This window comes from Paraburkholderia sp. J10-1 (assembly GCF_905220165.1).
Lineage (GTDB): Bacteria > Pseudomonadota > Gammaproteobacteria > Burkholderiales > Burkholderiaceae > Paraburkholderia.
In genome coordinates this window covers 1,483,939-1,541,609 of record NZ_CAJMYW010000001.1, presented here as the reverse complement: position 1 = coordinate 1,541,609, position 57,671 = coordinate 1,483,939, and the positions used below count along the sequence as shown (strand labels likewise).

At 61.9% G+C, this 57,671-nt stretch carries 51 protein-coding genes and 1 pseudogene (1 of these 52 running past the window's edge); 22 read left to right on the top strand and 30 right to left on the bottom strand.

Features of this window, described 5'->3' with window-relative positions; all coding sequences use genetic code 11:
- Positions 1–704 carry the beginning of a multicopper oxidase domain-containing protein gene (locus U5A65_RS06775; RefSeq protein WP_415764273.1) on the bottom strand. 913 nt of this gene lie to the left of the window's left edge, so the window shows 704 of its 1,617 coding nt (coding positions 1–704); it begins with the start codon at positions 702–704; the stop codon falls past the left edge of the window.
- 84 nt (positions 705–788) lie between these two features.
- Entirely contained in the window at positions 789–2,357 is a 1,569-nt protein-coding gene (locus U5A65_RS06770; protein WP_321910896.1) for a multicopper oxidase family protein, read from the bottom strand.
- A gap of 575 nt (positions 2,358–2,932) precedes the next feature.
- On the opposite strand from U5A65_RS06770, the gene U5A65_RS06765 reads away from it, so the two are divergent.
- From U5A65_RS06765 to U5A65_RS40940, 3 genes are all read left to right on the top strand, one after another.
- A complete protein-coding gene (locus U5A65_RS06765; protein ID WP_321910898.1) occupies positions 2,933–3,784 on the top strand; it encodes a hypothetical protein in 852 nt (283 codons plus the stop codon).
- A 99-nt stretch (positions 3,785–3,883) separates the two neighbouring features.
- Positions 3,884–4,234 (top strand): helix-turn-helix transcriptional regulator, encoded by a 351-nt coding sequence (locus U5A65_RS06760; protein ID WP_321945895.1) that lies wholly within the window; start codon positions 3,884–3,886, stop codon positions 4,232–4,234.
- Between the two features lie 74 nt (positions 4,235–4,308).
- Entirely contained in the window at positions 4,309–4,590 is a 282-nt protein-coding gene (locus U5A65_RS40940) for a SymE family type I addiction module toxin (RefSeq protein ID WP_415764270.1), read from the top strand.
- 445 nt (positions 4,591–5,035) lie between these two features.
- Here U5A65_RS40940 and U5A65_RS06750 read toward each other — a convergent pair whose 3' ends face one another.
- Both U5A65_RS06750 and U5A65_RS06745 read right to left on the bottom strand, forming a co-directional pair.
- Entirely contained in the window at positions 5,036–5,605 is a 570-nt protein-coding gene (locus U5A65_RS06750) for a hypothetical protein (RefSeq protein ID WP_321945855.1), read from the bottom strand.
- 40 nt (positions 5,606–5,645) lie between these two features.
- The gene (locus U5A65_RS06745) at positions 5,646–6,047 is read right to left on the bottom strand and encodes a hypothetical protein (RefSeq protein WP_321945854.1); all 402 of its coding nucleotides are present in this window, start codon (positions 6,045–6,047) and stop codon (positions 5,646–5,648) included.
- 953 nt (positions 6,048–7,000) lie between these two features.
- On the opposite strand from U5A65_RS06745, the gene U5A65_RS06740 reads away from it, so the two are divergent.
- Positions 7,001–7,201: a hypothetical protein gene (locus tag U5A65_RS06740; protein ID WP_321945853.1), complete on the top strand. Its 201-nt coding sequence runs from the start codon at positions 7,001–7,003 to the stop codon at positions 7,199–7,201.
- A gap of 257 nt (positions 7,202–7,458) precedes the next feature.
- Here U5A65_RS06740 and U5A65_RS06735 read toward each other — a convergent pair.
- Positions 7,459–7,917, bottom strand: a pseudogene (locus U5A65_RS06735) (tyrosine-type recombinase/integrase); the annotation flags it as partial.
- A 1-nt stretch (position 7,918) separates the two neighbouring features.
- A complete protein-coding gene (locus U5A65_RS40935) occupies positions 7,919–8,032 on the bottom strand; it encodes a CHC2 zinc finger domain-containing protein (protein WP_415764320.1) in 114 nt (37 codons plus the stop codon).
- On the opposite strand from U5A65_RS40935, the gene U5A65_RS06730 reads away from it, so the two are divergent.
- Positions 7,988–8,230 carry a SymE family type I addiction module toxin gene (locus tag U5A65_RS06730; RefSeq protein ID WP_415764268.1) on the top strand — a complete coding sequence of 81 codons (243 nt, stop codon included), beginning with the start codon at positions 7,988–7,990 and terminating at the stop codon, positions 8,228–8,230. The two genes, U5A65_RS40935 and U5A65_RS06730, sit on opposite strands and share 45 nt — an antisense overlap.
- 33 nt (positions 8,231–8,263) lie before the next feature.
- On the opposite strand, the gene U5A65_RS06725 is transcribed toward U5A65_RS06730, so the two are convergent.
- The 20 genes from U5A65_RS06725 to U5A65_RS06630 all read right to left on the bottom strand — a co-directional run bounded on the left by U5A65_RS06725 (position 8,264) and on the right by U5A65_RS06630 (position 40,729).
- Positions 8,264–8,566, bottom strand: coding sequence for a contact-dependent growth inhibition system immunity protein (locus U5A65_RS06725; protein ID WP_321945851.1), 303 nt, complete (start codon positions 8,564–8,566; stop codon positions 8,264–8,266).
- Positions 8,563–11,787 (bottom strand): RNase A-like domain-containing protein, encoded by a 3,225-nt coding sequence (locus U5A65_RS06720; RefSeq protein ID WP_321945850.1) that lies wholly within the window; start codon positions 11,785–11,787, stop codon positions 8,563–8,565. Before U5A65_RS06720 ends, U5A65_RS06725 begins: the two co-directional genes overlap by 4 nt.
- 87 nt (positions 11,788–11,874) lie before the next feature.
- Positions 11,875–12,318: a tetratricopeptide repeat protein gene (locus U5A65_RS06715; protein WP_321945849.1), complete on the bottom strand. Its 444-nt coding sequence runs from the start codon at positions 12,316–12,318 to the stop codon at positions 11,875–11,877.
- Between the two features lie 3 nt (positions 12,319–12,321).
- On the bottom strand, positions 12,322–14,607 hold the full coding sequence (locus U5A65_RS06710) for a LysM peptidoglycan-binding domain-containing protein (RefSeq protein WP_321945848.1): 2,286 nt from the start codon (positions 14,605–14,607) through the stop codon (positions 12,322–12,324).
- A gap of 345 nt (positions 14,608–14,952) precedes the next feature.
- Entirely contained in the window at positions 14,953–15,171 is a 219-nt protein-coding gene (locus U5A65_RS06705) for a zinc-ribbon domain-containing protein (protein WP_321945847.1), read from the bottom strand.
- A gap of 1,383 nt (positions 15,172–16,554) precedes the next feature.
- The gene (locus tag U5A65_RS06700; protein ID WP_321945846.1) at positions 16,555–18,060 is read right to left on the bottom strand and encodes a TolC family protein; all 1,506 of its coding nucleotides are present in this window, start codon (positions 18,058–18,060) and stop codon (positions 16,555–16,557) included.
- Positions 18,050–19,393, bottom strand: a complete 1,344-nt coding sequence (locus tag U5A65_RS06695) for an HlyD family type I secretion periplasmic adaptor subunit (RefSeq protein WP_321945845.1) — start codon at positions 19,391–19,393, stop codon at positions 18,050–18,052. The genes U5A65_RS06700 and U5A65_RS06695 overlap by 11 nt, the downstream gene beginning before the upstream one ends.
- A complete protein-coding gene (locus U5A65_RS06690; RefSeq protein ID WP_321945844.1) occupies positions 19,390–21,546 on the bottom strand; it encodes a type I secretion system permease/ATPase in 2,157 nt (718 codons plus the stop codon). Before U5A65_RS06690 ends, U5A65_RS06695 begins: the two co-directional genes overlap by 4 nt.
- Before the next feature lie 139 nt (positions 21,547–21,685).
- Positions 21,686–30,823 (bottom strand): putative Ig domain-containing protein, encoded by a 9,138-nt coding sequence (locus U5A65_RS06685; protein WP_321945843.1) that lies wholly within the window; start codon positions 30,821–30,823, stop codon positions 21,686–21,688.
- Between the two features lie 259 nt (positions 30,824–31,082).
- The gene (locus U5A65_RS06680) at positions 31,083–31,553 is read right to left on the bottom strand and encodes a hypothetical protein (protein ID WP_321945842.1); all 471 of its coding nucleotides are present in this window, start codon (positions 31,551–31,553) and stop codon (positions 31,083–31,085) included.
- A gap of 319 nt (positions 31,554–31,872) precedes the next feature.
- Entirely contained in the window at positions 31,873–32,136 is a 264-nt protein-coding gene (locus tag U5A65_RS06675) for a hypothetical protein (protein ID WP_321945841.1), read from the bottom strand.
- A 196-nt stretch (positions 32,137–32,332) separates the two neighbouring features.
- Positions 32,333–33,583, bottom strand: a complete 1,251-nt coding sequence (locus U5A65_RS06670; protein WP_321945840.1) for a phage head spike fiber domain-containing protein — start codon at positions 33,581–33,583, stop codon at positions 32,333–32,335.
- Positions 33,584–33,642: 59 nt separating this feature from the next.
- The gene (locus tag U5A65_RS06665; protein ID WP_321945839.1) at positions 33,643–33,771 is read right to left on the bottom strand and encodes a hypothetical protein; all 129 of its coding nucleotides are present in this window, start codon (positions 33,769–33,771) and stop codon (positions 33,643–33,645) included.
- A gap of 17 nt (positions 33,772–33,788) precedes the next feature.
- The gene (locus U5A65_RS06660; RefSeq protein ID WP_321945838.1) at positions 33,789–35,345 is read right to left on the bottom strand and encodes a LamG-like jellyroll fold domain-containing protein; all 1,557 of its coding nucleotides are present in this window, start codon (positions 35,343–35,345) and stop codon (positions 33,789–33,791) included.
- Position 35,346: 1 nt separating this feature from the next.
- Complete coding sequence (locus U5A65_RS06655; protein WP_321945837.1) at positions 35,347–36,666, bottom strand: hypothetical protein; 1,320 nt, start codon at positions 36,664–36,666, stop codon at positions 35,347–35,349.
- A gap of 12 nt (positions 36,667–36,678) precedes the next feature.
- A complete protein-coding gene (locus U5A65_RS06650; RefSeq protein ID WP_321945836.1) occupies positions 36,679–37,236 on the bottom strand; it encodes a hypothetical protein in 558 nt (185 codons plus the stop codon).
- A gap of 25 nt (positions 37,237–37,261) precedes the next feature.
- Positions 37,262–38,362: a gp53-like domain-containing protein gene (locus U5A65_RS06645; RefSeq protein WP_321945835.1), complete on the bottom strand. Its 1,101-nt coding sequence runs from the start codon at positions 38,360–38,362 to the stop codon at positions 37,262–37,264.
- The gene (locus tag U5A65_RS06640) at positions 38,352–39,029 is read right to left on the bottom strand and encodes a DUF2612 domain-containing protein (protein ID WP_321945834.1); all 678 of its coding nucleotides are present in this window, start codon (positions 39,027–39,029) and stop codon (positions 38,352–38,354) included. Before U5A65_RS06640 ends, U5A65_RS06645 begins: the two co-directional genes overlap by 11 nt.
- 21 nt (positions 39,030–39,050) lie before the next feature.
- Positions 39,051–40,274 (bottom strand): baseplate J/gp47 family protein, encoded by a 1,224-nt coding sequence (locus U5A65_RS06635; RefSeq protein WP_321945833.1) that lies wholly within the window; start codon positions 40,272–40,274, stop codon positions 39,051–39,053.
- Positions 40,275–40,324: 50 nt separating this feature from the next.
- Positions 40,325–40,729 (bottom strand): hypothetical protein, encoded by a 405-nt coding sequence (locus U5A65_RS06630; protein ID WP_321945832.1) that lies wholly within the window; start codon positions 40,727–40,729, stop codon positions 40,325–40,327.
- A gap of 131 nt (positions 40,730–40,860) precedes the next feature.
- On the opposite strand from U5A65_RS06630, the gene U5A65_RS06625 reads away from it, so the two are divergent.
- Positions 40,861–41,430, top strand: a complete 570-nt coding sequence (locus tag U5A65_RS06625; RefSeq protein ID WP_321945831.1) for a hypothetical protein — start codon at positions 40,861–40,863, stop codon at positions 41,428–41,430.
- A 41-nt stretch (positions 41,431–41,471) separates the two neighbouring features.
- Here U5A65_RS06625 and U5A65_RS06620 read toward each other — a convergent pair whose 3' ends face one another.
- From U5A65_RS06620 to U5A65_RS06605, 4 genes are read right to left on the bottom strand one after another with little or no spacing between them, the layout of a single operon-like run.
- Complete coding sequence (locus U5A65_RS06620; protein WP_321945830.1) at positions 41,472–42,260, bottom strand: Gp138 family membrane-puncturing spike protein; 789 nt, start codon at positions 42,258–42,260, stop codon at positions 41,472–41,474.
- A complete protein-coding gene (locus tag U5A65_RS06615; RefSeq protein WP_321945829.1) occupies positions 42,244–43,119 on the bottom strand; it encodes a baseplate hub protein in 876 nt (291 codons plus the stop codon). The genes U5A65_RS06620 and U5A65_RS06615 overlap by 17 nt, the downstream gene beginning before the upstream one ends.
- A 9-nt stretch (positions 43,120–43,128) precedes the next feature.
- Positions 43,129–43,437, bottom strand: coding sequence for a phage baseplate plug family protein (locus U5A65_RS06610; RefSeq protein ID WP_321945828.1), 309 nt, complete (start codon positions 43,435–43,437; stop codon positions 43,129–43,131).
- A gap of 16 nt (positions 43,438–43,453) precedes the next feature.
- On the bottom strand, positions 43,454–44,233 hold the full coding sequence (locus tag U5A65_RS06605; RefSeq protein ID WP_321945827.1) for a phage baseplate protein: 780 nt from the start codon (positions 44,231–44,233) through the stop codon (positions 43,454–43,456).
- 310 nt (positions 44,234–44,543) lie between these two features.
- Between U5A65_RS06605 and U5A65_RS06600 the strand changes: the two genes are divergently transcribed.
- The 16 genes from U5A65_RS06600 (at position 44,544) to U5A65_RS06525 (ending at position 56,944) form a co-directional block, all read left to right on the top strand.
- A complete protein-coding gene (locus U5A65_RS06600; RefSeq protein ID WP_321945826.1) occupies positions 44,544–45,182 on the top strand; it encodes a flagellar M-ring protein FliF C-terminal domain-containing protein in 639 nt (212 codons plus the stop codon).
- A 545-nt stretch (positions 45,183–45,727) separates the two neighbouring features.
- Complete coding sequence (locus tag U5A65_RS06595) at positions 45,728–46,474, top strand: hypothetical protein (RefSeq protein ID WP_321945825.1); 747 nt, start codon at positions 45,728–45,730, stop codon at positions 46,472–46,474.
- Positions 46,471–47,802 (top strand): FliI/YscN family ATPase, encoded by a 1,332-nt coding sequence (locus U5A65_RS06590; RefSeq protein WP_321945824.1) that lies wholly within the window; start codon positions 46,471–46,473, stop codon positions 47,800–47,802. Before U5A65_RS06595 ends, U5A65_RS06590 begins: the two co-directional genes overlap by 4 nt.
- On the top strand, positions 47,799–48,251 hold the full coding sequence (locus U5A65_RS06585) for a hypothetical protein (RefSeq protein ID WP_321945823.1): 453 nt from the start codon (positions 47,799–47,801) through the stop codon (positions 48,249–48,251). Before U5A65_RS06590 ends, U5A65_RS06585 begins: the two co-directional genes overlap by 4 nt.
- Positions 48,248–48,988, top strand: a complete 741-nt coding sequence (locus U5A65_RS06580; protein ID WP_321945822.1) for a hypothetical protein — start codon at positions 48,248–48,250, stop codon at positions 48,986–48,988. The genes U5A65_RS06585 and U5A65_RS06580 overlap by 4 nt, the downstream gene beginning before the upstream one ends.
- On the top strand, positions 48,978–49,403 hold the full coding sequence (locus tag U5A65_RS06575; RefSeq protein WP_321945821.1) for a flagellar hook assembly protein FlgD: 426 nt from the start codon (positions 48,978–48,980) through the stop codon (positions 49,401–49,403). Before U5A65_RS06580 ends, U5A65_RS06575 begins: the two co-directional genes overlap by 11 nt.
- A gap of 43 nt (positions 49,404–49,446) precedes the next feature.
- Positions 49,447–50,637 carry a flagellar hook-basal body complex protein gene (locus U5A65_RS06570; protein ID WP_321945820.1) on the top strand — a complete coding sequence of 397 codons (1,191 nt, stop codon included), beginning with the start codon at positions 49,447–49,449 and terminating at the stop codon, positions 50,635–50,637.
- On the top strand, positions 50,637–51,485 hold the full coding sequence (locus U5A65_RS06565) for a FliM/FliN family flagellar motor C-terminal domain-containing protein (protein ID WP_321945819.1): 849 nt from the start codon (positions 50,637–50,639) through the stop codon (positions 51,483–51,485). Before U5A65_RS06570 ends, U5A65_RS06565 begins: the two co-directional genes overlap by 1 nt.
- Complete coding sequence (locus U5A65_RS06560) at positions 51,482–51,868, top strand: FliM/FliN family flagellar motor switch protein (protein ID WP_321945818.1); 387 nt, start codon at positions 51,482–51,484, stop codon at positions 51,866–51,868. The genes U5A65_RS06565 and U5A65_RS06560 overlap by 4 nt, the downstream gene beginning before the upstream one ends.
- The gene (locus tag U5A65_RS06555; protein ID WP_321945817.1) at positions 51,855–52,229 is read left to right on the top strand and encodes a flagellar biosynthetic protein FliO; all 375 of its coding nucleotides are present in this window, start codon (positions 51,855–51,857) and stop codon (positions 52,227–52,229) included. Before U5A65_RS06560 ends, U5A65_RS06555 begins: the two co-directional genes overlap by 14 nt.
- On the top strand, positions 52,226–53,017 hold the full coding sequence (fliP, locus tag U5A65_RS06550; RefSeq protein ID WP_321945816.1) for a flagellar type III secretion system pore protein FliP: 792 nt from the start codon (positions 52,226–52,228) through the stop codon (positions 53,015–53,017). The genes U5A65_RS06555 and fliP overlap by 4 nt, the downstream gene beginning before the upstream one ends.
- A complete protein-coding gene (locus U5A65_RS06545; protein WP_321945815.1) occupies positions 53,017–53,799 on the top strand; it encodes a sigma-70 family RNA polymerase sigma factor in 783 nt (260 codons plus the stop codon). Before fliP ends, U5A65_RS06545 begins: the two co-directional genes overlap by 1 nt.
- A gap of 7 nt (positions 53,800–53,806) precedes the next feature.
- Positions 53,807–54,385 carry a hypothetical protein gene (locus tag U5A65_RS06540; protein ID WP_321945814.1) on the top strand — a complete coding sequence of 193 codons (579 nt, stop codon included), beginning with the start codon at positions 53,807–53,809 and terminating at the stop codon, positions 54,383–54,385.
- 11 nt (positions 54,386–54,396) lie between these two features.
- On the top strand, positions 54,397–54,777 hold the full coding sequence (locus U5A65_RS06535; protein WP_321945813.1) for a hypothetical protein: 381 nt from the start codon (positions 54,397–54,399) through the stop codon (positions 54,775–54,777).
- A gap of 140 nt (positions 54,778–54,917) precedes the next feature.
- Positions 54,918–56,093: a tetratricopeptide repeat protein gene (locus U5A65_RS06530; RefSeq protein ID WP_321945812.1), complete on the top strand. Its 1,176-nt coding sequence runs from the start codon at positions 54,918–54,920 to the stop codon at positions 56,091–56,093.
- A gap of 488 nt (positions 56,094–56,581) precedes the next feature.
- Positions 56,582–56,944, top strand: coding sequence for a hypothetical protein (locus tag U5A65_RS06525; protein ID WP_321945811.1), 363 nt, complete (start codon positions 56,582–56,584; stop codon positions 56,942–56,944).
- Positions 56,945–57,671 lie beyond the last annotated feature (727 nt).

Genomic DNA, 57,671 nt, shown 5'->3' with positions numbered 1-57,671 from the left:
TAGGCCGCGGCGGCATTGCGGAAATCGGGCTGGCCGTCGAGCAGCTTGCGCGCGCCCTGGATCGGGTTGCAGCCAGTCGGTACGGCGAGCGTGCCGGGCGACGAAGTCGGCAGCACGATGACCGCGCCATACAGGCCCATCTCGATCTGCAGATCGCCCTGCGTGCCGCTGTAGTAGGCATGCGTGCCGGGTGTGGCGGCAACGAAGCTATAGGTGACCGTGACGGTATGGGACGCCTCGCGCGTGAGCAGCCCCTGCACGCCGGTTGGCGTGCCGGAGCAGACCTTCGTCGTCGGATCGATGGTGCCCAGGCATACGTCAAAGCCGGGAAAGAGAATCGACGTGTTGCCCGCCGCCGCCGGCAGATTGTTGGTGAGCGTCACGGTGACGATGTCGCCCTGGTTGACGATCAGCGTCGGGCCGGGAATCTGCATGCTGGGACAGTTCGCACCGGCAATGTTGGGCGGCGAAAAGCCGGCCGGCGCGGTGTTGCAGCCATAGCCCCACGAATAGACGCTATTGCCGTCCGGCTGGGTGATGCGGTTCGCCTCGGCGCGCAGGTCGAAATGCGTGCCCGTGATGCCGGGCGCGGCCGCATGCACCGGCATGTAGAAGAGCGCAGCGAGCGCCGCCACGCCGAACCGTGCAAGCCGTCCGAGGCGCGCGAGGGTCGCGGTTCCTAAGCGGTAAGTGATATGTCCCACGGCTCTTCTCCTAAGTGCAGGACTTTCTGGCCGAGTCCATGGCGGGTCAGCCGTGAACTGTTTTCATCGACTGCAAGAGGCGTCTCATAGCGTGCAGACCTTCGTTTTCGGGTCCACCGACCTGCAGATGTGCACTTCGGTCATCAGGCCTCCGAAGTTTTCCTGGTCGTTCGCCAGATGATCCAGATTCGGCGTGTACAGATAGAAGACCTGCCCGGACTGATACTTCGTCGTGTCGCTCGCGTCGAGAATCAGATCGAGCGACTCCCCGCCACCGAGCGTGATCGAGTTCGTGTAGTAGGTCATGTCGTTGCCGGACATGTCGCGCAGCAGCCGCGCGTTGACGGCGACCACGTGCATCGGAATGCCGAGCGAGGCGAGCGTCTGATATTCGGTGACGTCGAGATCGGAGATCCGCAGCAGCACCTTGCCGCCAACAGGAATATTGATCAGCGACGGCAGCGGTTGCGAGAAACGCGGCACGCCGTCCGACGCGGGCGTGGAAAGCGCACTCGGATTCACGGTGTCGGGGTAGCTGCGGCCATTCAACATGAAGAACTTGTCTTTCATGTCGGTGAACGGTTCCGGATTGAACGTCATGCCGACGAAGTGGAAATTCGGATCGAAGCCATGAATCTGCACCGGATACTCGACGTCGTAGGCGGTTGAGCCGTCGCCGTCGTTGTAGGCGTAAAGCGTGGGCGTGCCGCTCAGGTTGTTCGCATGCAGCACGCCGTTCTGCGCCGGCAGCGGCGTCGAGCACAGGATGTCGGTACCGCACCGCGTACGCAGATCCTGTTGCTGCGACACCAGCGACTGGTACAGCGACTGGCCTGCGGGCACGCGGTTCTGGCGCGGCCGCACGAAGATCTGCCCGACCATGCCCATCTGCAGGTGCTCCGGCGGCGTGATGTGGCAATGCCAGAAGTAGGTGCCCGCATCCGGCGCGAGGTAGTAGTACGTGAAGCTCGCGCCGATATTGATCGCGACCGAGGCGTCCGGCACACCGTCATAGAACGACGAGGCGTTCGGATAGCCGTGGAAGTGGACCGTATGCCTCTCGAACAGGTCGGGGCGCATGATCATGCCGACGTTGGTCAGCGTGAGGAAGAACTCGTCGTCCTCGTCGATCGCCATCATCGGCGCGGGCTCATTGCCGTTCATCACGCCAATGTCCATGATCGGCCGCGGGTCGACATGGCCGGTGAGCTGACCAGGCGGAACGGATTCCGGATCGGGCGTGAGACCGACCGCGCCGTTATAGGTCGGATCCGTTCTGGGGTCGCCGACGGTGTTGAACACCGAGGCGAACTCCGTGCCCGGCAGGCCGGCCTTGATGTCGGCGAGGCCGGACAGCGGCCCGAAAGCGAACAGATATGTCTGCACGCCATTGGCCATCGTCGCGTAACCGTCGCCGCCCGAGATCTGCTGGCACTTGATCGCACCGTTGACGACACCGGTCGACGCCGAGGTCTGGCCTGTGAAGGACGGTCCCGTGTACGGCGGCTCGCCGGCGCCGGCCGCCAGCGCCGTTGGATGGGACGGCGTGGTCGGCGGGCATTGAACCATGAACGACTGGGAGAATGAGGGAATCGCAAACATCGTGAACAGCAGTGCTGCCACGCTATTGCGACACATGCGGATGCTGAACATATGACCTCCGTCCTTGGGGTCAACCAGCGCGTTACGCGCTGTACGGCGCGTTCTATTGCCAATGCGGGCCCATGCAACCGTCACACTGACCCGTATCAGGATTTTGGATTTGGGCAACGGGACCTGCGATGGGTCACCTCCCTACACTTGCAGTAGGGCAAACCCAGCGCCTTGTGCGGTTGCCCTCCTGACGAACAACTGAGTGTGTCCTGGCCAACACAAGCAACGTGTCATGCCGAGATTCCGGCAGCGAAATGGTCCAAGGGGGTGCGCCGTTGCTTTCATTTATGTTTCAATGACATCACGGCTTCGTTACGTTTCGTTTCGGTTTCGGCGACCACGCGGGCGATCCGGCTTGTGCTCGTCGAATAAATCTGAGGATTGAAACGTCGTTCTTATGTGTTCTGTGGCATATAGCGGTGACTTCCGGATGGGTACAATCCCGCGTATTCACGTCCGGCGCGAAAATGCGAAAACCGCAGACGCATCTCGAACACGAGGTCAAACGGGCGACACTCACCTCCTGGTTTCTTTACCGGCGAGGGACTTGGCGTACTTGGCGGCGGGGGTGGGTCATGGATTATCTGGAAAAGAAGGCCGTGCTGAATCTCGTTGAGCGGAAAGATCACGTCCTTGAATTTGTCGGGCGAGATCACGAGAAGCGGACGTATTACCCGGCCAGGTCGATGTGGTTGAAGCTGGAGCAGCTTCAGGTGGCGCAACAACTCGTCGAGCCCCTGGACGAAGACCGGCAACCGATACTGTCCACATCGCTACACGGTGTGGCACATCTGGACGGTCAGGAACTCTCGATCATTGGCATTCCTGATCAAGCAACGCGTACGCTCCAGGTATCATTCGAGGCCCGCGACGTCAGCACGGCCGACCGGCTTGGTTTGCGCGCGCTAGAAGACGAACTCGGTAACTCGCTGTCCGATGTGGCGCTCGGCACGGCCCGACTAGGATTCAATTCTGCCGACGAGGAGACCGGAGAACCCGAGCAGTGGTGGCTCGCCTGCCACATCCCTCCCGCCTGCCTGCAGGTGCTTGCGCAAGCGATCTCGGAAGGCCAGCTTGGCGCGGTGGAGTTGGGGCTGACGATGCGGCATATCTACACGGCCGAAAGTCCGGCGGCGAACCCCGCGCGCCAGCCTCGGCTCTTTCTCCGGCCCAGCGACAGCGACGACACGATCGAATGGCCGAGTATCGCAACTGGCTTTGTCACCAACCTTCGGATCGACTTTGCAACGGCTTCATTGCGCGGCTCCGCAGCGAGTGGCGACGAAGCGGTCGCGGCAAAGCTCGTCGCCGATGCCGTGAGCTCCCTGGGACCGACGCTGCTTAATCTGCGATTGACTTTACGATGGATCGGCATCCTCATTGCCGTGTTGCTGTTCCTTGAGGTGCTCGAGCGGCTGCAGATCTGATCCGGTTGGCCGCAGGCCGCCTGCGTTTTTCGTGGAGGTTTGCAGCCACATCTTGCTGTTGAGATAGTCATGGCATCCGCAACCCTCTGGTTTTTGCCCATGAACTTCCCCGCACGCCTGATCCAGGTGCGCAAGGCCCGCAACCTCACCCAGCAGGAGCTGGCCGACGCCGCCAGGCTGCATGTCAATCAGGTCCGTCGATACGAGGCAGGGTCGGCGCAACCAACCCTGGAAGCCCTGACACGGCTGGCGCAAACGCTCCATGTCAGTCTGGATGAGCTGGTGTTCGAGGAGAACGAGCGCGGCCCGTCCGACGAGTTGCGTCTGCAGTTTGAAGCGGTGAGCCAGATGCCCGAGGACGAGCGCAACATCATCAAGGCGCTGCTCGACGGCATGATCCTTAAACACCGCGCCAGGCAGATCCTGGGCAGAGAAGGCGCCAACCCGTAAACGAAACGCGGGCCGTGAGTGCTACCAACACTCACGGCCCGCTGACCACCACCAGCTCATCAAGGGAGTTGATCATGGCTGATGCCAATCTTAAGCTACGACCACCCGTCACGGAACGGTTCGTCACCATCCAGCAGTCGCAGCGCGCACAGCGCAACTGGCGAAGCCGCACCGAACCACCACTTTATCCATGGATGAAGCTTGCAGGACGATGGATCGAGCAGGCCGGGTTCGCGCCCGGACAGCGTGTGAGGATCGCCGCCAACCAATCGAACATCTCGCGGCACCGGACTCGTCCATGCGTCTCCGCTATAAAGCTTCTTGACCAATGCGCCGTCGACTCGCTCGGTGACTAGCGAGAACTCGACCTGTCGACCACCCAACGTCGCCAACTCATAAACGTCACCAAACCGTACAGCCGGATCGGTAACAATAACGCCCTGTTCACCAGGCAATGCGCTCGTGGCACGCAATTCATCTATAGTAGCGTGCGTCCCCAATCCCTCTGAGCGCGGGAATCGCGAACTTGTTAATCCTCCAGACTGTCTCACGAGATCGGCGCCTGCCAAGCCGTCCTCTACAACATTCAGTCGAAGTGCCGGCACCGTGCACTCGAACATACCTCCAATCTGCGGTCCAAAGCTCTCGCCCGCCGACCGCAGCATCGCCTGGCCCTGCTGCCTTGCAAGCGTTACCGCTCCACTTTCGACTGCGCCAACGCCGACCGCACCGACGTTAATCACCAGGTCTTCCTTCGCCCGCTGCAACTGCCCCGGACTGACCATCTCGCCCGTCACAGGACTAACGTTGTAGTCGGTAAAGAGCGCAGCCACTTTCCCTGCACCCGCTACCAGAGGGTAAGCCAAGGAGTGCACCTCCAGGCGTATCCGCCACGCTCGCATCAGACAACCGGTCTCGCATGCTCGGCGGCAACGCACGGATTTCGCCAACAGCCGCACTGCCATCGCCACACGACCCTATACCTGCCACCAGGATGTTCAACTCACCCAGCGCCGGACGAACATCCACGGGGTTCGCCGCCTGCAACTGCATCTCTGCAACACGCTCGATGCGTGCCTGCTGCATATTAAATGCAGCGCCACCATAAGGGCTGATCGTTTCGCCGACGTAACTGCCCGCGCCACCCGCAGCCGGATCGCCTTGCAACGCAAGGTTCCATCCGGCAATCGAGGCGAACCGGCCACCCGCATCCGAACTGTATCCCGACGCCTGCGCGACCAGCGTATTCACATCACCGCCCACTCCATACAGCGCTGACGTATCGCCCGTACCCAACATGTTGAAGGGTGTTTTCCCGCTGACACTCTGCGCGGCCACCTGCTGCGCGACCATATTACCCAGCAGCGCCAAGGACTGCCTCAGCAGCCTTGACGCTTTATACAATGAAGCCTTACAAGCTTGACAATGCAATCAACAGCGAGTCTACGTCCCTCCTTCGTTCTGGATTGCGAGCAACGTAGACTTCACTTATCGCCTCCACATATCGGCGAAATGTTTTTTCGTCACAATAGAACTCTGGGCACACCAGAGAATACGACTCTGGATCAACAAAGCTCCGAAACCTCGAGTTCCGAGGCCACATTTCATATCCCACGATATCTGTCCTGCCGCGATGCTCGACTATCCAGCCGGGCTCTCCTTCCAAGCCACCAACACCTTGCTCAAGAGAAACGACTCTTGTTAGATCCTGTATACGATGATCTGCAAATATGACGTCGAGCGCAAACTTCAATGCCGCGTCCTCATCGCCCCGCGGATCGAACCCGCCAAACGCTTCTTTAAAATAGTCCATGACATCTACCTTATCGGATGCACGTTACCAACGTATGGAACACCGGTCTTAGGATCGATATTGATGTACGCCCGAAAATTTACGCCTCCCTCATTGAGATCGAAGCGCGTCTGGCTCGAGTCCATCATGTACATCTCATACCCTCGTTGACCAGCTCGTTGTGATAGATCAAGCATGGTCTGATCGCTATACACAGTTGGGTCATACACTGTTTTTGAACCAATAATGGATTTCCCTTTTGCTGCCGTGTAGGAGTAGCCCAGTTCAGCAATACCACTTGTTCCCGTCTGTTCCAGGCTATAAGTGGCGCCTCGGGATTCAAGAGCTGACAGGGCGTTTTGCCAGTTGTGAGTTCCGCTAAGTTACCCAGACTTCGTGAATCCATCTGGGCCGAAAAGGTGGTTAGGCAAGTCAGTTCGATACGCCAGCCCTCCGGATATGCGATCGCTGGGCCATCTGGAACTATGTTGAGCCGAGGACCGAAAACCAGTGGGTAACGGCCCGCCATGCCTTCTATGGTCGGCCCGAACATCGCCGCACCGCTCTCCAGCATCGGCGCGGCTTTGCCAACCAGCGGTGCTGCGCTCAGCGCGAGCTCCCACGGCCGCGTCGGAAGGGATGACCCGGTAGCCTCTCCCCCACGCACTGTGGATATCTGCCAGGCCATGCAAACCAACGGCATCCAGCCCTTCAGCAATAAGAGCATTGCCGCGCGACGCGGTTTGCGCAGCATTCTGCAGCATCCCAATCGGCTCGTCAGCCCACCTCGCAGCGCTCTTGACACTGCTCCACAACGGCGAACCCGGGCTAGCCACTTGCGCCGCCCGTGCATTCCTTTCGGTCCAGCTATCTCCGCGATTGCCAAGATCAATCGCGAGCGCGTCATCTGACCAGTCGTTTGGGCCACGCCCGAAGTCAAGACCCGCCTCATTCTGTCGCACAGCCGCCGCTGCATGCTCCGCTCGCTGGGTTGCCAGCGACATGTTTGCCTGACCCGCGAACTGCGCGCCAAGCTGCTGCTTCAACGCCTGATCCTGCGCACGCGAGGCCGCCAGTGCATCGTTCGCCCGCTGACCGAACTCGTCCTGCAAACCACCAACGAACGCCTGCTGGCTCAACGCGAGATCCCAGCTTGCCAGCGATGCAAACTGTGAACCCGCGTCCGGGCTGTAACCCGACTGGGCAACCAGAGTATCGACCACACCGTACAGCGCTGACGTACTACCCGTGCCCGACGTATTGAACGGCGTTCTCCCGCTGGCAGATTGTGCCGCCACCTGCTGCGCGACCATATTGCCAAGCAGGTGTCCCTGACGCGCATTCCCTTCTTAAGGAGCGTGGAAGCCTTATGCAGCAAGGCTCCGCGCGGGGACTCCCCGCGCAACCAGAATTTTACCCCTGACGCGAGTTTTTAACCCTCACCGGCCTCCTCGTCAGCTTCTTCCTGACCCTCGCGCTCAAGCCCAGCCAGCAGTAGCGTCACGCCTTCGTGCTGGTCCACCGGCGTTTGCCGCGACGGATGCGTGCTCGCGTGGATCGCCTTCAGCCGACCGATCGCCACGTGCGTATAGATCTGCGTCGTCGTCAGTTCCGCATGCCCCAGCAGCGCCTGGATGTACCGGATATCCGCTCCGTTCTCCAGCATGTGCGTCGCGCACGCGTGCCGCAGCGCGTGGCACGCGCCCTGTTCCATCCCCGCAAGCCGCATGTACCGCCGCACCAGCCCGGCCAGCCGTGACGGCCGGTACGCCTCTCCGTAGTCGGTCAGGAACAGCCCCCACTCGTCTGTCCTCACCAGCAGCTTCGGCAGCACCTCATCCAGGTAGCGCTGCACCCACTGACCCGCGCGCGCACCCAGCGGGATGAACCGGTCACGCCGCCCGAAGCAAGTGCCACAGGTTTTTCGGGGGCGTCACCACCAGCGATGGCGTCGAGTCTTCATGGAACGGGCAGCGCCCACGCCAGTCCCTGCCCGACTTCTTCAGCTCAATCCCGTCACGGAACGCTTCGTCACCATCCAGCAGTCGCAGCGCTCACAGCGCAACTGGCGAAGCCGTACAGTGCCTCCGCTTTATCCGTGGATGAAGCTTGCAGGACGGTGGATCGAGCACGCAGGGTTCGCGCCCGGACAGCGTGTGAGAGTCGCCATCGAACATGGCAGGCTTACCATCACCAGAGAGTAAGCAACAGGGGCCGCTCGCGCGGCCCTCAGTTTCTTATTCAAGCAGTTGCGTCGTCATCTTTTCTCGAATGCCGCTTAACCAGCTTGCGCATGTCATCGCATCCCCCAATGGATCGTAGTAGCAGCCCATTTCATCAAGTAACTCTCTAAGTTTGGCATCGCCGTAGTTCTCACTTAGCAAATTCTCTAACTCGCGCAAAGCCAGAAGAGCATCATCTCTCGGCCATTCCGATAGATATTTATTCACAATACGATCAGCAGTTGGCTCGTCTTCCCTCCAATCTTGGTGGAAATAAGTGCCAAGAAACTCGTCGAGATTTGGATAACTCACGTTCATTGTGTCGGGAACCCTGTATGAATACGGTAGCCGCTCGGCATAGTCGGATCTCGCCGAAGAATTAGCCGCAGGTTAGACGTATCAACGGCACTGCTAGCACCGCGAGTAACCGTTATACCTACATCTTTCGGAAGCGAGTATTCAACTTTGAACTGCGGCTTCGACGATGCAAGCCACGCAGAGATTTCCGGTTGCCTTACCGCAAGCGTATCGGATATTGCGGATTCAGCGGTAGCTCGATCGTAAAAGGAGGAACTGCCTGTGATCGTTGGTTCGCTGGCCAGCCGCTGCATCAACTGCGATTCACTTTGGCCAACATGTTTCAGCAGCAAGTGACCACCTGCAGCCTCGTGTGCTGCCAAACCACCGCCTTCAGCAAGTGGACTGAACGGTGCATTCAGTGCCGATCCGGCACTGCCATTTTCGACCACATAGGACAGTGCGCCCATGCGGCCTAAGCCCTGCTGAAACATGAGATCAGCAGTCGGCCCAAGCGTATTCAATCCTTTCAATCCGGCCCCAGCCAACGGCATCACACCGCCCACCATCCCGGCTTCGCTCAGCGCTGCCCCGGTGTAGTCACCGCTCGTCACCTGTTGCGCAAAATGACTCGACCAGCCATCTCGCGCACCACCCGCCGCCGCCACGAACAGATCGTGGTACTGATTACCCAGTTCCTTGAGCGGATCAACGACGAATGTGTCGGCGGCCCATCGCACGCCCGCGCCCACCTGCTCCGAAAGCGGTGCTGGTGCCTCGAACACACTGCGCTTGTCACCACTCAAACCACGCCAGAAGCCACCGTCAGTTTGCGCCAGCGCCACATTGGATTCTGGCAACGGGGAAACCGAGATCTGTGGATACGGCACCGCACGTACATCCACACCCGGGCCGTTCAACGACGGGCCAACAATCGACGGACCATTGTCCGGCACCATCAGCGCTTGCGCTCGCCCCGGCGTCAACATCAAATTTGATGCGGTCGCATCAACATAACTGCCCGTCGGCGAGAACTGCGCATTGGCCGACCACGCGAACTGCTTGCCAGGATCCGCTGCATAACCCGACTGCGCTACAAGTGAATCAACGTCGCCACCCACACCGTATCGCGAGCTTTTCCCCGCGCTGCTGCTTTGGCTCTGCGCGGCCACCTGCTGCGCGACCATATTACCCACAGTCGCCGCCGTTGCATCGAGCGCGATCGATCCCAGGTTACGCTCAACGCTTCCACCACGCACCAGCGTGCCCATGATACCAGCAGCCATATTCGACGCAGCCTGACCGGCGACCGGCACCTTACCCAGACCAGTATTGCCGACTGCTGTTCCAACGCCCCACGCAATCGTTGAAGCAGCCACACCCTTCCAGTCAAAGCTGGTCTGCGCGCCAACCAGTATCCCGAGACCCTGCGTTGCTACCCCACGCATTGCGCCGACTGTAAAGGCTGCTCCTGTGCCACTACCCAAAACACTGGTGGTTGGTCCAGCTATGCCACCGGCTAGCCCACCCGTTGCGGCGGACAATCCGACTTGCCTCCAGTCGAAGCCCTTCTGTTGTCCGCCTGCCATGAGGACGGCTTGGGACGCTACTGAACCCGCGGCGGCACCGGCCGCCGCCGCAACAGCTCCCGCGCCGGCCATCCCCCCACTCAGACCACCGCTCATTGCAGCCACGCCCAGCGACCATGTGCTCGCTCCGGCTGCAGTTGCGGTCCCCGCAGCCACCGTGCCTGCCGCTGCAGTGCCACCCGCGGTCGAAGCCAGACCCGCGCTCATTGCGCTCGCCGCCGCCCCTGCCGTGTAAATCGTCACCACAACCGCAACGACAATCGCGATGACTGACATGAACGTCCCGCAGCCGTTTTGTGCCGACGGCGGCGGCGGCGGATCGGGAAGTGTCGGCTGCGTATTGCCGATCGCCTTGCCCGGATCGTACGGCTTGAACGTCGTCGCCGTGTTGTGAATGTTCGTCACGCGATTCGGCACCGTTAGCACTTCGCCGCCTCGCAATGAATCTGTCCCCTGAAGTCCGTTGGCGTCAGCCAGGATGTACCACAGCGTGGCATCTCCCCAGAGCGCGGATGCGATCGACTGAAGCGTGTCGCCATCGCGCACGGTCCAGTGACCCGGACTTGAACCTGGATAGCTGGCGTTGATCGCCATATAGTTTTCGTCGAAATCCGCCGTGCTCACTGGGGTAAAGACCTTGAACTGGTTCTCACTACCCTTTGCAAGCTTGCCCGCGAGTTCCTGCACATAGTCAATCGAATCGATACCGTCGTTGCCCTGATTGCCAACCCGGTTGCCGTTCAGATAGTAGTAGTTGTGCTTGCGGTTCCCCGTCGCGCCCGAGATCTCTCCATTTGCGTTAACGGCAACACCGGTGAGTTCATCGCGCCGCTGGACCTGTCCGCGCAGATCCGTCCAGTACTGGAACGCGCGCGCGTTGCCCGGCTGGTCACCGCCATCGTCGTACGTGCTCTTCAGGTTACCGTTGGCGTCGTAGTTGTAGTACGACGTGGCGGGCTTCCATCCCGGCGAGCTCGGGTTTGAGGCTTGCACCACGACCTTCGACTGTCTTGCACCGTCCCACCATTCATACGTGTAGGTCGAGGTTGTGCGTGTTGCCTTCGAGTCATCGGGTTTCGAGTCGATCTGCAGCAGCGTGCCGTCCGCCATACGTGTGTATGTCGTGCTTGTCGCATTCAGGGTGTCGCGCCCGGACGTCTGCAGGCTGTCCGCATCCCATGACCGCGTTACATTTGTGACCACCTTGCCCGTCGCAACGTCACGCTCGACGAGGGACGTCACGCGTCCCAGCAAGTCGTTGGTACGTTGCTGCGCGACAACGCCGTTGATTGTCTGCGTTTCAAGAAACCCGTTCGCGTCATAGGTATATCGCTCGGTGCGCCCGTCCTTCGCGTACACAGCCAGCATCCGCTCGCCAGCAGCGTTGTACCCAAGTTGTACCCCGTCGCCGCCCGCGGCGCCGACAACAATGTGCACGCTCGCATCATTTGGATTGGTTGCGCGAGCGCCTGAGAGGGAACCCATCGAAACCGTAAAGCGGTTCAGTTCGTCGTACTCGTAGCTGTTCGGGAGAACCTGTGTAACCGCACGGTAGACATCTGACTGAAGGTAGCGATTTTGTGCGCCAATCGAGCTATTAGCCCACTCCCCCGGCAAGATACTCGTCAACCACCTGCCGTTCGAACTGCTCACTGTATTTCGTCATGAAAAACACCCCAAAGGTTGGATCGGTATCCAACTTTTGGGGTGCAGTTCATTCCGCGGGCGTTGTTGTCTCGCTTAAGCCTGGATATTGGCCTTTGATTTCAAGAATTCAAAGTACCTCGGATCCTCGAGCTCAAAGATTTCTTTCCCTGCCCCCATGTATGCGCGGATCAACTCCTCTGCGGCAGCGTCTGGCAATCCGGTATCAAGCAGTACCTGCCCTAGTCGCAGATGCAGGAACGGATTCCCAACCGCATCCGGACAGGTCATCACATATCGCAATGCCTCAAGTGCTGACGTCTTATAGCCAGCAAGGAAACACGCATCCGCGATAGCCGCCAAGATCCACGTTGACGCGCCCCACTCGTTCTTCGGCTCAGGAACAAGCTCCCAAGCCTTGTTGTACTCGCCTATGGCCTCCTCGAATCGTCGCTTGCCAGCAAGCTGATCACCAATTGCACATAAAGCCTTGATCGCCTCATGAGTGTTGGCATCTAGTTCCTGTCTTTCTGTGGTCACGGCTTACCTCTTCAGATTCGTAAAATCAGGGGGCACTGGTGGTTGATACGTCTGTCCAAGTCTCGCCCCGGCCGATCGATTGATCGAACTTGGCTGCAAAACATAGTTGTCGGGATTGAGCATGAACTGCCTTACCTCCGGCGATTTGGGACCATAAAAACGGCCAACATCATTCCACCAAGTAACAGCATCAACACGATGGGCCATGTCGACATTGGCGTCAATACGGGCCAGCGCACCTCCGGAGCCAACCAGTTGGAGATTGTTCGGATTGCCTCGGAGTAATGGACCGTCGCCAACAATCAATCCTTCGCCTCGCATACGCTCTACAACTTCGAGACCTGTACGCGAGTATTTATCTGGCGTCCCGCCCATATAGCTGAGTCGAGAACTACTGGCGGCCGGCCCATTAGTATCCGCCACCGCGAAACGCAAACCGGTATTATCAACGTAATTACCAACTATATTGTCCGCGACTTCCGTGAACGAGCCAGCAAATCTTCGGGCCGCCATTGCGGCCGGCTGCGCAAGTTCCCCGATCCCCGTGAAAGCTAAACCTGCCTCGACAAAAGCTTGCGCCTCCTTCGCCGTAGCAAGCCCATAGTTACCGGCATTCCACGCTGCTCTCGCTTCATCCGCACTCTGCGCACCGATCATCTGGTAGCCAAACTGCTTGAAGTTTTGTGCCGCGTCGTTCAGCAAATTACCCGCATAGGCAGCGCTCGGACTTGGATCGAGCACACCCGCGTATCCCCCCCTGGCACCACGTACAAAGGCATCGAGCGCCGTTTCGCCCGCCCCCGCGGCAGCCATCACGCCAGCGCCTGACAACGGGGTAACGGCAATCTGCGGATACGGCACCGCCTCGACTTTCACACCCGGTCCATTCAACGACAAACCAACAATCGACGGGCTATTGTCCGCAGCCAATAGACGTCGTGCGTCGTCTGGCGTAATGCTCAAACTTGCCGCTTTCGCATCGATCGAATTTGCAGCGGCTATTTGTGAGCTATCGACCAGCCCACCATACACGCCGAACAGTGCCGTGTTGCCGCTATAGGTCGTCTCGGGCGCAACGAACCCGCTGCCCACTCCACCCAATCCTGCTGGCAAGATCTCGCCGTTCATGCCGTCGATCGCCTGCCGGGTGTAGTCAGCTTTCCCGCTGACACTCTGCGCGGCCACCTGCTGCGCGACCATATTACCCACAGTCGCCGCCATTGCATCGAGCGCGATCGATCCCAGGTTACGCTCAACGCTTCCACCACGCACCAGCGTGCCCATGATACCAGCAGCCATATTCGACGCAGCCTGACCGGCGACCGGCACCTTACCCAGACCAGTATTGCCGACTGCTGTTCCAACGCCCCACGCAATCGTTGAAGCAGCCACACCCTTCCAGTCAAAGCTGGTCTGCGCGCCAACCAGTATCCCGAGACCCTGCGTTGCTACCCCACGCATTGCGCCGACTGTAAAGGCTGCTCCTGTGCCACTACCCAAAACACTGGTGGTTGGTCCAGCTATGCCACCGGCTAGCCCACCCGTTGCGGCGGACAATCCGACTTGCCTCCAGTCGAAGCCCTTCTGTTGTCCGCCTGCCATGAGGACGGCTTGGGACGCTACTGAACCCGCGGCGGCACCGGCCGCCGCCGCAACAGCTCCCGCGCCGGCCATCCCCCCACTCAGACCACCGCTCATTGCAGCCACGCCCAGCGACCATGTGCTCGCTCCGGCTGCAGTTGCGGTCCCCGCAGCCACCGTGCCTGCCGCTGCAGTGCCACCCGCGGTCGAAGCCAGACCCGCGCTCATTGCGCTCGCCGCCGCCCCTGCCGTGTAAATCGTCACCACAACCGCAACGACAATCGCGATGACTGACATGAACGTCCCGCAGCCGTTTTGTGCCGACGGCGGCGGCGGCGGATCGGGAAGTGTCGGCTGCGTATTGCCGATCGCCTTGCCCGGATCGTACGGCTTGAACGTCGTCGCCGTGTTGTGAATGTTCGTCACGCGATTCGGCACCGTTAGCACTTCGCCGCCTCGCAATGAATCTGTCCCCTGAAGTCCGTTGGCGTCAGCCAGGATGTACCACAGCGTGGCATCTCCCCAGAGCGCGGATGCGATCGACTGAAGCGTGTCGCCATCGCGCACGGTCCAGTGACCCGGACTTGAACCTGGATAGCTGGCGTTGATCGCCATATAGTTTTCGTCGAAATCCGCCGTGCTCACTGGGGTAAAGACCTTGAACTGGTTCTCACTACCCTTTGCAAGCTTGCCCGCGAGTTCCTGCACATAGTCAATCGAATCGATACCGTCGTTGCCCTGATTGCCAACCCGGTTGCCGCTCAGATAGTAGTAGTTGTGCTTGCGGTTCCCCGTCGCGCCCGAGATCTTTCCATTTGCGTTAACGGCAACACCGGTGAGTTCATCGCGCCGCTGGACCTGTCCGCGCAGATCCGCCCAGTACTGGAACGCGCGCGCGTTGCCCGGCTGGTTACCGCCATCGTCGTACGTGCTCTTCAGGTTGCCAGAGATAAATGAATATAAACTCCGAACGGTTGCGCCAACGCAACACGGACAGACCGGAGAGGCCCGTCAGGCGGGACTACTGCGAGGCCTGAGCAGTTCTGATCCGACTCACTCCCTGCCCTCGTAGTCCCATTTCAGGCGCTTCTGCCGTTTCCGTGTACGCCGCAGAATGGCGCACGTCGGGCACCACCGCCCCTTGCTCGTGATATTGACCGGCGTCGCGTCCCAGACGTGGCCGCGATTACACTCCCACGTCAGCTTGACCTTGTTGCCCAGATAAGCCGCGCTCAGGCAACGCCCACCGCGCTCCCTGGCAATCTCCTCCATCTGCCCGATCGTGAGCCTACGCCTGCGGTTCGCACAGTGTTTGCACCACGTTCCCCTCAGCACGTGACTGCCCTCGGCCCGCCACTCATGTCCGTTCGCACAACGGAACCGGTAGTGCAAACTTGTACCCAGCCACGTTTCGTCCAGACACTGGCCACCGTGTGACGCAGCAACCGCCTGCAGTTGAACTAGGCCGTCAGGATCGCGCCGCGCGGCGTTGTTGCTCGCGGCTCCGCACCAGCGACACCAGTGACCCCGCACGACGCTCTGGCCGGTACTCGACCAGCGATGGCCCCGGATGCACTCCCAGTCGTAACGCGCGTGCAGACCCATATAGGTTTCGGCAAGGCATCGCCCACCCTGCGAGGCCGCCGCCGTCCTCAGGCGCTCCATTCCGTCTTCCGACAGCATCGCCTCGCCATGCCGCCGTGCTGCGCACGGGCGACACCAGTTTCCCCTGAGTATGCCCCCGGCCTCCGCTCGCCATTCGTGTCCGTGTGCACAGCGAAAACGGTGCCTCACGCCTGAGCCGAGATACCGGTCTTCCAGACACGCCCCTCCATGGGATGCCGCCATCGCCTGCAGCCGGACAAGCCCGTCTGGCGCAAGGTGCCGCTCGCTGGCAAGCCGCGCCGCGCACTGGCGGCACCAGTGTCCCTGCACGACATTTGCAGCCGTGGCCTCCCAGCGATGACCTGAGCTGCACTCCCATTGGTAGCGCGCCGACGCGCCCTCATAGCGTTCGGCAAGACACCTGCCACCGTGCCCGGCGGCGAGCCGCCGCATTCGCTCCAGTCCGTCTCCACACGTGCGCCTTACAGCCGTCGCGGCGTGCGCACACGCGGGACAACCGTGTCCCTCCATGATCTTGCGCGCCATCGCCATCCACTCATGTCCGGCCCCACATTGAAAACGGTGACGCGCCCCGCCGCCGAGATACTCCACCTCGTGGCAAATGAAGCCACACTCCTCGAGCCTTGCATAGAAGCGCTGGCGGATCGCCTCCGCCCTGCATTCGGGGCACTCAGGAGAGTACCGCAGGATGGTACTCGCGTGACGCTCAAACCGATGGCCTTTGGCACACTCGAACGTATAGCCGGCTTTGCTACCCCGCCACACATCGGACAGGCAGTGCCAGCCCAAATCCGCCGCACGTTCATGCAACCTCGCCAGACCGTGCACTACGCACAGCACGTCCTCACGCTTCATCAGATATCTCCTGCACGGCTGCACGCGTTCACTGCGAAATGGTTGCGCCCTTGATCTGCGCCGCGGCCTTCTGCAGCGCTAGCGCCTGCGACTGCTGGCGCATCGTGTCCTTCACCTGATCGAGCGCGCGCGCCCCCTGCCACGGCTAACCACCCGCCGCCGTCATTGCGACTCTTACCACGGCTGAAGACGCGTATGGCTGTCCCCTCGCAAAGCCGCATCCGTTTCGACGATGGCCTCCCGACCGAGCGTTCCCGCATCGGCCATCAGCCGAAGCCTTGCCGATCGCCAGTCCGACTGCGTGCGGATGCGCTCCTGCTGTGCATCGGCCAGCGCTGACTGCGCATTGAGCACCTCCAGGATATCCGCCACGCCGTGCTCATACCGGTTGCGCGCAGACTCGAGTGCAGTGCGCGCCGTACTGAGCAGCGTGTCTGCGGTGTCGAGACTGGCCAGCGACGACACCGCATCCGCGTGCGCCTTGACGATCTCGCCAAGAATCCCACGTTCGGTGTCCTGCATCTGCGCCTCGCTTTGCTCTGCCTGCGCCTGCGCCTCACGAACCTTGTAGGTACGCGAAAACCCTTCGAACAGCGGAATCGTGAGCGTCACACCCACGATCGCGGTGTTCGAATGCGTCGCCTGCACACTCTGGTTCGGGTAGCCGTTCTGGTAAAAGCTCACCCCGAAATCAACCGTCGGCAATCCTTGTGAGCGCACACTGCTGACCTTCTCCCGGGCAGCCTGCCACTGCAACCTTGCGGCGGTAATCGCAGGATGACGGTCCTGTGCAGCCTGAAGCCATTGCGCGAGATCGGCGATATCCTGCTTCGCTGGTACGGGATCCTCCATGGACAACCTGACGGGCGTGCCGGCAGGCAGTCCGAGCGTGTAGACGAGCGTCGCCAGCGTCCTGTCCGCGTCGCCGGCACTACGCTGTTCGGCCAGTTGTGCGCGCGCGAATGCCGTCTGCGCCTGCAGGGTATCGCTGCGCCCGGTGGCACCACGGGCTTCGCGGCGCTGTGCCGCCTGAAGGGTTTGGTTCGCGAAGTGACTCGCCTGCGTGCGCGCCCGGTACGCGGCCTGGGCCGTCAACGCGTCGAAATACGCCTGCACGGTTGCTGCCAGGGTCTTCTGCAACGACGCGTTATAACTGGCCAGCGCCGCCCCCAGCAGATCATTGGCCGCGACACGGTTCGCCGCGCGCTCTCCGAAATCGAACAGCCGCCAGTTCAGCGCCGCGTAGCTGCTGTAGCCCCTGACGTTGCTGTTGGCGGACGGAAAGGTCGGATAGCGGGTATCGGTGTGCTGGCCGCTCACCGACCCGGTGAGCGTAGGCAGGTAAGCCGCACGCGCTTCGCCCACCGACGCCGACTGCAGTTTGATGTTGGCCCATGCCGCCTTAACCTGGGGGTCCTGACAAAGTGCGATGTCGACCGCATCCGCCAGGCGCAGCGGGTCAGGCACCGCAGCTTGAGCGGGACAGATGACCGGCGCGCTATCGCCAGGCAGCGATGCCCCTGTTTCGAGCATGGGCGGACGCGTAAGCAGCGGATCCTCGATGATGTCCGGGATCCCCCAGGATGATCCGGCCAGTGCAGGCTGGACGCTCACGCAGATTCCCACCGCCGCCATTGCTGCCAGGACGATGCGGCGCGAATGACCGGATTTAGCGCTCATGCAGGCTCTCCTGCGCGTGCTGGACCAGCGGCGACAGTACATAGCCGATGACCCGGCGCGTGCCCGTGCGGATCTCGACGCTACCCGACATGCCTGGCGTGAGCGGTACCCTGCTTCCGTCCACCATCAGCTCGGACTTGTCGAGCGCCACCTTCACCGAATACCGCAAGCCCTTCTTTTCGTCCTCAATGGCGTCACGGGACACATGAATGACTTCGGCCGGGGCAGTCCCGTAGCGCGTGTATTCGAATGCATCGATCTTCACCATCGCACGCTGGCCCTCGCGCACAAATCCGACGTCGCGATCAGCAATGAACGCCTCGAACTCGACCTTCGGACTCAGCGGCACGATCTTCATGAGCGGCTGCGCTGCCGGCACCACGCCCCCCACGGTATGAACCGCGAGCTGCTGTACCGTACCGTCGACAGGTGCGGTCAGGGTCAGCAATGCGTCATGCGCACTCGCGCGGCGCACATCCCCTGCGGACGACGCCAAGGTCCGGCTTGCGTCTTCAAGACGGTCCTGGGACGCCTTGCGCGTATCGGCGGTCAGCTCCGCCTGCTGGTTACGGGCATTGGCCAGTTCACCCGCGATCTCGATGCGGGCCTGCTGCTTTTCCAGCCAGGCATCCGTTGGCACGTCGTGCGTTCTTGCCAGCGCGGCATAGTCGGATTCCTGTCGCACAGCCAGCGGCAAGGCCGCGCCGTAGCGCGCCATGTCGCCTGCGAGGCGCTGCCGTTTCGCAGTGTAGTCACGCCACTGGTCCGCGAGATAGTTTGCGCCGGCCTGCCAGCGCTCGGCACTCACGTCAGGCAGCGCAGCAAGATGAGGAACGCGACCGCTGTCGATGGCGGCAAGCAGGCTTTCCTCACAGGCCACCTGCACGCGCGCAATCTGGCGACTCGCTTCCGCCTTGTCGCGCTCGCTGTCCGTCTCACGTGTGTCCAGCTCAACCAGCGTGTCGCCAGCCTTCACCATCTGCCCTTCTTCGACATGGAGCGCGTGCACGCTCGCGATTTCAACCGACGAGATCGTCTTCGTATCGCCGGTCGCGATGATCTTGCCTTGTCCGTTGACGACGATGTCCACGTGCCCGAGCGTCGCCCACACCAGCAGGACGCCCACCAGCGCCATCAGGATCCGGGCCACCCAGCGCCCGGCAGGTGAAACCGGGCGCGCCTGCAGCGAAAGCGCAGCGGGCAGGAATTCCGCTTCGTGCTCGCGCAGTACAGGGGCATCCAGCTGGCGGCGTTGTCGCCAGAAAAACCGCCAGACATCGCGATAACGCTTCACCAGGTCCGCAGCAGCCTGCCAGCGGTGCTTCAGGCTCATGCTGCACTCTCCACATGACCCATCCGCGGCGCATGGCCCTGTTGCAGGGCGTACAGATGCGCATAGATGCCATCGGCCTGTTGCACCAGCTGTTCATGACTGCCTGTTTCGGCAATCTGTCCGCGCTCCATGACGACAATGCGATTCGCCTCGCGCACCGCGGAAAGCCGGTGAGCGATGATCAGCACCGTGCGACCGGCACAGATACGCCGCATGTTGTCCTGAATGATCTTTTCGGATTCGTAGTCGAGCGCACTCGTCGCTTCGTCGAAAATCAGGATGCGCGGGTTCATGATCAGCGCCCGTGCAATGGCGATGCGCTGCCGCTGGCCACCGGAGAGGCCCGTCCCGTGTTCACCCACTACGGTGTCATATCCCTCCGGCAGCTCGCAGATGAATTCGTGCGCGCCGGCAAGCTTCGCTGCCTCCATGATCGCCTCGATGGGCAGCGCCGGATTGGCCAGTGCGATGTTCTCCCGCACCGACCGGTTAAAGAGGGTGTTCTCCTGCAGCACCACGCCGATCTGCTGGCGCAGTGAAGTCGTGTCGATGATGGCGATGTCCTGGCCATCCACCAGCACACGTCCGCGATCCGGCACGTAAAGACGCTGCACCAGTTTCGTCAGCGTGCTCTTGCCAGAACCCGAGCGGCCCACAATGCCGATCACCTCACCTGGCGCAATATCGAGCGACACGCTTCTGAGCACATCTGACGCATCGGGCCGGTAACGAAACGACACCTGATCAAGCGCAACGGCGCCCGCCAGCCGGGGCAGACGCGTTTTCTCACCCACGACCTCGGTTCGTGCATTCAGGATATCCCCGAGTCGCCCCATCGAGATGCCGACCTGCTGGAAATCGTTCCACAATTGCGCGAGTCGCAGGATCGGCCCCGAGACCTGGCCGGAGAGCATGTTGAAGGCGACCAGCTCACCCACGGTCAGGCGGCCCTTGATGACCTGCATCGCGCCCACCCACATGATCGCAGCCGTCACCAGCTTGCTGATGAGCGTCACGCCACCGCTGGCAACGGTCGCGGCATTGGAAACCGACAGGCCCGCCGTCACATAGCCGGCGAGCTGCTTTTCCCACTTCTGGATCCAGCGCGGCTCGACCGCCAACGCCTTCACGGTATCGATGCCGCTGATCGTCTCGACCAGGAACGACTGGTTCTCCGCGCCGCGGTTGAATTTTTCATTCAGGCGCGCACGAATGACCGGCGTGAACAGGAGCGACAGCAGCAGGTACAGCGGAATGGAAGCGACCACGACAAGCGTGAGCCACACGCTGTACCACAGCATCACCGCGAGAAACACAACCGAAAACACGAGGTCGAGCACCAGCGTCATCGCGTTGCCGGTCAAGAACGAGCGAATGTTTTCCAGTTCACGGATGCGCGCGACCGAATCGCCCACGCGGCGCGCCTGAAAGTAAGCAAGCGGCAACGCCAGCAGGTGATGGAACAAACGGGCGCCCAGCTCTACATCGATCTTGCTGCTTGTATGGGCAAACACCCAGCTGCGGATGCCGGTGAGCGCCGCCTCAAACAACATCGCGCAGATCAGGCCGATGGCAATCACGTGGAGCGTCTTCATCGCGTTGTTGACGAGGACCTTGTCCATCACGACCTGGAAGAACATCGGGGTCACGAGGCCAATGACCTGCAGTACCAGCGAGATGAGCAGGATTTCACCCAGCAGACGCCGGTAGCGGACGATGGCCGGGATAAACCAGGTAAAGTCGAATTTCGCCATCCCGCCAGCGAAGCTCGCCTTGCTGGTCAGGAAGATCAGTTCGCCGGTCCACAGGCCAACGAACTGCGCAAGCGGCAAAACCTCCGGTGGCTGCCCCGCGCGCTGGACAAGCAGCTCGCCGGATCCGTCCGCGCGTTTGCGGAATTGCCCAACGACGAGAAAGCGCCCGCTGTCGCGCTCGCGCGCAATCGCGGGCAGCGGCGCGCGGTCCAGGCGCTCCGGATCCTGCCGGACAGCACGCGCCAGCAGACCGAGAGATTTCGCTGCAAGCAGCAAGGTGGTGGTTTCGAAAGGCTCGTGGCCGAACGTATGGCGCAGCTGCGCTTCGTCTGCGGCCACGCCGTGCAATGCGGCCATGGCGGACAGCGCCCACAGTCCGGAATCCGGAAGAACAGTCATCTTCGATACAGCTTGATATGTGAAGGCGGGCGAGCGGATCCGGCTAACGCGCGTTGCGCGCGTCGGCTTCCCATCTCGCCCGGCCGGTACGCTGCAAGGTGCGGACCGCTAGCGATCCGCACCCCGCCAGGTGGTTACATCAACGCCAGTTGGCCGCCAGCACCGGTTGCAGGGCCTGCTGCTCGGCAGGCGTCATGCTGATCTGGCCCGCTGCCGGTGCCGTGAACGCCGACATCGCCTGCACGAGCTGGTTGACGTTCGAGGCGGACAATGTCTTGCCATCGCCCGCGACGATCGAGCTGGCCTGCTCAGGCGTGGCCGCATACCAGTTCTTCAGGGTCACCCGTTCATTGCTGCCGATCACGGATAGCTGCAGATCCTGTCCGACATGCTGGAGCCACAGGTGGTCGGAGGCCACGTCAGTCCCAAACGCCAGCTTGCCAAAACCCGCCGCGAACTCGAGGTTATAGCTCCCATGCCCGACGGTCGCCGTCGCAAAGCCGCCCGTCATCTTCGCCGTGTCAGAGCCGTCCCCAAGCTTGAGGCTGGCGAAGGATCCGGATGCCGTGATCGTATTGGTGCCACTGCCCACGATGATGTTCGCTGAACTGCCCGTTGCATTGATCACGTTATTGCCCGAGCCAACGACGATTGCCTCCGACATGCCGCTGACGGACACACTGTTCGCACCGTTGCCGAGGGTAATCGTGTCGCTACCACCACTGGCGGTGATCGTGTTGTTGCCCCCACCCGCAGTCACCTTGTTATTCGAACCGGTCAGCGTGATGGTGTTCGCGCCGACGCCCGCGTTAAGGGTGTCCATGCCTCCGGTGGCCACGATCGTGTTGCTGCCGTCGCCCACCGTGAGCGTCTCCATGAATGCGGTCGCCGCAACCCAGTTCGCTCCGTTGCCCAGTGTCGCCGTGGCGGATGAACCGGACATCAGCAGTACGTGGTTTTCGTTGGCGCCGGTGAGCTTCGCCGACATTCCCGATTCCGCAATGGCAATCTGTCCGGCGGGTGCTGTAACCGTCTGCACCATGCCCACATTGAGGATATTCTGCTGAAGCTGCACACCCAGCACAGTACTGCTGGACAGCCCTCCCATGTCGGTCGCCGTGATCCGGACGTTAAGCAGGGACGGCGTCGTTCCGGACGGTGTGCCACGTAGGGTCTGCGTAGCCGGATCGAAGGTTAGCCACGTCGGCAAGGCGGTGCCATCCGCCATTTTCGCGGTGTAGGTCAGCGTGTCGCCTGCAACCGGCTCATTGAAGAGACCGGCCGGCAGCGAGTATTGCCATGCCTGTCCCAGGGTCGTCATCTGGTAAATCTGCGGCGCGACCGTCGGGGCGGTGTAGGTCGGATTCACCGTAACGTTAAGCGGCGCGCTGGCCGCCAGTCCGCCCTGCTCGGTTGCTGTTACCTTCAGTTGCAGGTTGCCTGTGGTCTGGTCGGTCGGCGTGCCGCTGAACGTGAGCTTGACAGGGTCGAACGTCAGCCAGGACGGCAGTGGGCTGCCATTGGCAAGTGTCGCCGTATAGGTCAGCGTATCGCCTGCCGTTGTCTCGGTGAACAGCGCTGCCGGTAGCGCGTACGTCCACAGACTGCCAGCGGCAACCGTCGTCGCGGCCAGCGTCTGGGTGACCAGTGGCGTATTGCCCACCGGTGCGGTGATTGCCACATTCAGCGCGGTGCTGGTTGCGAGACCACCCATGTCCGTTGCCGTGACCTTGAGCGCCAGGGTTCCAGCGCTGCCAACCGGAGGAATACCGCTGAACTGGCCGTTCGCAGCATTGAACGCGAGCCATGACGGCAAAGCCGTGCCATCGGCCAGCGTCACGCTGTACTTGAGCGTATCGCCCGCAATCGCCTCGCTGAACAGACCCGTCGGCAGTGTATAGCTCCATGCCGTACCGATCTTCGTACTCTGCGCCGCGAGAGTTTGTGCGACGGTCGGCGCCTGGTAGGTCGGACTGACCTGCAGGTTCAGCGTCGTGCTGGTGGCGAGCCCCCCCATGTCGGTGGCCGTGACCTTGATCGCGAACGCCCCCGTGGTCTGGTCGGTCGGCGTACCACTGAACTGGCCCGTGGTGACATTGAAAGCGAGCCACGACGGCAAGGCCGTGCCATCGGCCAGCGTCGCGCTGTACTTGAGCGTATCGCCCGCAATCGCCTCGCTGAAGAGCCCTGTCGGCAGCGTCCACGACCACGCTGTGCCCGCCTTCGCGTTCTGCGTCGCAAGCGTCTGTGCGACGGTCGGCGCCTGATACGTCGGGCTGACCTGCAGGTTCAGCGTCGTGCTGGTGGCGAGACCTCCCATATCGGTGGCCGTGACCTTGAGCGCGAACGCCCCCGTAGTCTGGTCGGTCGGCGTGCCGCTGAACTGGCCAGTCGTCGCGTTGAAGGTCAGCCAGGACGGCAAGGCGCCACCGTTGGCGAGCGTCGCACTGTACTTGAGCGTATCGCCCGCAATCGCTTCGCTGAACAGGCCCGTCGGCAGTGTGAAGGACCACGCCGTGCCGGCTTGCGCGTTCTGCGTCGCAAGCGTCTGTACTACGGTCGGTGCCTGGTACGTGGGACTGACCTGCAGGTTCAGCGTCGTACTGTTCGTGAAGCCCCCCATGTCCGTTGCCGTGATCTTCAGCGCGAACGCGCCGGTGGTCTGGTCGGTTGGCGTGCCGCTGAACTGGCCGGTCGCAGCGTTGAATGTCATCCACGACGGCAGGGCACTGCCATCGGCAAGGGTCACGCTGTACTTCAGGGCGTCATTTGCAACCGCCTCGCTGAACAGCCCGGTCGGCAACGTCCAGGTCCACGCCGTACCCGCCTTTGCTGCCTGCGTCGCAAGCGTCTGCGTAACCGTCGGTGCCTGACCGACAGCCTTGACCTGCAGGTTCAACGTCGCGCTGGCCGAAACACCCGCCATCTCGGTCGCGGTTAGCTTCACTGCGAGCGCGCCGACAGCCGCCTGGCCCATCGGTGTGCCGCTGAACTGGCCGGTCGTCGCATTGAAGGTCAGCCATGCCGGCAGCGGGGAGCCGTCAGCCAGCGTGGCGCTGTACTGAAGCGCGTCGCCCGCGACGGTTGCGCTGAACAGGCCCGAGGGCAGCGTATAGCTCCACGCCGTGCCCGTTGCAAGGTTCTGCGTCGCGGGTACGGTGCCCACGTTGACCTTGCCCTGACTCATGATCGATGCAAGCGTTGCAGCCGTCAGCGTGGTACTGCCGATCACGACGCTGCCCACGCCCTGGCCGGCCTGCTGGTTCTGCACGACCACCTGGCTCTGTCCCGACTGTCCGGCGTTGAGCGTGATCACCAGATCGTTGCCCTGGGCAGCCAGTCGCGTAGCGGCAGTGGTCGTGTTTTGCAGACGCAGGGTGTCGAGACGTCCAGCATTGGCTTGGATCGTATCGACAACTCCCGCCGCCGTGGCGGCATTCACAACGTAGCTGTTGGTGCCCGCCCCGCCGATCAGCAGGTCGGAGCCCGTGCCGGCAACCAGCGTATCGTTCCCGTCGCCACCCAGCAGCGTATCGTTGCCCGCATTGCCCGTGATCGTATCGCCATTGTTGTTGGCAGTGCCGATCAGACTGGCGTTCCCCGTGAGCGTCAGGATGTTGATATTGTCAGGCAGCGCCTCGTCAATGGATGCCTGAACTGTGGTCACACCATTCGTGCCCGTCGTGACGGTCAGGCCATTGTCCGATCCAACAATCGTCGTCGGGTCGACGTTTGCGGGGTTGACCACGAGCGGAGCCTGCGTGGCCGGCGCTGTGGGTGCGACCGGCGTGCTGACCGTTCCGGCCGCTGCCGGTGCAAAAATGAAGTCCGACGCGGTGAGCTGCGACGGATCGAGAGCATCAAGGTAAAGCAGCTGCGCATTGAGCGACGTGCTGCGGATATTGGTCCCGTGAATCACTGCGACGTTGTTCATGACAAGCTTGTTGACCTGCGCGATATTCAGGTCCGCAAAACTCGTGATGCCCAGCTGGCTGACGTCGATCCTGTCAACGCCGTGCCGGAAGCCCTGCAGTGCATTCTTGTAGTCGGTTGCACCGCTCTGTGCCGAGATCACAAAGATATCGGCACTCGCCGCGTCGTGCTTGTAGACAGTCCCGGCGAGCGAGCCCGTCGAACCGCTGAGCGCCACGCCCGCAAATCCACCTGCCATCGCAATCACATCGGTTCCGCTGGGCGGCACCGTACCACTTTGTCCGCTCGTGACATACGCTGCTGGCGCCACAAACGTGTTCTGGAAGACGAACTGCGCGGCCGTCAGGCTGGCAACCGTCTGGTTCTGCAGAACGATCGTCTGGCCGTTGCCGAGCCCGACAACGACGCTCGTGCCCTGCTGCGTAAGCGTCAGATCCTTGAACTGTTTGCCGGTAAAGCCCACCAGATCGATCTGCTCGCCGCGCGCCACATTGAAGTTGACGATCGTGTCTACGCCATTGTCGCGCCGGTGGACGACGAAGAGGTCCTTGCCGGTGCCGCCGACCAGCGTGTTGTTGCCTCGGCCGCCGTCGAGCATCGCATCGGCGTTGTTCGCGGTGAGCGTGTCGTTGCCGTCGCCGCCGATGAGATTCTGGATCTGGTTCGGGTTGCGGATCGTCAGCGCCGTGCCGCCGATACTCGCCACGCCCGTGAGCAGGTTGATCGACGTGTCGCCTGATACGGCTGCCGCATCGATGGTGTTACGTCCGCCCGTGCCGTTCACCGTCGGGTCAAGCACGGCTGCCTTCGCGTTCGCAGTCACCGCCGCCTTGTACTCGTCGGTGTAGTAGTACGTGTGGTCCGCCGTCGTGGGACTGCCGTACAGGCGCAGCGACCAGCTGTTCAGTGTGACAGGCTGCCCTGTCGCCGCATCGGTCACCTGCAGCGTCCAGTTTCCGGTCGAGATTTCACCCCAGTCATGGGTCGACATGAACGTGTACTGGAACTGGCCGGAGATGGTGCTGCCGACATCCGTCGAACTGGCACCCGCCGAACCCGCGGGAATCTTGCCTTCGCGGTTGAGCAGCACACTTTGCGTGCCGTCCGGCGCGATCAACGTGACCACGAGGTCCCCCAGACGGCCAACGTTGGCATTCAGGTCGATCTCGACATGCTCGACGTTCAGGCCGGACTGCATCGCGATCGAACTGGTCAGCGTGCCACCGCCCTGGATGGTCTTGCCAACCGTGCCACTTGTGGCCGAAAAGACCTTTTCATTGGCACCGGTGCTCTGCGTCATCCACGTCTCGGCAAGACGGACTGCAGCGCGCGCGTCGACTTCACCAAACCCGTAGTCGTTGCTGACGTGCATGCCGCCGCCGTTCCAGTTGTTCGCCCCGTTGGTGGTCCACTGGGTGTTCGGGTCGTTCACCTTGCGCGCGGTGAGTGCAAGGATCTCCTGCACGTCCCGGTAACCGAGATTCGGGTTTGCCTGCAGCATGAGGGCGACAATCCCCGAGACGATCGGCGTTGCGAAGCTGGTCCCCTGCATGTTGCTGTAGGCGCTGCCGAAGGTTGAGCCCTGGTCGGTCATGACCATCTGGCTCGTACTCTCAATGTTGCTGCCAGGCGCCGACACCAGCAGGCTCGCACCCGGGTTCGAGAAAGGCGCCGAGCCGATCTGCAGCGTCGACAGGTCGCCCTGCGCGTTGATCGCGCCCACCTCAATCGAGAAGCGGTTGCTGTTGGTCAGCGACCCCTCGGCATTGCCGCCAGTGGCGCGCTGGTTACCACCAGCCTCAACGAGAATGGTGCCAAGCCCTCCACGACCGTTGTCGGCCGCGTACTGGGCATTCGTCATCAGCAGGCTGGCGCTGTTGATCTGGCCGTTCTGCATGTTGCTGACGGCAAAATCGTTCGTGAATGCCCAGCTGTTGTTGGCAATGTCATAGCTGACTTCGTGACCGAGGCCGCTCAGGTCGCTGCCGTTGTTTGCCAGATAATAGCCGGCAAGCTTTGCATCGTAGGCAACGCCCACGCCACCCGTGCCATTGTTCGCCGCGACCATCACACCGGCCACCATCGTGGCATGTTGCGAGGTCTCGGTCGGCAGCGTGCCGTTGGCAAGCTGCGAGGCCATCCACGCCTGATCGACGTTGGGTGCCAGATCCGGGTGCGTGTAGTCGAAGATTTCCGGACCTGTCGCGAACTGCCCGCCCGGTTCGAACTGGCCAATGCGCACGCCCTTGCCCGTATAGTCCTTCCAGACCGGCAGGATATCCGCGTCACTGAGATACCACTCCTGCGCAAGCAGCGGGTCCTTTGGCAGGTCCGGCGTCATCAGCGATGCGGTGGCCTGCATGGCGGCGGTCTGCCCGCTGTTCAGGTCCTGCACCACCGCACTTGTATGGCCGGCTGCATCTGCGACGCTGTACTTGAAGCTCATGATGCCTGTATAGCCCGCCGTCGGCGTGAACAGCACGTCACCCGACGAAGTGAGGCTTACCGTACCGCCAATCGCGCCACTCACCGCTGCAATGTGCAACGCACCCGTGCTGTTCAGGCGCTGGTCGTTGGCCAGCAGCTGGGCTGCCGAAATCAGGTGCGCCTGCGTATGATCAAATGCCTTGCCACTGCTGTCTGCGTACAGCGTATCGGCGACCGGCATCGGATTGGGCAGCGACAGGTCGACGCCCTGGATATCCGAGAAGTTCAGCTTCTGGATGTTGGTAATGTAGACCGTGCCATCGCGGTTTGGCACCTTGTCGGCGACGTAGTAGCCGTTGCCTGCCTTGACGATCCGGTATTCGGCATAGCTGCCGTGGAACTGCACGATGTTGGTACCACCACCGCCATCGATGACGGCGTTGCCGCCGCCGACCTTGATCAGGTCGTTGCCCGCGCCGCCGTAGATCTTGTCAGCGCCGCCACCGGCGTTGATGATCGAGCCCGCAGCCGATGCATAGATCGTGTCGCCGTTCGGACCGGCCGTGATTTCCGCCTGGCCGCTGCCGCCCATGATGGTGTTGTGACCAGAGCCCCCTACAATCACGTCGGTGCCGCCGCCCCCGATCAGTGTATCGTCGCCAGTGCCGCCCTTGATGTAGACGCCCGAACGTCCGCCGCTCATGATCACGTCGTTGCCGCCACCGCCCTCGGCGATCGTCACCCCCGCCTGGGCCATGTTGATCGTCATGCCCTGGTTGCCGGTGATGATGACCGTGTCCACACCGCCGTTGCCGTGGATATTGGCTGGATTGTCGTTGGCCGAGACAACGAATACGTCATTGCCCGCGCCACCGACAAACGTGTCGTTACCGGAACCACCGACGAGCCAGCTACCGCCTGCTGCAGCCACCAGGGTGTCATTGCCCGACCCCGCGTAGACGTTGTTCACGCCGAGCTTGCCGGCATCCAGCGTCAGGTTCTGGTTCGTTGTATCTGCATACGTCGTCACCTTCGTTGTCCCGGCTGTCGTCGTTGCAGTGGTGCCGTTCGTTGAGCTGGCGAACGTACTGCCAGCGGGATTGGCGACGAAGTTGACATCTTCCATCGTCTGCGTGGCGCCGTTCCGGACGAAACTGCCCACGGCCGTGACGATGTTGCCGTTGTTGATCTGGCGGGTGCCGGTTGCGGTGAGGTTGATACTCGTAATGCCCAGTTGCGCGAGCGTGAGCATCTGGCCGGTGCCTGGCCCCGTGCTGTTCACCCACACACGCAGCTGGCTGAAGATCGGATCCTTCGCATCAATCACGCCATCGTGATTAGTGTCGAACGAAGCCAGCGCGGCAATGCCACTGGAGAACGGCGCAGTGCCCGGGCCACCATTCGTGCCCGCCGTACCTCCGAAATACGGGCTGAAGATCTGGCTCATGCTGGTGACCTGGCCATTCGCGCCAGGAACGACCAGCATGCCCGTGCCTGCTGCGGCCCATCCGGTCTGGTGCAGGGTGCCCGAGTCGTCAACGTTAAACAGCACGCCCGAACTCTGGTAGGAACTGGTCGCAATTCCCTGGCCAAGATCGAGCAGCAACGGGTCAATATAGACGTTGCTCGCCTGGGCAGCAGAGGCCGCCCCGATGGAGGCGATCGCATTCAACCCGCTGAGCGTGGACGAGCCAATGTTGGCCAGAATCTCATTGGCCATGACGTTCGGATCGGCCTGGACCTCGCCGGGACGCACTCCGCCACTGGCAAGCCCCGCCTCGGTCACCGAGATGAAATCGGTCTTGTTAAGCGTGCCGTTGCTGAACCCGATGGACGAAGTGGCGCTGTTCGAGACGTAGCCAAGATTCGTGTTGTTGGTCGCGGTGTTCTCGCCCTGCGTCTGTGTTTGTGGCTGCGGATTCGGGTTGATTGTGATCGTGGGCGACTGACTGTTGTTCGCAGCCGCAAGCGCAGAGGCCGGTCGATTGATGACCTGACCTGCCTGGATGTAGCTCGGGTCGGTAATCTGCGGGTTTGCCTTAACATAATCCTGCAACGGCACGCCATCTCTTTGTGCGAGCCCCCACAGTGAATCGCCGGGTTGCACGACGTAGTTTGCCGCAGACGATGCCGCGTCAGGGTCACGCTGATGTACCGCAGTAGTCACTACAGGTGCGGCCGCCGCCTGAGCAACTGCCGTCGTCTCGGTTACCTTTGTCCCGTCGTTGTAGAACGACCGGGTGGATACCGGTGCGCCTGCAGAGGAGTACGAAATCTGGAACTGGTAACCCTTGCCACTCGGGTCATACTGCGACAGCACCTGCAGGTAACTGCCGGTTGAGGCGTCCTTCGTCCAGACCATCTGGCCGGAGTCGCCATTGGGCAACACCACACCGAGCGGACTGCCATCCGGCGCTTTCCCTGCAGCAATATTTTGCGCGATGACTGCGTTCGCGTTGCCCGGGTTGGTAGCAGGAGCCGAGGTCACCTGCCCCATTGAGGGCGTTGCTCCGGCCAGCGAGCCTCCGGACTTATAGGTCGGATCGTCAGACTTGATCCCGTTTTGCAGCAGGCTAACCTGCTGTGAAATCTGCGCGGTGTACGCATTCGAGGTATCTGAGCCCGAGCGCTGATCCGAAGACAACATGCCATATTGAAGGATCAGAGATTGCGGAACCATGTTGGAAGTAATATTTCCACCAAGAGGCTGGATTTCGCCTGCCTCAAGCACGTTACGCGCGAAATCGGTACATACATTCGATCCGGATCCGAACAAGAAGGCATATCCCGGACTCACCAATGACGGCAGGCCTCCCACACCGTTGTACATCAGGGTTCCACTGTTCGCCTGCTTTGCGGCATACGTCACCATCGACAGATACTGACTTTCGGTGACAGTAAAGGTTGTCGACCACATGAAATCATGAGGCGCCACACTGCTGCCTGTCTGCTGAGAAACCGTATCATCCCGAACTGCACCAACCGCATATGGCGAACTTCCGGTGGCTGGGTAGAATCCAATGGTGATATCAGATCGTCCTGGAGCGCTCAAGGTTATGAACGCATGACCGATAGTGCCACTAATCCCAGTTGGTTCGATTTTTAACGTTACCGAATATCCGCTCGCGCCCATTCCTTACCTCACTATTTTTTCAATTAGACACCAAACCTGAAAATCACTGAGTTAAATCTGCAAATCCATTAATTTTTGAAATTTTGTAAACAATCCTTCCCGACGCTTTATCATAAAGATAAAAAACATAGTCTTGAGAGTCTGCCGCCTCGGCTTTCAAGTACGCCCCAAAGCACACGGGATCATCCGATAAAATGTTTAGGTCAAAAACTTCAGATCTAAAATTCTCCAGCTTAAATGGATTTCCATCTCCATAACGAATGACCGCTTCTCCGTGACGATATGGAATAGGCCCCAGATAATACGGATCGCGCTGAAGAGGATTTTTCATGCAACCCGCGTTAATTAATACTTGATAATCAATCTGGTGTGATGCCGATTTACCCTTTTTCCACATTGCGTTGTAAACAAGCGCAACATAGGCGAAAAACGAGATTACTAAGAAAACGAAGCAGGCACGCCGAACCCCGCCATGATGATCTGCCAGCCATAGCCATTGCTTCCTAGACAACATGAATCCGACTCCCCCAAATAGGTTCTCACGCCCAAGCTGATACGAAATTGTTTTCAGCTGCCAGATAATATTGCAGCCCGGCGTCAATGGCCTTTTCCTCTTGATGGTGCCCGTAGCGATCTCTTACCGTTACCAAGTATTACAAGAATACCGATTGAATCAGAAATCGGAGTTCGATGCCAATCGAAAATGTGTCAAATATCGTCAAGTTTTCATAAATTTCGATATGAACTACTGAACAAATAAGTCGCGACTCTCTACGGAAAAATTTTGACTAGACACCCATCAACGTCACTAGCGTGACGCGCAATGAACCGGGTCAATCGCGAAGGCTCTCCAGTCGCAAGGCGTTCATGATGAGCGCCGCGTCCTCACTTGCGCGCGCTTCGGCCCTGCTGAGGATGCGTCCGATTGACGCAATACTCACGCGATGCGCGTCACCGGCATCTGCTCGTGCGAGCAGACACACGAGGCGCGTTAACCGCCGAATGTCCTGCAAACGCGTATCGGAGAGGCTTTGCAGCCGTTCGTAGTCGCCCAGGGTAGTGCCAGTACGGGCACTGGTGGCATCATCATTCGTCATGGCGGGTCCTTGACACAGGCCCACCCACGATGCGACGAAGCTAGGAATGAAAGCAAGCCTGGATCACCGCTGCTTCGATGACGTTTGCGAGTATGTGCCAGCGGCCACCAAAAAGGAGCGGGCATCGCTTGCGCGGGATCAATTGCACAACACGATATGCACTGCGCATTACCTGTCTGCGACCAGCGTACCTCGCTCACGTTGCCGGGACTGCAGTCAGCGCTGCGAGGTCGCGATCAGCCATCCGGTACGGCCAGTATGTGAAGGAGCGCACCCACAGCATGCCGCTGAACTGCCTGCCGCGGGCCGAGCCGATGCAGAACTCGCTCGCGTTGACGGCACCCGCAGACGTCACAGGTACCGCCGTGCAGCCGTTCGCCGCGGCACTCGCCGATGCGCCGGCGTTACTCCACGCGATGGCTGCCCGCGCGCGTTGCCCGTCAGCGAGCGTGACGCCGAGCCCCGTACTGTTCGCGCCGCCCGAGTATGCCGTCAGGTTGCCCGAGCCATTGACCTTGTAGATGCCGATCCCGTTATTGATGCCATCATCCAACGAGAACAGGAATGTGCCGCCGCCCTTGACGGCGCTTACCACGCCATCAATGACAGCGGTGCCCTCCGTTGCGTTAAGCCACACGAGCTGCGAGGTCCAAAGATAGTCGGCTGCACGCGTGAAGGCCGCGCCCGCTGTCGGCATGTAGCTGGACGGCTCGTTCGTATTCGACTCGACCTGCCAGCCCCACGTCTCGACCGTCCCGCCTGCGCCGTCGTAGCTGTTTTGCCCGTTTTTCGCGGGCATCGCGAGCGCACGCGCGCCGCTGACGGTCGTGCTCGATGTCGCGGTGAGCCACCCGCGCAGCAAACAGTTATTGATCTTCTGAACGCCGCCCGTGCAGTTCCATAGCTCGACAACGGTCGCGCTGGAAAGATCGAAGATGGCGAGCGCCTGGTTCGATGACGACCACCCGGCAGAGTCGACGAACAGGCACCCTTGCGTTCGCGAATCCGCACGAAAATACCCGCTGAATGTCATCGGCATATTCGCGCTGACCGGGAACGCTTCGGAAGCATAGTGCGTGCTCGCGGGTGTCGCGTCTTCGGTGATGAGCGTGGTTGTCAGCGAGCCGTCTGCGCCGATGCCCTCGTGTTGCGTGAGCGTACAGCGCGTCGCGATGTACATGCCCGTGCTGAGACCTAGCACGTTCGCGCGAGAGCTTTCCAGCTGCAGGCCGAGCGCTGCGCCGCTCGCGAAATCGTGATCGAAGCGCGGCACATCGGTGCCGACGCTCACAAGCAGTCCGCCTGCGGTGAAGTACGTCGCCGTCGAGGCACGTGAGAACGTAAAGCCCGAAGGTATCGCGGGGGTGTTGATGAAATCGAGCGCGAGCGACGGCGCGGGCTGCACGTTGCCGCACCGCCGGATCGGGGCAATCCAGAGGCCGTTCATTGCCCGCCCGGGTGCGCGCCGCGCAGGCGCTGAATCTGGTCGGTCAGCGTCGGCTGGTTTTAAGGCAGCATGATGCCACCGCCATGACCGCCCGTATCGGAGACCGAATTGTGATCGCCTTCGATGCTGACGAACGTGCAGCCCGCAAGCATCGAGGCAAGGACAAACGTAATTGAGCGCATACGCATGATTTCACCCACTGGAGCTAGATAGCGGCAGCGCCCCACCAGGCCTGCTGGTTCGTCGTCAGCGTGGTCTGGTCGGCGCTCGACAGCAGCGCGCCAAACTGGAGGACTTCGCCGAAGGTGGCGGTCGCGCCCGCCATTCCGGTCAATGCGCCGACGGCGGTGATGTTGATTCCATCGGTTCCGATCGAACCGCCTGTCGTCGTGCCGTTCACGGTCAAGCTGCTGCTCGCGCCGTTATAGTTCTCCATGACGCAGTTGGCGCTACCGGCATTCACGGTCTTCGTTGACGTGAGCCCCGTGCTGTAGTCGTACAGCTGGTACTTCAGGTTCACGGCATTCAGGGCAATGATGGAGGTGTTCGTGCTGCCCGTCAGGATAGAGAAGCTGGTGGATGCGGCACCGGACGGAATGCCGTTCACGCTCGCGCGCGTGAACGGCTGGCTGAGATTGAGCTTGCTCCCTGTGGCGAGCAGTTCCTGAAGGGAGCATGCCGATGCGGTCGCGAGAATGCCGGGCCGTCGCGAACCGGGAGACATGGTGTTCAGCACGCCACTGGTGACGATCAGCGGCTGGCGATCTGTTATGGATTGCGAAAGGTGCAGCGCGTTCCCGGTCTGGTCATACCATGTTGCAACGCAGCCATTGGCGGAACCCACGAAAGCGAGCAACGTGGCAAGGTCGGGATCGCCCGCAGGCGTAAAGCCGATATCGAGCTTTGCGTCATCCGCATCGCGCCGCACGTTGATGCACGGCCCGCTGTAGTGACTGCCAAGCCGCCGCAGACTCCATGCGGCAACGGGGGCCGCCGTGAGCCTGTCGAGCACGCCGGAGAACGCGGGCGTGCCGCCCATGCCCGCGCTGTAGTGGCGCAGGATCTGGTCGTCGGTCAGCGCACAGTTATAGACCGCGAATTCTCCGATGACGCCGTCGAGCATCGCGGCAATGGTGGACGCTTCACCAATATACAGGCCTGGTTCGATCACCGGCGCGAGCGCCTGGCCATAGGTCTGCGAGCCCGCAAGCTGCCCGTTCAGATAAACGGCCAGCGTCCGGTTGGCCCCGGTACGGACGGCGGCCAGATAGGTGCGCCCGACAGGAAGCTTTGTGGAAATGCCAAGATTGGAATAGCTTTTCGTGTAGTACATGAGCGAACCGCTCGGGCTTGCCGAGCCGCCGAACGCCCACCCGGTTGTGCCACCCGGCGCGCTCAGGCCCGCCATGATCGTGCAGCCCATGTTACCTGCGGACTGGGCGAAGCTGAAAACGTCAATCCAGCATTCGAAACTCCAGTCGTTGCCCGCGCAGAACTGGCTGGCCGCGCTCACATCGATATAACCGCTGCCGCTGCCGGAAAGCGCGACATAGGCCGTGCTGGGCGAAGCCGGCAGCAGCTTCGTTTCTGCGAGCTGGACCGGCGCGACATAGAGGCCGTCGCGATGGTTGCCGCTTGAGTCGGCCGCCACGGTTCCCGAGGTTTCATCGAGCCGCCAGTAGGCATAGGGGCCATCGGCGAGCACGACCCCGGCATAGTTCGCGCTGCCTGCCATGAGCAGGCGCTTCGCAAGACGGCTCATGTTATTGATTCTGACCCGACACAAAGCCGTCATACGTCACGCCGCCGTCCTGCGTATAGATCACGAAGGTATCGATCTTCCCCGCGACGCCGGTCAGCGTCGGCGCAACGCCCTGCGGCCAGCGGAGGTTCGAAGGCCAGGTCATGCCCGAGCCTGCGGCATTGGTCACGGCGAACACGAACTCCGCGAGCGTCCCGGCGGGCGGCGGATTGACGATCGTGAGGATCGTAGACAGGCCGGGTTGTGCGGTGAGGTTGAAGAGGATTTCAGGCGCACCCTGCACAATCGGCGTGAGGTCGAGCGCGACGGCAGCGGCAGATGTGAGATTCACGATCGCCGTGCCGCTCGCGCAGAGCGTACCATCGGGGGCAATCGTGGTTCCCGGCCCCGCGATGATGCCGCCGAGCGACGCTTTCGAAGCGGGTAACAGGTCAACTTCGACAGCTTCCCCGTTCCAGAATACAGACGTGCCGACGCCCGCGCCCTGCATCATGCAGATCAGCGGGTCGCCGGAGCCGCCCTGGAAGGCGACGAGGCCAACATACTGCGAAGACGTGCCTTTGGCATTCTTGACAAAGACGGAGACATTGCCCTTGCCATCGGGGCTATTGGTGTTGACAGTCTTGACCAGACCACTGGCGGTGAGCGTGCCATCAGCAGCGATCGAGGTGCCAGGCCCCGCGATAATCCCGCCGAGCGTCGTCGTCGTGGCAGGCGGTAGCGCGTACTCAGGCGGGATCGTCGGCGTATCGATCAGGTCAGTGTAGCTGCCGCTCGTCGCGACAGGCGCGAGGTCGGGCTTGCCCTGCAGGTCGTCGTACTGGCCGCTTGTCGCGACCTTCGCGAGGTTCGGCTTGTTGAGGATCTGGCCCGCGCCGCCTGTCGCGTTCCAGTCCGCATTCAGGGGGAGCCACCCCTGCGCCGCGTTGGGATCATTCGCGTCCGTTGCGTCGGGGTCCGTGGCATTGTTGTCGACGGTATTGATCCAGAAGCCCGAGAGCGCAGCGTTGAGCAGTACCGCCCCCTTGGGATAGCCGCCGACCGCCGGATCATTCGCGAACGCTGCGTCGTAGACGAATGAACCGCCTGCCTGTACCCATCGCAATGTTTGCGCGAACAGATAGAGCACGCCGTTCATGTCCTTGCCGAACGGTGGAATGCCGCCCTGTAGCGGGCTCGTCATCGTCAGCGGCGGGAACCCGTCATTGAGCGACGCCGCGCCCTTCGTGACGCTGATCTGCGACGCCTCGGGAATGTCGTTGCGCTGACCGTTGAGCGCGAACGGAACGGGCATGAAGGCCGGAGTCTGGTTTGCCTGCATCGCTTGACGCCTTCAGAGACGGACTGCGTTCGAGGGAAAGGCGGCGGAGTTGCCTGCCTGCAGGGCCATGAGCGCCTGCCGGCAGGCACTCACGTATTTCGCTGCCGCCTTCGCGAATGCGAGAAAGGTCGCCGTGTCAGGAAAGGTGTGGAGTTGTCCGCCAGCGTCCGCCCAGGCGAGCGTCGGCTCACCGCTCGCGAACTCCTGGTAGAGCGCGATGAACTGCGCTTCGTGGACGATGTTCGTCATGTCCACATCACCGACGCTGTATCTGCCGTTGAGTGCGGGCGTGGCCGCGCACGTCACCACGAGCCCCCGCGCGATGGCCGAGGCGTGCCGCGCGCCGGGCGTCGCCGGCGTCACGTCCTTGACCCATGCGGGCATGCCGCGCGCATCGACGCCGCGTGTCTTGCCAGGCGGCGCCTGGCTGCGCCCGTACCTGTCGAATACCCGGTCGTCGACCGGCACGCCATCCTCGGGCCAGCTTTGCGCGGTGACGTAGTCGGACCTGAAGGCTGCGGGATAGAACGCGTTGTTCTTCGCACTCCAGACATAGTTCCCACTGGACATATCCCCTCCGGTAAAAGCGCGGCGCTCAAACCCCAAGCGCGATCCAGAAGATCGGACAACTACCCGTGGGACCGCCCTGGTCTGGAGAAACCGAAAAGCTGGACGAATTCGTCACCTGCGCACCAAGCGAATACGCCGCGCCTGATGTCGTGCCTTTTGCCTGCTGTATCGCGACGATACCGAAGGCGGCGTTGGGAAAGGCGATCGGGAAATTGAAGGTCGGTGTCCCGTCGGTCGCTATCGAGGGAGTCATCCCCCACTGAAGGTACAGACCGCTCGGAAACCGCTGCCACCCGTTCTGGCCGATGCCGGAGGGCGCGTTGACGGACGTCCAGAGGTAGCCCTGCGGCGAGCCATCCACCTGGGCGAGAAGCTCGGACCCGCTCCACCCGATATAGACCTTGTTGGTCCCCATCCCCGAGCCGCCGCCCTGCTGCACGGGCGTAAAGCCCAGCAGCCCCTGCACGTCGGGCTTGTTCAGGATGGCGGCGACACCGGACGAGGCATTCCAGTCGGAGTTGACCTGCGCTGGGGGAATGAAAGGCTTGTTGAGGATCGCCGCCACGCCGCTCGCGGCATTCCAGTCGCTGTTGACCTGCGCGGGAGGCACCGCCGGCTTGTTCGTGAGGTCGTTGTAGCTGCCGCTGGTGGCGACCGTCGCCAGCGTGGGCCGGTGGAGAATCTGCGCGGGGCCGCCCGCCGCGTTCCAGTCCGCATTCAGCGAGAGCCAGTTGCGCGCGCTGCCGTCCGTGGCGTCCGGGTTCGTCGTGTTGTTGTCCGCCTCGTTGAACCAGAAGCCGCCGTAGTCGGCGCGTACGAGTACTGCGCCCTTCGGATATCCGCCGACGTTCGCGTCGGTCGCGAACGCCGCGCTGAAGAGGAACTGGCCGCCAGCCTGCACCCAGCGCACCGTCTGCGTCACCGCGTACAGGATGCCGTTGAAATCCTTGCCGTCCGGCGGCACACCGCCCTGGGTTTTGGGCTGCATCGTTGACGGCGGAAAGCCGTCATTGAACGACGCCGCGCCGGGCGTGATGCCGGCCTGCGAGGCTTCGGGGATGACATTGCGCAGGCCGTTCGCAGCGAACGGCAGCGGCACGAAGGTCGGGGCCTGGTTAGACTGCATTGAGTACCCCGCTTGAGAAAACGCCCTGATTGAAGGGCTGGAAATCTTCCGCCGGGTTGGAGAACCCGAACACCTCGTCCGATGCGACGACGAGATTGCACAGCACGCCCGTGGGCCTGGGCAGCACGCCCGACTGCGTGAGAAACGCGACCTCGAGGATCATGAGATCGAACTCGAAGACGTACTGCATCGTCATTGCTCCCGTATCGAGCACGTAGCAGCGCCCCCGCCCCGCGAAAAGATAGCCGAGCAGCCGGTTCAGCGAACTGCTGGCGCAGTCGGTGATGTTGGCCATCGCCTTCGTCATCACGAGCGTGCGATACGTGCCGTCGTCGAGTTCGACGTTGCGGATGACGGGCGGCGATCCATCGTTGAACACGCCGCAGTTGAACGGCTGGACGCCTTCGGTCGGGTTGGCCGGATCGAAGGCTTCAGCGAAGCCGAACTCGGCCGGAGGCAGCGCCGCGGCGACGCCCCGCTTCACGTTGACGATCCTGCCCCACACGTCGAGGCCGTAGCCGATGGCGGTTGCGACGTTCCAGATCGTGTCGTAGAAGGCATCGAGGTCCGCGTGCGGATCGAGGTCCTGGTTCAGGCAGTCGATCAGCGCGGTGAGCGTCGGGCTGTTCGCGTACTGTGCGAGCAGCGTGGCGGTCCAGTCCTTCATTGCGCGCTCATTTCGTCCTGCTCACGAAGGGGTGACCTGCAGCACGGAGACATTCGACGGGTCGAGCGTCGGGTACTGGTCGATGCCGAACGCAAGCGAGGTTTGTGTGACGCTCATCGGGTCGGTGCCGAGCGCGATCGAGAAAATGTTCACGTTCGGGTCCGTGGCGGCGACGCCCGCGTAGTAGCGTCCTGCATAGGTGGTCGAGCCGATGCGCGCCGCAATGCCGCCGTCCTCGCCGTTGAACGCCGCGACAATGGCCTGCTGGATCCGTTGCGTGATGTCGGCGGGGAGCTGGTCATTCGCCTGGATCGTGACGGCAAAGAAGCACTGCACGGGCGCGGGCGTCACCCACTTGATGGTGTACTGCGGCTGCGGCGGGTCGTAGCTCGTGTCGTAGACGGTATAGGTCGTGTCGCCGTTGTAGTCGCAGCCTGGGGCCTTCTTGCTCCAGATGGCGGTGGCAATCGCGGCAGGATCGCCGCCGAGCGCCGACACGAACAGCGAATGCGCGAGCAACGGATACTGCGTCGCACCGTAGTTCACGACCGCGCTGGTCGGATTGTCGATCACGAACGCATCCAGCACGTTCGGTACGTTGAGCACCGCGCCATAGACCGACTGCACACCGTTGACCGAGTTGATGGCCACCGACAGCCGCCGCCGCGCCTCGAAGGCGGCACGGCTCTCGGCGAGCTGCCCGGGGGTGCCGGCGGTCGCGTTGGTGACACGGTCCCAGCCCTGCGCAGCGGTATAGATGGTCGCCAGCGCGCCGATCGGACAGGCGACCGGACCCATCGTCTGGCACTGGAACGGCACGTCGACCGAGCCGGAGGCGGGAACCGTCGCGGCAGCGAGCGACGAATACAGGTAGCCGTTCACGTCCTGCGCAACGGACCCGGCTGGGATCACCGCACCAACGAGGCCGATGCACGTCGCGGTCACGACGGTGCCCGAAGCCGCAATGCGGTTCAGGAAATAGATGCGTGCGATAGCGTCCTGCCAGCGGCCCGACGCCACGTCCGGGTCAACCTGGTTCGACACCTCGAGGATGTCGCCGTTCTTGTCGCCGATGATCGCGGTGAGCGACTGCGCGAGCTGCCCCTGCGGCGAACTGAGTTGCGGATTGACGCCGCCGCCGAACGCGGCGTTGATATCGGCCTGCAGGCCCGCGAGGATTGCGGATTCGGCGGGCACGACCGGTCCCTGATCCGTGAACTGGATCGCAGGAACGTTGGTCTGCATGGACGCGCGAGCGTTACATCGTGCGCGAAGAACGGTAATTCGATTGCGGGCTAGAAGGTCACGGTTTGGGTGCTACCGCTGGTATCGGTGACGTCGATCTCACCAGCAAGCTGCCGCCCGTTGAGCACGAGCTGCGTGACGGTGGCCGAGGCCACGTTGGGGACCGTGAGCGCCGCGTTGACGAGTTCGGAGCGGATGAACGAGGCTGGGGGCAACTGCCCCAGCACGGCCTGCCAGTATGGAATCCCGAGCGTCGTGTCGAACCAGCACTCTCCACGAAACGTGCGGATCGCACTCGCCACATCCTGCGCGACCTGGTACGGGTCCGTGGCGCAGGCGATGTTTCCGTCGGCCCCGAGCACCAAGTCCCACGCCGTGCGGTCGAGCAGGAGGGTTTTCATCGCCAGCGTACAGAATGGAACGATCCAAGCGGGAATCAACTGGCTTGTTGCCATCCGTATCAAACGCCTGGATTTATTTGACACTTCTTGATATCAAGCGAAAACGCCAACATCATCTAGCGCCAGCGGACCGAACGCCATAATGGCGGTCCCTGATTTGACTCGAGCGATGCATAATCACCATCATGAATTTCGTACTTCGAGCAGTATTTGCCCTGATTGCTATAGCAATTCTATCCAGCTGTGCAAATGGCCCAACGTATGACAAGGCCACCATTTATTATGACCGGCCAACGTTCGTTGACAGTGTGACCCACGACGATCCGTCCATTGCTGAAAAGGTCATTCAGCACGGACGCTGTACGTTGAACATCGCATCGACACCAGATGCCAAAATGGCACCCCAGGATTTCTGCATCTTCGCACTCACGCGCGATGCTCTCCATGTCCTGAAGTGGAACGCCAACGATACCAGGTATGAACGCCTTACAACTGTGAACTTTAAAAACGTCGAGCAGGTGGCACTTGCCAGTCAGTTCCGCCACAGGCAAGTTCAGATGATCGAGAAAAAGCGTGTAGTAGCCTTCTCGGTCATTATCGATGACGGTGGAATCTTTGATGCCGACGCTACCTCGAAGGTGTTCGATGTGGTAGCGGCAGCGGGTATCCCGGTCGCGACCTCAAAAGGTATGATCGTCCCCCCCCGTCGCGGCGGTGCCATTTGTTCCGATCTTCATCGGGAAGTAATTCGCTGAACTGGAGCTTTCAATCAGACCACCTGACAGATTGATTGAAATCAGAGCGGCGCACTCGTCGTGCCGCCACACGAGTCGTGGTGATCGTGGCCATGCACGCTGGTGCCCGCCGCTGTGACGTCCTGCTGTACGGTCAGCGGCCCCGCCATCTTCGCCGCTCCACCCTGCGGCCCTTCGCCCTGCGTGATTGCGCCATCGAGTTCGATCCCGGGCGCGGAGTCGGTAATCTGCGTGCCCGCCGTCAGGCCGATTGCGTTTTGTGCCTGCAATACTATGACCGGCGCGGCCAGGCGAATCTGCGACGGTGACACGATATCGATGCCATCCGGCGTGAACGCCACGTACTGCTGCGGAGTCGCGCCCAGCACTGTCGTCACATACACCGAGTCCGACATATCATGGCGGCGCAGGCTCCCCGGCGCCGCCGCACCCGCGTTCGCGATCACCGACGAGTGATCCCGGTCACACACCGCGACCAGCCCGATGTCGCCCGCCTGCGGGTCGAGGATCACCGCGTTCGCGCCACCCGCCAGGCGCAGGTACGGAATGCCGTAGATCACACCGTGCGCGATCACATTGCCCGCGCCGTCGAGCTGGCCCGCCAGCGGCTGCACGTCCACCGTACCCGCGCCTTCAATTGCGCCGTTCTGTCGGGCTGCAACGACCCTTGCGAGATACGCGGTGCGCACGCGCGCGAGCAGTTGCTCGACCACCGTGCGCTGCCGCTCGTACTCGCCCGCCAGCGACCACGGGCGGATGCTCGTGATGGCCGCCGGAGCATTCGCTGTCGCGTTCGCGTTCGCGGGCGAAGCGCTAGTTTGGGCCGACACTGAGATACCCTGGAGGCGACAGGTTGAGCGTGCTGAACCACGGCCCATCCGGCGTGAGCGTCGAGAGTTCGTGGCTCGAACGCATCACCTGCCAGGTGCCCGAGGCCATCGGCACCACCGACTGCACGTTCGCCGTCGCGCCAAACAGGATCGCCGCATTCCACTCGCAGCTCACCTCGATGCCGGTCGGCGTAAACGTCGGGTAGCCGCGCATGCCCGTCTGCGCCGAGAGCTTGACGGGCGGAAAATCCGGTGCACCGCCGTTGGGCCAGCAATGCAGTACGCCCTGGTCGAGCAGCACGAGCGTCTGCGTGGCCCCGGCCACGCGCTCGATCTGGTCCATCAGCGTGCCGGCGAGGTACTGACCAGAGATTTTTGCGCTCACGCCGTGGTTCTGGAACGCAAAGCCCGCCTGCTTCGCCAGGCCGCCGATGATGCTCGCCACATCCTGTGGCCCTGGGTACGTGTTGGGAGGCGCGGCCTGAATGCGCTGCAGGAAGCCGCTCGACGCGTTCACCACGAACGACACCTCGGGACTGCCGCTGAAGTCAGTCACCGCCGAGTAGATCGTGCCCACAAAGATGGTGTTGAGCAATCCGCCTTCATTGCCCGCGGCAATGCTCACCTGGTCGCCGTTGACGGCCAGGCCCGTGAGGCCCCGCGTCGCCAGCACCCCCATGTCCGCCAGCTTCATGCCGTAGATGCGCAGCGACAGCGTGGGCAGCGCGAGTCCCCCGCCGTTGTTCGCCAGGCTGACCTGCACGCGATGGCCCTCGAGATCGAGGATCTGCGAGCCATCGGGAAACGTGGTCTTCGCCAGCGCGAAGGTCACGTCGATGCGCCGCTGCGCGAACGGCATGGTGCCGCCTCATGAACCCGTTGCGAGGTTCGCCCCGACATACAGCAGCAACCAGCGCGAGCCGAGCCCGGTGTACTGCGGATCGTCGCTGCCAGCGGTATCGATGAACGCGAGGTCCCCAACAAAGTCGAGATAGGCCTGACGCACGAGGTACACGCTGGCGCGGCACAGCACGCCCGCCATGATGAGGTTGCCCGCGACGTACAGGTCCAGGTACAGGCCGGTGCGCTTCTGGTAGAGGGCCAGCCCGCAGTTCTGCTGCGCAAGCGCCACCGACAGGAGCTGCGAGGGCGTCGCCGCCAGCGGGATCGTGAGCATGCCACTCGCCGCTTATTCAGGCAAACACGCCCGACAGGGCCGTTTCGAGCGACGCCGCCACGCCCGAGAAGCCCTGCGTGAGCTGCGTCGTGAGGGTCGATTCGATCTGCTGCACGGACTGCTGCGCATTCGCGAACATCGCCTGTACGCTGGCCGACGCCTGCTGCAGCGGCGTGAACTGGTTGGCCGGCGCGGGCAGATCTGCGGCGGTGCAGACCCACCCCTGGCTCTGCGGGTCGTTGCCAGAGGGCTGCGCCGTGTTCGAATACGACGCCTGTGCGCTCGTGCGGATCTCGCCGAAGTGAACCTCCGCGGTGATCAGCGACAGCCCCGTCGAACTCTTGCGGATGTAATCGACCCGGTCGACGTTGTAGCCCCGGTACGTGATCTCGGGCGTGACGATGTTCACGAGCGTGAGCGAGGTGCGCAGGAACCCGAGTTCTGCGAGAAAGGTGTCGCGGCCCATATTGCGCCCGCCGCACGACAGGCGCAGCGTCAGTTCCTGCGGCTGCGCGACCTTGTTGTACGAGGCGAACGAACCCTGCTCGACCGGGTACGACGCGATGCGGTCCTCGCCGCGATAGCCGAGATCGACCACCGAATCGGGCGTCACGATCGCGTTGCCCTCGTCGTCGGCGAGAATCCACTGCGGCGAGTCGCACGGCAGGAATCCGAAGTAATCGAGCCCCTGCAGCGCCTGGGTCGCACCCGTGAGCACGCCCACCGTGAGCGGCAGCCGGTTCAGGTCCGGCACGCCCGCTACAGGCGGTACGTCGGGGAATGGGATCAGCGACATTGACTTGCATCATGAAAATAAAAATTGAACAGCGCGCCTGACGTTCCTTGACAATCGGCGTGCGCAGCGGCAGCTACTATCGCTCCCCGGGTTGATGCTTGACCCAGAGTCTTTGATATCTATGTAACTCTCCGACTTTTTCGCCGCCTTTCCAGGCGGCGTTTTTTTTGGTTCTTCACGGATTACCGGAGAGACGGCTTACGGACAGGCTGTTGCCGGCGGCGGTCCTTGGTCAAATCAGGTCCGCTCGACGCACGAGCAGAGCGTTACACGTACTCTCGCCGCCGATGCGGCTTCGGGGAGCGTCGCCATGGTCTCCGTGGGCCTGCCTCGCCGGCAATCGATGCCGGAGGCGGGCCAGCCCCCCTTGCCTCCCGTTGACCAGACCCCGGTACGCGTGCCGGATGGTACGCGTACCGAGCATCAGGTGGACCAGATTGTCAGGGCTACTGGTGCAATCCAGCGGCTCAGCGTCGGCATCGTATTTGACAAGCCGCTCGATGCCGACGCGCTCACACGCGTGACGGCGCTCGTTTCTGCGTCTATTGGACTGAATCCGTCCCGTGGCGATGCCATTACCACTGCGGTACGCACCCCCTCTGCTCTTACGTGCAATGACGAACCCGTCGAAGCCATGCCTGGATCAGGCACCTCACCGGACACAGAAAACGTTGCGAACGCCTCCCGAATTGCTGATGCGCAAGCATCGGGTCCGACGGCGGCAAGCGCCCCCGCGGCACCCGCTGTGCAGTCGTCCCTTCTCACTCGGCAGGCCTGGCCGTTGCTGGTCGTGGCGATGATTCTCATCGGCGCATTCGTGCTGCTGGTACGGCGCCGCCCGATGTCGGGTGCGCACGCGCATCAAACACGCCTGAGTGCAGCGCAACGCGAAGAGATCGCAGCGAAGCTGCGCGCACTCGTCGCTGGAGAGAACCGCGTCCATGAATGAGTTGAAAACGCGCCGCGATATGCACCTCGAGGTGCAAAGCGCACTCGCAGGAATCCTGGCGTGCCCCGTGGAAGATCTCGAACTCGTATGGCAGGCCCTGTCGCCTGCCGAACGCTCGCGCCTTCGCCCGCTCCTGCTACAGACATCGCAAGACGACGGCACACCCCCGCCATTTCTCGACATGCTCACGACCGAAACGCCGGACGAGGTGCATGACCGGGCCAGCATGCGGGGAGAAGCGTCGAAGGTGGCAGCCGCGATCGAGACGCTGCCTGACGACCTCGCCACCCGCCTTTTCAATGCAGTCGACACCACACTCCAATCCCTCGTGCTCGACGCTCTCTCAGAATGTCGGCGCAACCTCGTACGACGCCAGACGCAGTCAGGTGATGTCACGCACCGCGCGAACGCGGCATGGCTGAAGGCCTGCCTCGAGTATTCCGTTGAAAACCGGCCAGATCGGAGCGCACGCCCCCCAGGCGCATCCGCTCGCGTTTTCCCCAACGCGCACTGCGCGCGCTGCGCGACTGGCTGGGAGGTTCCAGATGGTGAATGTAATCAAGGCACCGCGCGTGCAGGTCGATACCCGTTCCGCCGTAGCAATTGGCCCGCATGCATCCTCGCGGGCTCAGGCGTTACCCGAATGGTCAGATCAACCTGTGATGCCTGACGCGCATGATCAGGCACTGACGCGCGACGACGTTCTCCTGCACCGTGCGCTGGAAGAGCGACAGGCGCTCGAAGCGAGGCTTGAGAACGCGAAGGCGGCGCTGATCGAGTTTGAGCGAGAAGCGAAAGCACGTGAAGAGGCCGCTCATGAACGTGGCATGGCCGAAGGCATCGCAACGAGTGAGGCTGCTGCGCGCGAAGCGCAGGCAACACACGATGCGGCGCTGCGCGAAGGAGTCACCCACGCCGTCGACGCATTCCGCGAGCAGATGGGCCTGCTGGAGACTCTGGCAATCGATCTTGCCCTCGCCAGTCTCGAACGCATCTTCGGCAACGCCAGCGACGACGCGATACGCGTCTCGAAAACGATCGCCCACCATGTCCGCCAGATGACGGGCGAGACGATCATTGGCATCGACGTATCGCCACAGGATTTCCCGTCGGACGATTCGCTTGCCAGGGCTTTCGATACTCCCGAGCTTGCCCCCGCTGTGAAGATCATCCGCAATCCGGACCTGAGCCACGGCGAGTGCACCATCCGGCTACATTCCTGCGAAATCGACGCCAGCCCGCCGAGTCAGCTCAAGCGCATCCGCACCACGCTGGAGGCATGCCGTTCATGAGTCTGAGCGCAAGCACCACACCCCATCGACTCGTGAACGCCGTACGCAACGCCGAGGTTCTCATGCGTACCGGCGCCGTGACCCGCGTAATGCCGACGTTCGTCGAGGCCGATGGCCCGCGCGTGCCACCGGGCACAATCTGCGAAATCGGTGTCTCGGTGCCCGCCCTGCTCGGCGAGGTCGTCCAGGTCTCGAAGGATGCCGTCACACTCGCTCCGTTTGGCGACGTCTCAGCGATCGCGCCAGGCGACCGGGTTTGCGCGGGCCGGACCGGGTCCGATATTCCCGTTAGCGATGACATGCTTGGCCGTGCGTTCGACCCGCTGGGTCGCCCTGTCGACGGGGGCTCGCCGCTCATTCAGACAGGTGAACGTTGGCCGCTATCGGGTGTGCGAACATCGCCGCTTGAACGCGTTTCGCCCACCGAACCGCTCGAAACGGGCGTGCGCGCGCTGGATACGCTGCTCACGCTCGGTGTCGGACAACGGGTGGGAATCTTCGCTGGCAGCGGCGTAGGCAAGACGTCATTGCTCAGCACGCTCGCGCGCCACATCGAGGCGGAGGTCTGCGTACTGTGCCTGGTTGGCGAGCGGGGTCGCGAAGCCGGGGAGTTCTGGTCCGGAGCGCTTTCAGATAGGGCCCGTGCCCGCTCGACGATGGTCGTGGCCACTTCGGATCAGCCCGCGATCCTGCGCGCGCGCAGCGTGCTGTATGCGCTCGCGGTGTCGGAGTATTTTCGATCACGTGGTGCGCGCGTGCTGCTACTGCTGGATTCCGTGACACGGTATGCGCTGGCGCTGCGCGAAATTGGGCTTGCCGCGGGTGAGCCTCCCACCCTGCGCGCTTATACGCCCAGTGTCTTTTCTGCCCTGCCCAAGGTCGTCGAGCGCCGCGGATCGTTACGCAACGGTGGTTCGATCACAGCGATCATGACCGTCCTGACCGAAACCGACGAAATCGACGATCCGATGGCAGAAACCATGCGAGCGCTCCTCGACGGCCATTTCGTCCTGTCACGGACACTGGCTGAACAGGGACATTTTCCTGCGATCGACGTACCCCGCAGCGTGAGCCGCGTACTCCAGAATGTGGCCCGCCCCGACGCGCGAAAGCTTGCCGCAGACGCGGTTGCCCAGCTATCCCTTTACGACACGTCGAGAACGCTCATTGAGTCCGGGCTCTACGTGCCGGGCGCACAGCCGGCGCTGGATCGCGCAATCGCGCTGCGCCCCGCCCTGTTGCGCTTCCTGCAGCAGGCATCGGACGAAGCGGCACTGCGGCAGGACGCACTTGGACAACTCGCAAGACTGCTGGAATCCCACTCATGAACCGGCATGACCATCTTCGTCAGGCCCACGAGGTCGCGCGGATTCGAGCCCTGCAGGTCGAGCGTGAACACCTCGGAACGCATCGACTGTCACAGGAGCTGGCAAAGGCAAACGCCGCCGAAGCCCACATCGCCGCGCAATACCGCCACGAAGCTGCCTCGATGCACGGCACACTCCGGGCGGGCGCCCCCCTTTCGATTGCCCTGCTGGAAAGCGCGCGTGCGCAATTGGCGGATATCGCAGCACAACAGGCACGTGCCCGGACGCGCGTCACGGATGCGCAAACGCGTCTGCGTCGCCAGCAAGAGAGCCATGCAGCAGCCATGCAGCTACGGGACGTAGCCGACGGCCTGGTAGCAGATGCAGTCGCCGCTGTGTCCCGCTCAGACGAGGCGCGATCAGCAGAAGCCGCAGAACTGCGTTTCCTGTTGAAGTGGGAGGCTGCATGAAGGTGAATCTGCCGCAGACGCACATCGCTGCCGGAAACGCCGCGCGTGGCAACAGCGCGCCCGCAAAGGATTCATTCCAGCAGACGTTGTGCGGCATGGAGCGCGACATGTGGCCCGGCGCAAAGGCCGGTGACTTGCCCTGCGTGCCGGCTGAGCGCATTGCCTCGGCCTTGCCTGCATCGCGCGTCGGCTCGGACTTGTGGCATTCACACTTCGCCCCCGCAGCTTCATCGCACCAAACACCAGCGATGGCCGCACAGCGTCAGTCCCTGTCGTATCGCCTGGAACCCGCAGGGGTCGTTGATGACCTCGATACAGCAACGCTCAGTCATGCGCGTGCGGATGGTGCGACCGCGGTGCCGGTGGATGGCTCGCCTGCCGTCGCACCCGCAATGGCAACGCACGTGGAGCCGTTCACACCGGCACACGGGATCGAATCTGGCGACGCGCACGCGTGCATAAGCTCAGACGCTGCAGCGCGTGTCGCGGGATCACCCGCTACGCAAACCTCCAGCAGCGCAACGCTGCTCAGCGGGGAAGCGGGCCTGTCGCTCGTCATGCGCATCAATGCCCCATCGCAACAGGAGCGCGACATCGTTTCGCGCCTCGCGCTCGACACGCTGCGTCGCCAGGGCGTTCGCCCGGCACGCGTTTTAGTCAACGGCGTCGAGCACTTCAAACACGAAGGCCAACCACAGATCCGGATCACCATCATGGGAGAACAACATGGCAATTAGTGCGTTGGGCGCAACTGGCTCGACGGGCGCTGCAAGCACGGTTGATCGCAACCTGAGCTCGCTCGGACTCGACATGCAGTCGCTGCTCCAGATCATCCTCACGCAGTTGACCTACCAGGATCCACTCAAGCCAGTCGACAACTTCGAGTTCGTCTCGCAACTCGCCCAGTTCACGTCGCTCGAGCAGTCTCGGCAGATGAGCGACAAGCTCGACAGCCTGCTGGCGCTCCAGTCGTCGAACCAGACTGTCGGCCTGCTCGGCCGTGACGTCGACGTCAAGACCGACACCTCACTTGTCTCAGGGACCGTGAAAAGCGTGTCGTTTCAGGGCTCGGAGCCACAGCTCACCATCCAGACCAGTGACGGCCAGATCCTGTCGAACACGGCGCTTTCGCAAATCGCGGCTGTCCGGTAACGACACCGCACACCGCGTACACGTCAAGAAAAGGACCAGAACCATGCTCAACAGCATCTACATCGGCATGAGCGGGCTGACTGCGTACTCAAAAGGCCTGCAGACCATCAGCAACAATGTGGCAAACATGAATACTCCAGGCTTCAAGGGTTCCACGCCGCGCTTCGAGGACACGTATTACGGCCAGCAGTTTGCAGGCAGCACCCCGGGCACGCCCGCGAGCATGCAGTTCGGTAGCGGCGTCCAGTACGGCTACGCGTCGCTGAACATGGCGCAGGGAGACCTGCGCAGCAGCTCCGGGCAGCTCGATCTCGCCATCCAGGGCAACGGATTTTTGACGCTGCTCGATGGCGACGCGACGCGCTATGTGCGCACCGGCCAGTTCACCATCGGCCAGGACGGGTTCATTGAAGACAAGGTAACAGGTCTGCGGCTTGCTGCGCTCACCGATAGCGGCAAGACAGTTCCCGTCTCGATGACAGGTCTGCAGTCCAGCGCACCGAAGGCCACGACCGCCGTGACGTTCTCGGACAATCTTTCGACCGGGTCAACAGACTTTTCGATTCCGGACATTGACGTCTACGACGCCAATGGTGGCAAGCACACCCTCAAGGTGGCCTTCGAACCGGACTCTGACGTCATTCCAGGACGCTGGAAAGTGACGGTAACCGACGAAAACGGTTTGCCGGTGACGGAGGGGCCGTTCCAGTTCAATGGCGGCATTCCTGAACCTGGCGCCGACACGGTCGATTTCACGTTGACGTCGACCAGCGCGCCACCGCTGTCGCTGAAACTCGACTTCTCCAACGTCACCTCCTTCTCGGCAGGTTCAAGCTCAACGATGCGCGTAGCCAGCAAGGACGGCTACGCATTCGGCACCGTGACATCGATGTCGGTGAACGCAGACGGTAAAATCGAGATTGCCTATTCGAACGGCCAGAAAGCACTGACCGATGTCGTCGCCATTGCGAGCTTCCGTAACCCCGGGTTGCTCACCCAGGCGGGTAACGGCATCTTCGATGCGTCGACGGCCGGTCCGCCGAATTGGTGCATCAGCGATCACGATGGCGCAGGCACGCTCGTCTCGGGCAGTACGGAGTCCTCGAATGTGGATCTGTCGAGTGAATTCGGCCAGCTGATTCTCATCCAGCGGGGCTTCCAGGCATCCTCTCAGGTCGTTAGCACTGCAAACGAGATGATAATGCAGCTCTTCCAGATGCGGGGCCAGGGTTGATGGTCGCTCCTGTACGATGGTGGCCGCTGACAGCTGCCGACCTTGCACACGGCGAAGAACTCGTCAGTACGGCCATCCGCCCCTGGCTCGACGCGTGGTTTGGTTCGTCCAGCCGAAGCTGTATCCACGTAAAGTCCGTTCGATTGCTCGATCGTCACGACAAATTCAGGTTCTCCGCGTCGGCGGATGCGTTCCATCATGGATCCGTGCTGTGGTCAAGCATCGAATCGGGCGCCGAGCAGGAGATGGCCGCGAGTGCACTCGATCTTGATCTTGCTGATCTGCGACTTACCCTCTCACGAACGAGCTACTGTGCGCCATTCTCAGCGCTCGGACGCGACATCGCCGGGGAACTGACAAACGCCCTCACCGCGCTCGCGCCAGGCGCCACCCCGGCAGGCGCGCAACATCTCCCGTGTCAATCACGGGCCGATCCGCTCGACACCGGGGAAGGCGGCGTCGTCGTAGCAATCACCGGCAGGGAGGGAACCCAGTTCGCCGTCGTCATCCTGTGCGCGGCGCTCGTCAGGGCGCAACGCACATTAACTTCACCTGCCCTGGCTTCGCGTCGCAAGACAATCGAACCAACCCGCGAGGCACTGGCGGCAACGCCCGTAACGCTTTGTGCGCGGCTCGCCCGAATCGAACTGACACTCGCCGACCTGCTTGAGCTGGCGCCCGGCGACGTCATCAAGCTCGAACACGGCCTGGACGCCCTTGTTGACGTCGGTGTTGCCCCTTCCGAACCGGGCCTGCGACCCAGCATATTCACGACCGGGCGGCCTGGCCGCGTCGGCAACCGGCTTTCGATCAGGATCGGGAGCAACGTAATCGGACCAACATCATGACGATATACAACCGCGAACCTGACGGCCGCCTCGACACACCTGTCGATGATGAGGTCACAACCGTGCGTCCGGTTTCACTGCCGGAGCACACGAACATCATCGAGGGCAGTAGCCACGCGCCATCTGGTAGCGCCTTCTCGCTGGACCTGGTTGGTGACGTCAAGGTTGCACTCGACGTCATGCTTGGTACCGCAAGTACAACGGTCGGTGAACTGATGGCCTTGGCCCAGGGCACGGTCATCACGCTTGACCGTCAGGTTGGAGAGGCCATTGATGTTTGCCTGCACGGCAAGGTGATCTGCCGGGCAGAAATCATTGCCATCGGCGAACAGTTCGGGATCCGCGTGACCGAAGTCGTGAAGGAAGCGAATGCTACGGCCTGAAGTTGCAAGCGAGCTCGCGGCATCAAGCACGACCGTCGAACTGCCGGGGCATGGCGCTTCGGCCAGTGCGCTCCAGAGCCTGCTGATGGTCTCCGGTATCAGTCCGCTTCGTGTGGTCGCGGCACTGATCCTGTGCCTGATCATCGGCGTTGCCGTCATTCTTCTGATTCGCAGGGTCGGTGCTCGGGCGCCCGTCGTCCGGCCAGGCCGTCGCATGCGACTTGCAGAAACACTGCGGCTGAACGCACGCACCACGCTTTACCTGGTGGAACTCGATGATGTATGTGTGCTGCTCTCGGGTGATAGTGCTGGCGTCCGCACGCTGCTCAGAAAGGGAAACAGGTCGGAGGCGCACCAATGACGATCCCGTTCGTGCGCGTCATGCGTATTCTCGTGGTCTGCCTGTGTCTGTTGCCATGCCTCGCGGCTTCCGCAAGTGCGGCGACACCGCTGCAGCACGCGCAGAATATTTCGAGCTGGACGGTATCGGGATCGGCGGCAGGGCTGACGGCCGCCGGCGCGGGTGCTACGAACACCGTACGGATGGCCGCGCTCCTCACCGTGCTAAGCGTCGCGCCGGCACTGGTCGTGTCCATGACTGCGTTCATCCGCATCATCATTGTCCTCTCCATGATCCGGCACGCATTCGGCATGCCGGAAACACCGCCGACTCCCGTGCTGGTGAGCCTCGCGCTCTTCCTGACGGTCTTCGCCATGTTACCGACGCTCGAGTCCATCAATCACGAAGCGTTCCAGCCATTCATGAGCGGACAGATTGGTCTGGAAGATGCACTTGGGAAAGGTGCGGCGCCGTTGCGCGATTTCATGCTCCGGCAGGTGCATGACGACGAACTGAAGCTCACCTACCAGCTCTCGGGCACACCGCTCCCCCAGACTCCTGCTGAGGTGAGTCTGCTACAACTGACGCCTGCATTTATCCTCAACGAACTTCGCGTCGCCTTCCAGATCGGCTTTGTCGTCCTGATCCCGTTCCTGCTGATCGACTTGGTGGTGTCTAGCGTACTCCTCTCGCTTGGCATGCTGATGGTGCCGCCCGCGACAATCTCGCTGCCGCTGAAGGTGCTGATGTTTGTGCTGATCGACGGATGGGGGCTGATCCTGCGCGGCGTTCTGGGCAACTTCAGGTAATGGCAACACCCGAAACCGGAAGCCGCGCGACGGTTCACGCGGCAAGCGTTGACCAGGGCAACCCCGCCGCGCTCTGGGCTGCGTTCACCCAGACCCGGTCTATCCCGGCGCGCGAAAACCTGTTCCGGCATTACCTGCCCTACGCGCAGGCGATCGCCGCGCGACTGTTCGCTGGCCGCCTGCGCGATGATGTAGATTTTGGAGACTTCCTGCAGCTGGCGCTCGTCGGACTGCTCGAATCCATCGATCGCTTTGACCCAGATCAGGCAGTCGCCTTCGAAACGTTTTGCACGCCCCGCGTCAAGGGTAGCGTGCTTGACGGCGTAGAGCGACTCACCGATGCACAGGGACAGATATCGTTCATGCGCCGGGCGCAGCGCGAGCGTATTGCGTCCCTGAACTCCGGCATCGAGGGCGGCGGGGAGAAGCACCAGGATACCTTCCAGCGTTTCGCGCACCTGGCTGCGGGGCTGGCGATCGGGTACATGCTGGACGATACGGGAATGCTCGCCGACGATGGCGAGCGACCGGCTGACGCGATATCGCCCTGGCAAGGGATTGCATGGCGACAGACCAGGGAGCGGCTTGCGGCCGCCATGACTGCATTGCCGGAACGCGACCGGCGCCTTGTCCAGTATCACTATTTCTATGGTCTTCAATTTGAGCAGATCGCGGACATACTCGGTGTCAGCAGGCCCCGCATCTCGCAACTACACCGTGCTGCGCTGGCACAGCTCAAACGCTTGCTCGGAAACCGACAACGGCTTTATGTGAAGGGATAGACAGATCATGCAGCAGGAAACCTCAGTGCCCGGAGCGGTTGCAGACGACGGGGTCATCGGGATGATTCTCCGCTTGTTGGAGCGCTCCGACGATGACGCGCTGAAGCTTATCGAGGGTTCGATCTCGCGATGGCCGGCGGATGGACGCCTGCCATTTCTCCGCGGTGCGATCCTCGTCGGGATGGACCGCCGCAATGAGGCGCGAAGCGATTTTGCGCGAAGTGTGCTCCTTTGCCCGGAACTGCACGTCGCGCGGTTTATGCTCGGCCTGATCGATCTCGAGAGCGGCAAGGTCGATGATGCGAAACAGGTGTGGGAAGGACTTGCGAATCTGGACGAAGACAACGTACTGCGGATGTTCGCAAATGGACTGTTCGAACTTGTCGCTGATGACTTCGAGGGTGCGGCGACGACACTGCGTGCAGCGCGCGCGATCAATCACGACTTCCCGGCAATCAACCGTTACGTGGACGACGTCATCGAGCGCATCACGTCGGTGCTGAACGCGAAGGCGGCACAGACTGCCGACAATGTCGTGCAGCATTACCTGCTCGGCGGGTACATTGCCAGTTCAACGCGGCACTGAAAAGACAAACCATGGACGGGATTTCAGCACTTAACCAGGCAATGCAGTTGCTACACAGGCGGCTGTCAAGGAAGGGAAACACCGGGCAATCTGCCGAAGCTGATGCGCCCGGTGAGGCCGCTGGGCTGACGCATGAGCCGGCGACGTCGCTGCCCGACCTGCTGCGCGCCCTGGCCGCGCAAGATTTCAGCGATGGCGCCCAGGTAACGCGAGCGGCTGTCGCCCTGATTCTCGCGCGCGAATTTCCGCCATCGATCCAGAACGAGCCGGAGTTTCAGCAAATGGTCGATTCAGTTCACGAGACACTCATTGAGGACCCCGAATCGCGTGACCTGTTACTCAGGCTGCTCGGTACAGGCAGCCTGGCGACCACCACGGCACGACGCTCGTAGGTTATCCTCACGACCGAAAAATGATTAAGGGCTAGTGAAAAGAATGTTGATGCTCCCGACATGAGGTCGTATTTCCGCCATCGATGAGTCCCCCGCGCGTGGTCATACTGCTATGCTGACCGCCCACTACCCCACACCTCATGACGACGATGTCCACCTTGCCGCCAGATCAGGAAAGCCCAGGAGATTCCCGGCTCCAGAGACTCCTCAAATATCTCGAAGCCGATCCAGTGAATCTGAAGCTTCTTGAAGATATCGCGTCCCATGCCTTCGAAGTGGGAGAGTATCCGCTATGCGCACAGATCCTCGAGCGCTATGAAGCACTTGCGCCGCTTCCTCCCGCTCTCACCAACCGGCTCGGTCTGGTCGCACTCTCCTTGGGCGACTATGGCACAGCGCTGGATCATTTCCGCACCCTTGCAGCAGAGTTTCCGGAGCCGGAGGTGCGCTACAACGTTGCCTACGCTCATGCAATGCTCGCGCATTACGGAGAAGCGCTTGCAGTGCTCGATCCGGATGACCCACAACAGCTACCCGCAGCTGCCACGCTTACGGTTCGCGTGCTCCATCACCTCGGCAGGCTCGATGAGGCAATGCAAGTCGGGCAGCGCTGGTTGCAAGCGACACACCCCGATCCGGAACTTGCCGGTGCGCTGGCGACAGCGTGCTTTGACGCCAACGACGTCGATGCGGCAAGGCAATTCGCCAATATGTCGCCGGCGTCGCCTGACAGCCTGACCGTACGAGGCCTCTTAGCACTGGAAGCCGGCTCGGACGGCGAGGCATACGAACTGCTTGAACACGCGATCCGGCTGCGCCCCGCCAGTGGCCGCGCGAAACTGGGTCTGGGGCTCTATCATCTCTCGCGCCGGCAACTGGACGCCGCGGCAGTCCTGCTGGACGAGGCAGCGCAAACCATGGCCAGCCATGCCGGTGCCTGGGTTGCAGCGGGTTGGGCTCATCTGCTCCGCGGCGATCTCGGCAGCGCATCGACAAACTTCACACAGGCCTGGGAGATGGATCGTGGCTTCGCGGAAGCACCTGGCGGCCTTGCGGTCACACGCGTCCATCAACAGCGCGCGGACGAAGCCCGACGCCTTGCAGACACCGCACTACGGCTGGACAGGCACTGTCTTTCGGGCGCGCTCGCACTCAGCCTGCTGGCCGCAGCCTCTGGCGACAACGTACGAAGCGCGACGCTGATCGACACTGCGCTGGAGAGCCCGATCGATCCGCGTGGGCTTACATTGCGACGGTTACTGCAAATGCGCGCGGCACACATTGCCCAAGAGGGAGGCGGCCCGGAAAAGGGGTAAAGCAAATTGTGTTCGGAGCCGGCGTGCAGTGGAAATGTTACTGCCATTCTCACGGGCAACATAACCGCGGCTCAACTCCATAAGGACAATGCACTTGGACACCCACTGTAGCAGTTCGCAATATGCATCGGCCCGGAAGTCACGCCAATAAACCACGAGGCAGTGGCGATTTCGGCGGCCACCGCCCCCCACAAATCAAGTCTGCCCCGGAGGTCAAGCACGTTGATAGCTCCGATTGGCTTTTCGCCCACTGATTCAATCTGCACAATTAACCAGTTCCTGCAATTGCGGCGAATCGCGGCCATGACATCGCCGCTCGCTTCGGGCAAGCTTCGTTTAGGGTCGTTCGACGACTGCCCACGTGCGCCGCGGCACACTCATAGCCATGTGAATGAGGGCACACATGGGACAAAACCACGGTCGACACCTCGAAACCATTGCGAATAACCGTGTCTGGCGGCTGCCGGCGAAAGCTGACTTTCGTCATCATGCAGGATGCCAAAGAGATTGCCAGAGGGGCGATCAACAACACGGGACCGATCGCCTGGTCGGATGACGGGCGCATGGGCATCTACAGCCTGAGCGGTGGCACGGCTTCATTCAGCAATTTTCAGGCAACGAGCGCGACAAGCGACAATTTCTGGCGCGCCGCGGCGGATGGCTGCCAGGCGTCGCATCAGCCCGCCGGCAACTGGCAGGAAGCGTTGGTTTCCTGGAGAAAATCGAATGGAAGTGCCCAGGCATCCCGCATCAATACCAGCTTTTCCACCGCGGTACTGCTGTACACGCAACCTTTTGCTTTGAACACACAGCCGGTCGGAGAGCCGGTAGCCACGATATCAGCGCCATGATCTGGACCGACGTCACGCTGGCAACGGACGCGTGGGCGGGGTCGTATTCAATGGAAAGCTTGCGGCCAGCCATCTACAGCCGGACTATTACTTCAGTTTCCAGATCAGGGCCGGCCAGTTTCGCGTCATCTCGTACAGAGTGTCGAAAGGCAAGCTCACGTCGTACACGGAGAGCGCGGTGTCGCATGGGGGTCTTTCGAGCCTTCGGTACAACTTGATACCCGTTTGCCCAAGCCGGACCGTCATTACCACATCGTCTTGGCCGAAAGCAGTGACGGGCATGTGCATGTCGCGGCGAACATGTGGGCCTCTGCGCTGGTGTACTAACGCACCAGGCAAGCCGGCAATCTCGCCTCGCTGCCGTCCATGGCAAGGGCATGTTTGCATTGGCCCCACTGAACGGTGACGAACGCTTTTTTGCTTGCATGCCACTGGTGACCACCAAGAGGGGGGCCACGCTACCACTCGCGACGCATGGAGGAAGGACACACACCTTCCTGCTCGAATGATCGGGTGAGCGATGGAGGCCGCGACACGATGCTCGGCACTTGCTGAAGGCACCCCGCGAATGTTCCGATCGACTACGGTGCAGATGGCGAACAAAACCGACACAGCGAACCGTGCGCGTTCCTTGAGGACGTTCCTTCTAATCACAATGCATGTGTTTGTACTCGAACCTATGGCGCAGACGACCGCCTGACGCGGCGACTTCAGGCCTGCTAGACTA

Bases quoted from the DNA above. Each gene is read 5' to 3' on its own strand.
- U5A65_RS06770 (WP_321910896.1), bottom strand. From the start codon at position 2,357: ATGTTCAGCATCCGCATGTGTCGCAATAGCGTGGCAGCACTGCTGTTC.
- U5A65_RS06765 (WP_321910898.1), top strand. From the start codon at position 2,933: ATGGATTATCTGGAAAAGAAGGCCGTGCTGAATCTCGTTGAGCGGAAA.
- U5A65_RS06760 (WP_321945895.1), top strand. From the start codon at position 3,884: ATGAACTTCCCCGCACGCCTGATCCAGGTGCGCAAGGCCCGCAACCTC.
- U5A65_RS40940 (WP_415764270.1), top strand. From the start codon at position 4,309: ATGGCTGATGCCAATCTTAAGCTACGACCACCCGTCACGGAACGGTTC.
- U5A65_RS06745 (WP_321945854.1), bottom strand. From the start codon at position 6,047: ATGGACTATTTTAAAGAAGCGTTTGGCGGGTTCGATCCGCGGGGCGAT.
- U5A65_RS06740 (WP_321945853.1), top strand. From the start codon at position 7,001: ATGCTCCGCTCGCTGGGTTGCCAGCGACATGTTTGCCTGACCCGCGAA.
- U5A65_RS06730 (WP_415764268.1), top strand. From the start codon at position 7,988: ATGGAACGGGCAGCGCCCACGCCAGTCCCTGCCCGACTTCTTCAGCTC.
- U5A65_RS06725 (WP_321945851.1), bottom strand. From the start codon at position 8,566: ATGAACGTGAGTTATCCAAATCTCGACGAGTTTCTTGGCACTTATTTC.
- U5A65_RS06705 (WP_321945847.1), bottom strand. From the start codon at position 15,171: ATGGAGGAGATTGCCAGGGAGCGCGGTGGGCGTTGCCTGAGCGCGGCT.
- U5A65_RS06700 (WP_321945846.1), bottom strand. From the start codon at position 18,060: ATGAGCGCTAAATCCGGTCATTCGCGCCGCATCGTCCTGGCAGCAATG.
- U5A65_RS06695 (WP_321945845.1), bottom strand. From the start codon at position 19,393: ATGAGCCTGAAGCACCGCTGGCAGGCTGCTGCGGACCTGGTGAAGCGT.
- U5A65_RS06690 (WP_321945844.1), bottom strand. From the start codon at position 21,546: ATGACTGTTCTTCCGGATTCCGGACTGTGGGCGCTGTCCGCCATGGCC.
- U5A65_RS06685 (WP_321945843.1), bottom strand. From the start codon at position 30,823: ATGTGGTCGACAACCTTTACTGTCACCGAAAGTCAGTATCTGTCGATG.
- U5A65_RS06680 (WP_321945842.1), bottom strand. From the start codon at position 31,553: ATGTTGTCTAGGAAGCAATGGCTATGGCTGGCAGATCATCATGGCGGG.
- U5A65_RS06675 (WP_321945841.1), bottom strand. From the start codon at position 32,136: ATGACGAATGATGATGCCACCAGTGCCCGTACTGGCACTACCCTGGGC.
- U5A65_RS06670 (WP_321945840.1), bottom strand. From the start codon at position 33,583: ATGAACGGCCTCTGGATTGCCCCGATCCGGCGGTGCGGCAACGTGCAG.
- U5A65_RS06665 (WP_321945839.1), bottom strand. From the start codon at position 33,771: ATGCGTATGCGCTCAATTACGTTTGTCCTTGCCTCGATGCTTGCGGGC.
- U5A65_RS06660 (WP_321945838.1), bottom strand. From the start codon at position 35,345: ATGAGCCGTCTTGCGAAGCGCCTGCTCATGGCAGGCAGCGCGAACTAT.
- U5A65_RS06655 (WP_321945837.1), bottom strand. From the start codon at position 36,666: ATGCAGGCAAACCAGACTCCGGCCTTCATGCCCGTTCCGTTCGCGCTC.
- U5A65_RS06650 (WP_321945836.1), bottom strand. From the start codon at position 37,236: ATGTCCAGTGGGAACTATGTCTGGAGTGCGAAGAACAACGCGTTCTAT.
- U5A65_RS06645 (WP_321945835.1), bottom strand. From the start codon at position 38,362: ATGCAGTCTAACCAGGCCCCGACCTTCGTGCCGCTGCCGTTCGCTGCG.
- U5A65_RS06640 (WP_321945834.1), bottom strand. From the start codon at position 39,029: ATGAAGGACTGGACCGCCACGCTGCTCGCACAGTACGCGAACAGCCCG.
- U5A65_RS06635 (WP_321945833.1), bottom strand. From the start codon at position 40,274: ATGCAGACCAACGTTCCTGCGATCCAGTTCACGGATCAGGGACCGGTC.
- U5A65_RS06630 (WP_321945832.1), bottom strand. From the start codon at position 40,729: ATGGCAACAAGCCAGTTGATTCCCGCTTGGATCGTTCCATTCTGTACG.
- U5A65_RS06625 (WP_321945831.1), top strand. From the start codon at position 40,861: ATGAATTTCGTACTTCGAGCAGTATTTGCCCTGATTGCTATAGCAATT.
- U5A65_RS06615 (WP_321945829.1), bottom strand. From the start codon at position 43,119: ATGCCGTTCGCGCAGCGGCGCATCGACGTGACCTTCGCGCTGGCGAAG.
- U5A65_RS06610 (WP_321945828.1), bottom strand. From the start codon at position 43,437: ATGCTCACGATCCCGCTGGCGGCGACGCCCTCGCAGCTCCTGTCGGTG.
- U5A65_RS06605 (WP_321945827.1), bottom strand. From the start codon at position 44,233: ATGTCGCTGATCCCATTCCCCGACGTACCGCCTGTAGCGGGCGTGCCG.
- U5A65_RS06600 (WP_321945826.1), top strand. From the start codon at position 44,544: ATGGTCTCCGTGGGCCTGCCTCGCCGGCAATCGATGCCGGAGGCGGGC.
- U5A65_RS06595 (WP_321945825.1), top strand. From the start codon at position 45,728: ATGGTGAATGTAATCAAGGCACCGCGCGTGCAGGTCGATACCCGTTCC.
- U5A65_RS06590 (WP_321945824.1), top strand. From the start codon at position 46,471: ATGAGTCTGAGCGCAAGCACCACACCCCATCGACTCGTGAACGCCGTA.
- U5A65_RS06585 (WP_321945823.1), top strand. From the start codon at position 47,799: ATGAACCGGCATGACCATCTTCGTCAGGCCCACGAGGTCGCGCGGATT.
- U5A65_RS06580 (WP_321945822.1), top strand. From the start codon at position 48,248: ATGAAGGTGAATCTGCCGCAGACGCACATCGCTGCCGGAAACGCCGCG.
- U5A65_RS06575 (WP_321945821.1), top strand. From the start codon at position 48,978: ATGGCAATTAGTGCGTTGGGCGCAACTGGCTCGACGGGCGCTGCAAGC.
- U5A65_RS06570 (WP_321945820.1), top strand. From the start codon at position 49,447: ATGCTCAACAGCATCTACATCGGCATGAGCGGGCTGACTGCGTACTCA.
- U5A65_RS06565 (WP_321945819.1), top strand. From the start codon at position 50,637: ATGGTCGCTCCTGTACGATGGTGGCCGCTGACAGCTGCCGACCTTGCA.
- U5A65_RS06560 (WP_321945818.1), top strand. From the start codon at position 51,482: ATGACGATATACAACCGCGAACCTGACGGCCGCCTCGACACACCTGTC.
- U5A65_RS06555 (WP_321945817.1), top strand. From the start codon at position 51,855: ATGCTACGGCCTGAAGTTGCAAGCGAGCTCGCGGCATCAAGCACGACC.
- fliP (WP_321945816.1), top strand. From the start codon at position 52,226: ATGACGATCCCGTTCGTGCGCGTCATGCGTATTCTCGTGGTCTGCCTG.
- U5A65_RS06545 (WP_321945815.1), top strand. From the start codon at position 53,017: ATGGCAACACCCGAAACCGGAAGCCGCGCGACGGTTCACGCGGCAAGC.
- U5A65_RS06540 (WP_321945814.1), top strand. From the start codon at position 53,807: ATGCAGCAGGAAACCTCAGTGCCCGGAGCGGTTGCAGACGACGGGGTC.
- U5A65_RS06535 (WP_321945813.1), top strand. From the start codon at position 54,397: ATGGACGGGATTTCAGCACTTAACCAGGCAATGCAGTTGCTACACAGG.
- U5A65_RS06530 (WP_321945812.1), top strand. From the start codon at position 54,918: ATGACGACGATGTCCACCTTGCCGCCAGATCAGGAAAGCCCAGGAGAT.
- U5A65_RS06525 (WP_321945811.1), top strand. From the start codon at position 56,582: ATGCAGGATGCCAAAGAGATTGCCAGAGGGGCGATCAACAACACGGGA.